General features: G+C 56.6%; 50 protein-coding genes (1 of these 50 running past the window's edge). 22 read left to right on the top strand and 28 right to left on the bottom strand.

Translation table 11 applies throughout. The features are described from left to right. The 4 genes from AB1598_03650 to AB1598_03635 form a co-directional block, all read left to right on the top strand. A protein-coding gene (locus tag AB1598_03650; protein MEW6144096.1) for a glucosidase crosses the window boundary here: on the top strand, positions 1 to 1,959 show its 3' portion. The gene continues 720 nt to the left of window position 1, outside the view; the window shows 1,959 of its 2,679 coding nt (coding positions 721-2,679); its start codon lies off the left edge, out of view; the stop codon is at positions 1,957 to 1,959. 391 nt (positions 1,960 to 2,350) lie between these two features. Next, the gene (locus tag AB1598_03645) at positions 2,351 to 2,611 is read left to right on the top strand and encodes a type II toxin-antitoxin system ParD family antitoxin (protein ID MEW6144095.1); all 261 of its coding nucleotides are present in this window, start codon (positions 2,351 to 2,353) and stop codon (positions 2,609 to 2,611) included. Continuing rightward, positions 2,611 to 2,940, top strand: a complete 330-nt coding sequence (locus tag AB1598_03640) for a type II toxin-antitoxin system RelE/ParE family toxin (GenBank protein ID MEW6144094.1) — start codon at positions 2,611 to 2,613, stop codon at positions 2,938 to 2,940. Before AB1598_03645 ends, AB1598_03640 begins: the two co-directional genes overlap by 1 nt. 6 nt (positions 2,941 to 2,946) lie before the next feature. Next, complete coding sequence (locus AB1598_03635) at positions 2,947 to 3,870, top strand: rhodanese-related sulfurtransferase (GenBank protein ID MEW6144093.1); 924 nt, start codon at positions 2,947 to 2,949, stop codon at positions 3,868 to 3,870. Positions 3,871 to 4,330: 460 nt separating this feature from the next. On the opposite strand, the gene AB1598_03630 is transcribed toward AB1598_03635, so the two are convergent. Further along, the gene (locus AB1598_03630) at positions 4,331 to 8,581 is read right to left on the bottom strand and encodes an isocitrate lyase/phosphoenolpyruvate mutase family protein (protein ID MEW6144092.1); all 4,251 of its coding nucleotides are present in this window, start codon (positions 8,579 to 8,581) and stop codon (positions 4,331 to 4,333) included. A gap of 864 nt (positions 8,582 to 9,445) precedes the next feature. Between AB1598_03630 and AB1598_03625 the strand changes: the two genes are divergently transcribed. From AB1598_03625 to AB1598_03615, 3 genes are read left to right on the top strand one after another with little or no spacing between them, the layout of a single operon-like run. Further along, entirely contained in the window at positions 9,446 to 10,843 is a 1,398-nt protein-coding gene (locus AB1598_03625) for a TolC family protein (protein MEW6144091.1), read from the top strand. A gap of 6 nt (positions 10,844 to 10,849) precedes the next feature. Further along, positions 10,850 to 11,962 (top strand): efflux RND transporter periplasmic adaptor subunit, encoded by a 1,113-nt coding sequence (locus tag AB1598_03620; protein ID MEW6144090.1) that lies wholly within the window; start codon positions 10,850 to 10,852, stop codon positions 11,960 to 11,962. Positions 11,963 to 12,022: 60 nt separating this feature from the next. Further along, on the top strand, positions 12,023 to 15,652 hold the full coding sequence (locus tag AB1598_03615) for an efflux RND transporter permease subunit (GenBank protein MEW6144089.1): 3,630 nt from the start codon (positions 12,023 to 12,025) through the stop codon (positions 15,650 to 15,652). Positions 15,653 to 16,049: 397 nt separating this feature from the next. Here AB1598_03615 and AB1598_03610 read toward each other — a convergent pair whose 3' ends face one another. From AB1598_03610 to AB1598_03595, 4 genes are all read right to left on the bottom strand, one after another. Continuing rightward, complete coding sequence (locus AB1598_03610) at positions 16,050 to 17,441, bottom strand: NAD(P)(+) transhydrogenase (Re/Si-specific) subunit beta (GenBank protein MEW6144088.1); 1,392 nt, start codon at positions 17,439 to 17,441, stop codon at positions 16,050 to 16,052. Then, positions 17,438 to 17,740: an NAD(P) transhydrogenase subunit alpha gene (locus AB1598_03605; GenBank protein ID MEW6144087.1), complete on the bottom strand. Its 303-nt coding sequence runs from the start codon at positions 17,738 to 17,740 to the stop codon at positions 17,438 to 17,440. The genes AB1598_03610 and AB1598_03605 overlap by 4 nt, the downstream gene beginning before the upstream one ends. A gap of 19 nt (positions 17,741 to 17,759) precedes the next feature. Further along, positions 17,760 to 18,893 carry a Re/Si-specific NAD(P)(+) transhydrogenase subunit alpha gene (locus AB1598_03600; protein ID MEW6144086.1) on the bottom strand — a complete coding sequence of 378 codons (1,134 nt, stop codon included), beginning with the start codon at positions 18,891 to 18,893 and terminating at the stop codon, positions 17,760 to 17,762. 451 nt (positions 18,894 to 19,344) lie between these two features. Next, on the bottom strand, positions 19,345 to 19,689 hold the full coding sequence (locus AB1598_03595; GenBank protein MEW6144085.1) for a DUF2007 domain-containing protein: 345 nt from the start codon (positions 19,687 to 19,689) through the stop codon (positions 19,345 to 19,347). A 464-nt stretch (positions 19,690 to 20,153) separates the two neighbouring features. Between AB1598_03595 and AB1598_03590 the strand changes: the two genes are divergently transcribed. Next, positions 20,154 to 20,624 carry a cyclic nucleotide-binding domain-containing protein gene (locus tag AB1598_03590; GenBank protein MEW6144084.1) on the top strand — a complete coding sequence of 157 codons (471 nt, stop codon included), beginning with the start codon at positions 20,154 to 20,156 and terminating at the stop codon, positions 20,622 to 20,624. Positions 20,625 to 20,671: 47 nt separating this feature from the next. Here the strand turns inward: AB1598_03590 and AB1598_03585 are convergent, their stop codons facing one another. The 3 genes from AB1598_03585 to AB1598_03575 all read right to left on the bottom strand — a co-directional run bounded on the left by AB1598_03585 (position 20,672) and on the right by AB1598_03575 (position 22,523). Next, positions 20,672 to 21,091, bottom strand: a complete 420-nt coding sequence (locus AB1598_03585; protein ID MEW6144083.1) for an iron-sulfur cluster assembly scaffold protein — start codon at positions 21,089 to 21,091, stop codon at positions 20,672 to 20,674. Positions 21,092 to 21,149: 58 nt separating this feature from the next. Beyond that, entirely contained in the window at positions 21,150 to 21,575 is a 426-nt protein-coding gene (locus AB1598_03580) for a SufE family protein (protein MEW6144082.1), read from the bottom strand. A gap of 102 nt (positions 21,576 to 21,677) precedes the next feature. Next, positions 21,678 to 22,523, bottom strand: a complete 846-nt coding sequence (locus AB1598_03575; GenBank protein ID MEW6144081.1) for a sulfurtransferase — start codon at positions 22,521 to 22,523, stop codon at positions 21,678 to 21,680. Between the two features lie 583 nt (positions 22,524 to 23,106). On the opposite strand from AB1598_03575, the gene AB1598_03570 reads away from it, so the two are divergent. Together AB1598_03570 and AB1598_03565 are read left to right on the top strand one after the other, a co-directional pair. Beyond that, positions 23,107 to 23,565, top strand: a complete 459-nt coding sequence (locus tag AB1598_03570) for a CBS domain-containing protein (GenBank protein MEW6144080.1) — start codon at positions 23,107 to 23,109, stop codon at positions 23,563 to 23,565. Positions 23,566 to 23,650: 85 nt separating this feature from the next. Further along, positions 23,651 to 23,917 carry a hypothetical protein gene (locus AB1598_03565; GenBank protein MEW6144079.1) on the top strand — a complete coding sequence of 89 codons (267 nt, stop codon included), beginning with the start codon at positions 23,651 to 23,653 and terminating at the stop codon, positions 23,915 to 23,917. Between the two features lie 23 nt (positions 23,918 to 23,940). Here the strand turns inward: AB1598_03565 and AB1598_03560 are convergent, their stop codons facing one another. The 3 genes from AB1598_03560 to AB1598_03550 are packed head-to-tail and all read right to left on the bottom strand — an operon-like array spanning position 23,941 to position 26,622. Further along, positions 23,941 to 24,582: a class I SAM-dependent methyltransferase gene (locus AB1598_03560; GenBank protein MEW6144078.1), complete on the bottom strand. Its 642-nt coding sequence runs from the start codon at positions 24,580 to 24,582 to the stop codon at positions 23,941 to 23,943. 7 nt (positions 24,583 to 24,589) lie between these two features. Continuing rightward, entirely contained in the window at positions 24,590 to 24,751 is a 162-nt protein-coding gene (locus tag AB1598_03555; protein MEW6144077.1) for a hypothetical protein, read from the bottom strand. 44 nt (positions 24,752 to 24,795) lie between these two features. Further along, entirely contained in the window at positions 24,796 to 26,622 is a 1,827-nt protein-coding gene (locus tag AB1598_03550) for a sodium:proton antiporter (GenBank protein ID MEW6144076.1), read from the bottom strand. 215 nt (positions 26,623 to 26,837) lie between these two features. Between AB1598_03550 and AB1598_03545 the strand changes: the two genes are divergently transcribed. Continuing rightward, on the top strand, positions 26,838 to 28,166 hold the full coding sequence (locus AB1598_03545; GenBank protein MEW6144075.1) for an NAD(P)/FAD-dependent oxidoreductase: 1,329 nt from the start codon (positions 26,838 to 26,840) through the stop codon (positions 28,164 to 28,166). Positions 28,167 to 28,186: 20 nt separating this feature from the next. Here the strand turns inward: AB1598_03545 and AB1598_03540 are convergent, their stop codons facing one another. Both AB1598_03540 and AB1598_03535 read right to left on the bottom strand, forming a co-directional pair. Continuing rightward, positions 28,187 to 28,675 (bottom strand): MgtC/SapB family protein, encoded by a 489-nt coding sequence (locus tag AB1598_03540; GenBank protein ID MEW6144074.1) that lies wholly within the window; start codon positions 28,673 to 28,675, stop codon positions 28,187 to 28,189. Positions 28,676 to 28,730: 55 nt separating this feature from the next. Continuing rightward, entirely contained in the window at positions 28,731 to 29,048 is a 318-nt protein-coding gene (locus tag AB1598_03535; protein ID MEW6144073.1) for a hypothetical protein, read from the bottom strand. Positions 29,049 to 29,302: 254 nt separating this feature from the next. On the opposite strand from AB1598_03535, the gene tatA reads away from it, so the two are divergent. Together tatA and AB1598_03525 are read left to right on the top strand one after the other, a co-directional pair. Continuing rightward, positions 29,303 to 29,545: a twin-arginine translocase TatA/TatE family subunit gene (gene tatA, locus AB1598_03530; protein ID MEW6144072.1), complete on the top strand. Its 243-nt coding sequence runs from the start codon at positions 29,303 to 29,305 to the stop codon at positions 29,543 to 29,545. A 188-nt stretch (positions 29,546 to 29,733) separates the two neighbouring features. Beyond that, positions 29,734 to 30,204, top strand: a complete 471-nt coding sequence (locus tag AB1598_03525) for a methyltransferase (protein MEW6144071.1) — start codon at positions 29,734 to 29,736, stop codon at positions 30,202 to 30,204. Between the two features lie 414 nt (positions 30,205 to 30,618). Here the strand turns inward: AB1598_03525 and nuoF are convergent, their stop codons facing one another. The 11 genes from nuoF to AB1598_03470 all read right to left on the bottom strand — a co-directional run bounded on the left by nuoF (position 30,619) and on the right by AB1598_03470 (position 41,983). Next, positions 30,619 to 31,908: an NADH-quinone oxidoreductase subunit NuoF gene (gene nuoF, locus AB1598_03520; GenBank protein MEW6144070.1), complete on the bottom strand. Its 1,290-nt coding sequence runs from the start codon at positions 31,906 to 31,908 to the stop codon at positions 30,619 to 30,621. 98 nt (positions 31,909 to 32,006) lie between these two features. Then, positions 32,007 to 33,212 (bottom strand): L-2-hydroxyglutarate oxidase, encoded by a 1,206-nt coding sequence (gene lhgO, locus AB1598_03515; GenBank protein MEW6144069.1) that lies wholly within the window; start codon positions 33,210 to 33,212, stop codon positions 32,007 to 32,009. Positions 33,213 to 33,659: 447 nt separating this feature from the next. After that, positions 33,660 to 34,571: an alpha/beta fold hydrolase gene (locus AB1598_03510; GenBank protein MEW6144068.1), complete on the bottom strand. Its 912-nt coding sequence runs from the start codon at positions 34,569 to 34,571 to the stop codon at positions 33,660 to 33,662. Between the two features lie 18 nt (positions 34,572 to 34,589). Then, complete coding sequence (locus AB1598_03505) at positions 34,590 to 35,489, bottom strand: alpha/beta hydrolase (protein MEW6144067.1); 900 nt, start codon at positions 35,487 to 35,489, stop codon at positions 34,590 to 34,592. A gap of 304 nt (positions 35,490 to 35,793) precedes the next feature. Further along, positions 35,794 to 36,012: a hypothetical protein gene (locus tag AB1598_03500; protein ID MEW6144066.1), complete on the bottom strand. Its 219-nt coding sequence runs from the start codon at positions 36,010 to 36,012 to the stop codon at positions 35,794 to 35,796. Positions 36,013 to 36,100: 88 nt separating this feature from the next. Then, on the bottom strand, positions 36,101 to 36,826 hold the full coding sequence (locus AB1598_03495) for a hypothetical protein (GenBank protein MEW6144065.1): 726 nt from the start codon (positions 36,824 to 36,826) through the stop codon (positions 36,101 to 36,103). 159 nt (positions 36,827 to 36,985) lie between these two features. Then, positions 36,986 to 37,609, bottom strand: a complete 624-nt coding sequence (locus AB1598_03490; GenBank protein ID MEW6144064.1) for a hypothetical protein — start codon at positions 37,607 to 37,609, stop codon at positions 36,986 to 36,988. Between the two features lie 190 nt (positions 37,610 to 37,799). Next, the gene (locus AB1598_03485) at positions 37,800 to 39,212 is read right to left on the bottom strand and encodes a VWA domain-containing protein (protein ID MEW6144063.1); all 1,413 of its coding nucleotides are present in this window, start codon (positions 39,210 to 39,212) and stop codon (positions 37,800 to 37,802) included. Beyond that, positions 39,209 to 39,874 carry a PspA/IM30 family protein gene (locus tag AB1598_03480; protein ID MEW6144062.1) on the bottom strand — a complete coding sequence of 222 codons (666 nt, stop codon included), beginning with the start codon at positions 39,872 to 39,874 and terminating at the stop codon, positions 39,209 to 39,211. The genes AB1598_03485 and AB1598_03480 overlap by 4 nt, the downstream gene beginning before the upstream one ends. Positions 39,875 to 40,324: 450 nt before the next feature. Beyond that, positions 40,325 to 41,338: a zf-HC2 domain-containing protein gene (locus AB1598_03475; GenBank protein MEW6144061.1), complete on the bottom strand. Its 1,014-nt coding sequence runs from the start codon at positions 41,336 to 41,338 to the stop codon at positions 40,325 to 40,327. Positions 41,339 to 41,347: 9 nt separating this feature from the next. Further along, positions 41,348 to 41,983 carry a sigma-70 family RNA polymerase sigma factor gene (locus AB1598_03470; GenBank protein ID MEW6144060.1) on the bottom strand — a complete coding sequence of 212 codons (636 nt, stop codon included), beginning with the start codon at positions 41,981 to 41,983 and terminating at the stop codon, positions 41,348 to 41,350. Between the two features lie 327 nt (positions 41,984 to 42,310). Between AB1598_03470 and AB1598_03465 the strand changes: the two genes are divergently transcribed. The 4 genes from AB1598_03465 (at position 42,311) to AB1598_03450 (ending at position 47,334) form a co-directional block, all read left to right on the top strand. Next, positions 42,311 to 44,020, top strand: coding sequence for a solute carrier family 23 protein (locus AB1598_03465; GenBank protein MEW6144059.1), 1,710 nt, complete (start codon positions 42,311 to 42,313; stop codon positions 44,018 to 44,020). Between the two features lie 270 nt (positions 44,021 to 44,290). Continuing rightward, positions 44,291 to 45,697, top strand: coding sequence for a class II fumarate hydratase (locus AB1598_03460; protein MEW6144058.1), 1,407 nt, complete (start codon positions 44,291 to 44,293; stop codon positions 45,695 to 45,697). A gap of 178 nt (positions 45,698 to 45,875) precedes the next feature. After that, complete coding sequence (locus AB1598_03455; GenBank protein MEW6144057.1) at positions 45,876 to 46,661, top strand: glucose 1-dehydrogenase; 786 nt, start codon at positions 45,876 to 45,878, stop codon at positions 46,659 to 46,661. Between the two features lie 379 nt (positions 46,662 to 47,040). After that, complete coding sequence (locus AB1598_03450; GenBank protein ID MEW6144056.1) at positions 47,041 to 47,334, top strand: hypothetical protein; 294 nt, start codon at positions 47,041 to 47,043, stop codon at positions 47,332 to 47,334. A 319-nt stretch (positions 47,335 to 47,653) separates the two neighbouring features. On the opposite strand, the gene AB1598_03445 is transcribed toward AB1598_03450, so the two are convergent. Beyond that, positions 47,654 to 48,232, bottom strand: a complete 579-nt coding sequence (locus AB1598_03445) for a CDP-alcohol phosphatidyltransferase family protein (protein ID MEW6144055.1) — start codon at positions 48,230 to 48,232, stop codon at positions 47,654 to 47,656. Between the two features lie 319 nt (positions 48,233 to 48,551). Here AB1598_03445 and AB1598_03440 point away from each other — a divergent pair, with 319 nt between their 5' ends. The 3 genes from AB1598_03440 (at position 48,552) to AB1598_03430 (ending at position 49,974) form a co-directional block, all read left to right on the top strand. Further along, positions 48,552 to 48,989 carry a hypothetical protein gene (locus tag AB1598_03440; protein ID MEW6144054.1) on the top strand — a complete coding sequence of 146 codons (438 nt, stop codon included), beginning with the start codon at positions 48,552 to 48,554 and terminating at the stop codon, positions 48,987 to 48,989. A 224-nt stretch (positions 48,990 to 49,213) separates the two neighbouring features. Next, positions 49,214 to 49,495: a hypothetical protein gene (locus AB1598_03435; protein MEW6144053.1), complete on the top strand. Its 282-nt coding sequence runs from the start codon at positions 49,214 to 49,216 to the stop codon at positions 49,493 to 49,495. A gap of 65 nt (positions 49,496 to 49,560) precedes the next feature. Further along, complete coding sequence (locus AB1598_03430; protein MEW6144052.1) at positions 49,561 to 49,974, top strand: cupredoxin domain-containing protein; 414 nt, start codon at positions 49,561 to 49,563, stop codon at positions 49,972 to 49,974. A gap of 207 nt (positions 49,975 to 50,181) precedes the next feature. Here the strand turns inward: AB1598_03430 and AB1598_03425 are convergent, their stop codons facing one another. Continuing rightward, on the bottom strand, positions 50,182 to 51,693 hold the full coding sequence (locus tag AB1598_03425; GenBank protein MEW6144051.1) for a DUF3943 domain-containing protein: 1,512 nt from the start codon (positions 51,691 to 51,693) through the stop codon (positions 50,182 to 50,184). A 584-nt stretch (positions 51,694 to 52,277) separates the two neighbouring features. Here AB1598_03425 and AB1598_03420 point away from each other — a divergent pair. Then, the gene (locus AB1598_03420; GenBank protein MEW6144050.1) at positions 52,278 to 53,108 is read left to right on the top strand and encodes an IPTL-CTERM sorting domain-containing protein; all 831 of its coding nucleotides are present in this window, start codon (positions 52,278 to 52,280) and stop codon (positions 53,106 to 53,108) included. A gap of 263 nt (positions 53,109 to 53,371) precedes the next feature. On the opposite strand, the gene AB1598_03415 is transcribed toward AB1598_03420, so the two are convergent. Beyond that, on the bottom strand, positions 53,372 to 54,889 hold the full coding sequence (locus AB1598_03415; protein MEW6144049.1) for a DUF3943 domain-containing protein: 1,518 nt from the start codon (positions 54,887 to 54,889) through the stop codon (positions 53,372 to 53,374). Positions 54,890 to 54,978: 89 nt separating this feature from the next. Further along, positions 54,979 to 56,121, bottom strand: coding sequence for a glycosyltransferase family 4 protein (locus tag AB1598_03410; GenBank protein MEW6144048.1), 1,143 nt, complete (start codon positions 56,119 to 56,121; stop codon positions 54,979 to 54,981). Positions 56,122 to 56,332: 211 nt separating this feature from the next. Between AB1598_03410 and hisS the strand changes: the two genes are divergently transcribed. Next, complete coding sequence (gene hisS, locus AB1598_03405) at positions 56,333 to 57,598, top strand: histidine--tRNA ligase (GenBank protein MEW6144047.1); 1,266 nt, start codon at positions 56,333 to 56,335, stop codon at positions 57,596 to 57,598. Positions 57,599 to 57,671: the final 73 nt, after the last annotated feature.

Raw genomic sequence — 57,671 nt, 5'->3', positions numbered from 1 at the left:
CCTACGCTCGGCAACATGTGGCTCTATTGCGATAACCCCGGCGGGCTCCTCTTCACCGATAACGAGACCAATTTCGAGAGGATATACGGGTCGCCGAACGGCACCCCGTACGTCAAGGACGGGATCAACGACTGCATAGTCGGCGGCAGGGAGAGCGCCGTCAACAGCAAGTGCACGGGGACGAAGATGTCCGCCCACTATACGCTCACCATACAGCCGGGCAAATCCCAGACGGTGAGGCTCAGGCTCTCGGATACGATAAACCTGATAGACCCCTTCGGAAAGATATACGACTCGGTCTTTGACAAGCGCAAAAAAGAAGCGGACGAGTTTTACAAGCGGGTGTGCCCGTACACGATTCCCGAAGACCTAGCCGCAATACAGCGCCAGGCCTTCGCAGGGATGCTGTGGACGAAGCAGTTCTATTACTATATCGTCGAGGAATGGCTCGACGGCGACCCGCTCGACCCCCCTCCTCCCGAGTCGAGGAAACAAGGGAGGAACCACACCTGGATACACGTCTACAACGAAGACATACTCTCGGTGCCCGACAAGTGGGAATACCCCTGGTTCGCCGCCTGGGACCTCGCCTTCCACACTGTGAACTTTTCCCTCCTCGACCCCGATTTCGCGAAGCGCCAGCTCATGCTGCTCACGAGGGAATGGTACATGCACCCGAACGGCCAGATACCGGCCTATGAATGGGCATTCAGCGACGTTAACCCCCCCGTACACGCCTGGGCAGCATGGAGGGTCTACAATATCGAGCACAAGATGTACGGCAGGAAGGACATCCATTTCCTGGAAAGGGTCTTCCAGAAGCTGCTGCTCAACTTCACGTGGTGGGTGAACAGGAAGGACGCCGAAGGGAAGAACGTGTTCGAGGGCGGGTTTCTCGGGTTAGACAACATAGGAGTTTTCGACAGGAACGCGAAGCTCCCTTCGGGAGTCATACTTGAGCAGGCGGATGGCACGAGCTGGATGGGCATGTACTGTCTCAACATGCTCGCGATAGCCATAGAGTTAGCTAAGCACAACGCGAGCTACGAGGACATAGCGAGCAAGTTCTTCGAGCACTTCCTCTACATCGCCCGCGCGATAAACCTCCCGGAGCGGGGGCACGACGGGCTCTGGGACGACGAAGACGAGTTCTACTACGACGTGCTCCACCTGCCTAACGGGAACCACCTGCCCATGAAGGTGCGCTCGATGGTGGGGCTCATCCCTCTCTATGCCATTGAGACCATCGAGCCCGAAGTGCTCGTGAAGCTGGAAGGGTTCAGGCAGAGGATGGAATGGTTCATAGAGAACAGACCCGACCTCGGCGAGAACGTGGCTTCGATGGAGGAAAAGGGGGTGGGCGAGAGGAGGCTCCTCTCCATAGTCGACCAGGACAAGCTGAGACAGGTGCTTAAGAAGATGCTCGACGAGAACGAGTTCCTGAGCCCGTACGGTATACGCTCGATCTCGAAATTCCACAGGGACCACCCGTACGAGTTCCACGTGGCCGGGTATGACTATACGGTCGAGTACGAGCCGGCGGAATCGACGAGCGGTCTTTTCGGAGGGAACTCCAACTGGCGGGGCCCCGTCTGGTTCCCCGTGAATTTCCTCTTGATAGAGTCTCTCCAGAAATTCCACTATTATCTCGGGGACAGCTACAGGGTGGAATGCCCTACGGGTTCGGGCCAGTATATGAACCTCTGGGAAGTAGCTAAGGAGTTATCGCACAGGCTCGTCAGGATATTCAAGAAAGACGCGTCGGGCAGGAGACCGGTTTACGGCGGGACCGAGAAATTCCAGACGGACCCCTACTGGAGCTGCTACATCAACTTCTACGAGTACTTCCACGGGGACAACGGAGCCGGCATAGGAGCGAGCCACCAGACGGGCTGGACGGGGCTCGTAGGAAAGCTCATACGACAGTCGGGCGAGTACGGCACGATAGGCGAGATATGACCCCGTCTCGGGCTATGCGTGCGATCGTCTTGCAGCGCCGGTCAGCGCTTATCCGCGGCAATAATCTCCGTTAACAAAGGATAAAATTCGCAGTGAAAATTCCGCTTGACAAATTAAGAGCCATCCTTTATATTAATAATGAAAGTTAAGTAACGCACTTAAATCTATCCTCCATCCTCCTTTAAGAAAAGAGGGCGCATTCCGGTAACGGGTGCTCCCTCTTTTTCTTTTTATGGCAACAACTTCAGCGCTGCGATAGACAATCCCGAGGCTTTATCCGCCGAGCCGCAAAACCCCCTACATCCATGGTCTTATTTGTGAGCATATTTCTCACAAAATTGATGTTTCTCGATACATATTCTATAATATCCTGAGTAAGGGGGCGCAAGCGATGGCTGAAAGCGTAAACGTGAGAATATCGGGAAAGCTGATCAAATTCGTCAGGGAGCGTACGGGGCCCGAAGGCATGTACGAGTCCGTTAGCGAATACATACGGGCCCTCATAAGACAGGATTATGAGCGTCTCGAAGAGCACAGGTGGCAGCGGCTCCGCGGCGAGCTCGAACCCGGCATGAGCGCCGGGGAGAGCGAATTCGTAGAGGTAAGCGCCGATGACGTGATCTCGAGAAACCGCGGTAAACAGAAATCATAATGCGGTATCGTTTTTTCCCCGCCGCGGACAGGAGACAGGACGAGATATGGGATTACACACTTGAGAAGTGGGGAGAGCGGAAGGCTGTAGAATACATGCGCGGAATGCACGACGCGATTTCGAATGCCCAGAAGGATCAGAAGCTCTGGCGAACGCTCGAACGCACGGGGTTTGAAAAGATTTTCTACATACGTTATGAGAGGCACTTCATATTCTTCCGGGTTCTTTCAGGAGGAGTATTGGGTATAATCAGCATACTCCATGAGCGGATGGACATTCCTGCCCGCCTGAAGGAAGACGCAAAGGGAAATATTACATCCGGCAAATGAGACGCAATGAACGACGTACACATAATCCTCTTCTATAAATTCATCGAAATAGCCGACCCCGACGGCTTCGCCGCCCGGCAGAGAGAGTTCTGCTGCAAGGAAGGGCTCCTCGGGAAGCTGCTCGTCGCGCGCGAGGGCATAAACGGCTCATTCGCTGGAACGCGGGAGCAGGTGGAGAGGTACAAAGAATTCCTTACCTCGATCGAAGGGTTCTCGGACGTCAATTTCAAGGAAGAGACCGCGTCCTTCCTCCCGTTCAGGAAGCTCATAGTAAGGGTGAAGATGGAGATTATCCGTCTCGAAAAGGAAGTGGATATGAGCAAGAGAGGGAAGTACATCACCCCCGAAGAGCTCATCGCCCTATACGAGAGCGGCGAGGACTTCATCATGCTCGACACGCGGAACAGCTACGAGTCGGACGTCGGGAGGTTCAGGAACGCCGTGATTCCGAAGATGGATTCGTTCCGCGAGTTCCCGGAAGCCCTCGAAGAGCTCAAGGACAAGAAACATAGCAAGATCGTGACATACTGCACGGGCGGGATAAGGTGCGAGAAGGCGACCGCCTACATGATAAGCAGGGGCTTTACCGACGTCCGCCAGCTAAAGGACGGAATCATCAACTTCTGCCAGAAATATCCGGACACGCTCTGGGAGGGGAAGTGCTTCGTCTTCGACGACAGGCTCGTCTCGGACGTCGAGGCCGAGGGCGTGGTGATATCACGCTGCGTCGTCTGCGGCGAGAGCTCCGACCGCTACCAGAACTGCAGGAACACCGCCTGCGACGACCTCGTGATACTGTGCAAGAGATGCAGCGATGAGAACGAAGGCTGCTGCTCCGTAGAATGCCTCGAGGAACACCACGAGCACAACCGCAGGAAGACCCGCGAGAGGCAGGGATACAAATCGAGGGCGGACAATGTCCGCTCATAAACGGTCCTACCGAAGTTTCTCTGCCCAAACCAACAGCGAAGCAAAACCCGTTCGTGCTGCAATAACTTCCCACCCTTCACTCTTTTCTATTGGAATCGCGGCTGGAAGCCGCTCCTACTGAGAAAGGATTACGTTTATTGTAGGAGCGCCATCTTGGCGCGATATACAAACGTGGTCGCGGCCTGAATTTATTGCAGGCAAGCTCAGGGCGAACGGGTTGGGCTTCAGACGCTGATTTAAGCTGATAAACCGGAAGGAACCGAAAAGCACACTACGTGTGTGTGCCTAGTCCTTTATATTCCTCGCCTTGAGCAAAAGCGCGAGGACGAACCCGAGAAGAAAGATCGCGTACAGGAAAGGCGGAAGCAGCTCGATCATCGTTTAAAACTCCCTCCGTCACGGATTGAAAAACCCGGAGGCCCTTTTTGACCGGGGCCTCCGCAACTCGCTGTCTTAAAGTTTACTGCTTGTCTTTTTTCTTGCCCTTCGGCTTCGATTTCTTCGCTATGAAACTCTTGAGCTCGGTGAGGTCCGGGGCAAGCAGCTCCTTAACTCTCTCCGTATTGACCCTCGCAACTATGATGTGCCCGATCTCGGTGTTGACCTCGTCGTATATACCCATAGCCTTCATACCCTGGGCCTGTTTCTGGTTGTCCTCGGTCGGGCTCACGTAGTGCACGGAGACGGCCTTATACCTGTGTATCAGGAATATGTGTATGAGGGCCATGAGCCTCTTCTTCCGGAACTTGTCTTCGAACGTATTCTGGTCCCTGACGGAAACGAAGTTGTTCCCCCAGCGGTCGTGTATCGTGGCGAATATGACGTCGGCGACTTTGTTACCGCCCTCGTCCTTGACCGTAAGCTCGAGGAGCTCGGAGCCGGCCGTGTGGGGCCTCAGCTTGACGCTCAGGCGGCCCGGTATGCCGTAGTGCTCGGACCAGAGCTCGAGCCAGTCCTCGAGTATCCTCGGCGGGACTTCGGTCTCGACTAGGTGCTGCACCTGTGTCGAGCCCTTGCCCATGGCGACGGTAGTAGCGGTACGTCCCGACGATGCGGCGAGCGCGCCGTCGAGTCTCGGCCCTCCGACGAGCGTCTGCGGAGTCCTGTAGGGCGAATCAAGCAGCCTGAACTTCCTCTGGAGCCTCGCGAGCGCGAGCATCCCGTCCTGCTTGAGAGCCGTCGCGAACTCTTCCGCCGCGAGACCGTCTATCTGGTGCCCGCCGTAGGTGATGAAGTCGAACACGTAGCCGAGCTTCCCGATCTCTTTCGGGAAGTTCCTCATCTCGTCCTCGCTCATCCCGGTCGTGTCCCAGTTGAAGGACGGCGACAGGTTGTACGCGAGCATCTTGTCCGGGAACTCGGCGTGTATAGCCTCGGCGAACTCCTTCGCTTCTTCGTAGTTTGCGGTCTTGGTTTCCATCCATATAAGGTCTGCGTAAGGAGCGACCGCGAGCGATTTCGCTATGGCGTACTCTATTCCGCCCTTGACCTGATAGTATCCCTCGGGAGTCCTCGAGAGCTCCGCGTCCCACGCGGCTTCTATTCCCATCAGCCTGGCCCTGTCCCTCGCGTGCTGGTAGGAAGAGTGATTCGCGAATTCGAACCATTCGTCTATTGTCATCCCGAGGTTCCTGCCCTCTTCTATCGCGAACTCCATCTGCTCGGCCACGGCCTGGGCGTAGGTCATGAGGCCCGACTCCACTTCCCAGGTCTCGACGAACTTGCTGGCCGCGTTCTCGAGCGGCTTCGTTATGCTCCTTTCTTTTCCTTCCTTCAATGCCTGTATGCTCTTGTCTATGATAGGGGTGAGGCCGACCTTGTCGAACCACTCGTATACCTCGTCGTATTCGGCGTCCGATATCTTGTACATCATGAACCCGTTAACGTCGGTGATGCCCTTGTCGAAGAACCTCTTGAGTATAGCGAGGTAGCAGTTCTTGTATCCGGGAACGGTCGTGTTCGTCGCTCCGAGAATGAACGGCTGGTCGCGCTCGTCTCCCCTTCCGTCGAGGAGGTTTGCGGCCTCGGCGTCCGTGCGGGCGACGATGATCCCCGGCACTTTCATTATATCGAGCTGGAACCTTGCGGCATTCAGCCTCTTTATCTGCTCGTCAACCGGAACGAGCACCTTGCCGCCCTGGTGTCCGCATTTCTTCGTGCCCGGCTTCTGGTCTTCGATGTGATAACCGGTAACGCCCGCCTCGACGAATCTCTTGATGAGGTTCCTCACGTGGGCGTCGCCTCCGTGTCCCGTGTCGGCGTCGGCGATAATGAAAGGCCTGTAATCGACCTTCGGCGTCGCCTTCCTCTCCTTCTCCGACATGCGGGACCTCATGAACTTCTGGTTCCTGTCGGCGGTGAGGAGAGCGCGCACTAGCCCGGCAGCCTCATCCGGCACCTGGCTCAGCGGATAGCTCGCGAGGTCCGGGCCCGGGTCTTCAGACAGCGACCCTTTGGCGGACGTCGCCCAGCCGCCGAGATATATTCCTTCTATCCCTATGCGCTTCATCGTGACTATCTGTCCCGGCGAGTAGGGGCCGAAAGTCGTTATCTGCTCACCCTTGGCGAAGAGCTCCCGGAGCCTGTTGTAGAATTCCTCGGAGTATCTCCTCGCGACCGTGTAGTCGTTTTCTATCGTCCCCGCCTGCTGTACCACCTGGCGGGCCGAGTAAAGACGCCTTATGCCCTTGAACCTCGGCTGCGCGAACCACTCCTTCATCTCCCTCACTTCCCTCTCGAACGAATCGAGCTCGTCCTCGAGAGTCGTGTCTATCCTCGTTTCAGGGAGGAAGTCGAGGTTCTCCGTGATACGCGTGCCGTCCTTTTTGAAGGCGTCCATGTACTGCTTTATCCTGATCTTGGCCGTAGAGAGGTCGTGGTTGTTGAGGTTTATGTTGAGGAGGTCGATGTACCAGGGCGTCTTGATGTTGTCGAGCACGTATGTCTCCACTATCTCCCTAGCTATCGGGAGCGTCGTGGGCTTGGAGTCGTCGTGTACGTCCTTGTCCTTCGCCTTGAGCAGCTTGTCGTATTCCTCGGCGAGGAGCCTCTCGAATAAATCCGAGGTGAATATGTCCCCTGCCTTGACCCCGGTCTCCTTGTCGTCCTCGGTGAGGACCGCGCCCTTGTCCACCCATTCCCAGAGTATGCTGAGGCGTATCTCGCCCGTGGCCATGTCTTCCATTAAATAGAGTATGTCGTCGTTGCCGAAGAAGTCGGCGGGCTTGAGCGCCGCCGCCTGGAAGCCCTGTCCGAAGGCGTTGCCGTATTGTAATGCGACGGATATGAGGTTCCTTGCGCCCCTTACGGTCCTCGGCGCCGGCTCGAGTAGAGTGAGACCGTCGGCGTCTTCGTCGGTGTAGGTGAGGGGCGGGAACTTCTTGCCCATCTGGTTCTCTTCCCCGGCTTCTTCCCATACCGGCCTTACTATGTGCACCATCTTCCAGTGAGCGACCCACTTGCCGCTGGCCCCGGCCTGCTGCTCCCTCTTTGCCCCCTCGACCGCCTTCTTCATCCCCTCTTTTACACCCTTGTCGGAGCCTACGGGGATGTTGGGCTCCATTCCGCCCTGCCAGAGGGCGTAGTTATGGTTGACGCCCGGAGTGTTCACGGCCCTGCGCACGCGGTCTTCGTAATTCCTCATGTAGCCGTAAGTCATCGTTATCGATTCTATGTTCGGGTTTATGAAAGACTGGTCCCACGCCATCGCGTCGGACACGCTGTTTATGTAATCCCACCTGCCCGTGTTGAACCCGACGAAATGCCTGCCGAGCGCCGCGCGTATCTCCATCAGCTGGAAGGTGGCCTCCAGCTGCTCGACGAGCACGTATACCTTTATCGCGCCGAGCGGAAGGTTCAGGTGGTCCTCCAGCGCGGACAAGAGCTCGTTCCAGAATGCGGCCTCTTCGGCCGTCTGTATCTTCGGGAGGTATAGAACGAGCGACGAGCCGGATTTATCGAGCTCCTGATAGTTGTTCACAATGTAAAGCACTACATCGACGATCGAGGCCGAAAGCATGAGACCGTTCTCGTCCCTTATGTGCCTGTCGTCGAGGTGCAGCCCCCTCGCGCGGAAGATCTTCGTCGTGAAGTCGAGCTGCTTTCTCCAGTCGAGTATGATCTCGCGGCCGAAGAACCCCTTCGCCCAGTCGTTCATCTCCCTCGAGACCTGCTCGGCGACGTTCATGAAAACCGGGTCTTTCCTTATGGCGAGCTTGAGGTTCCTCTGGTTGTCGAGCGACATCGTGTTTATCTGTCCGAGGGCGTCCTCGCCGTCGAACATCCAGCCGTCAGCGCCCGAAAGGAGAGCGTAAGCTACGTTCCTGATGCTCTTGTCGAGGGAAGTGTTCGGCTTGGCCGCGGGGCCCGTGCCCTGTATCCACTGCCTCTGGAGGTCATGAGGGATCTCGGAGCCCACGAACTTGCCGTCCCGCGCGTCCTGTACCTTTATATTGGTGCGGGGTATGAAATCGTTCGGGTTGAGGAACCTTATCCTCTCCCTGTTGCGGTTCCGCTGCGCGCGCCTCGCGTACCGCTTTTCCATCAGCAGCTTCTGGTCTTTATTGAATACGGAAAGCGCCTTGAGTGCTTCCAGGACCTGAGGAGTATATATGTCGGCATACTCGCTCAGGAGGCTGTTCCTTATCTGGAGGTTCCTCGGCGCCGAGATTACCTTGAACGGCTGTTTTGAAATATCACGAACGGTGCTCATGTCGCTCCTTCTCCTTGGGTTTTTTACTGTGCAAAAGTTTAAAAAAGGGAACCATCATTATAATACACCCGGCCCTCAAATCAAATAAAACTATAATAACCTGCCGTAATTATTAATATATTTACCATTACGGAGTAATATTGCCGTCGGGCCGGAGAAAAAAATCTGCTCTGCAATGCACAACAGGCGATCATAGGTAAAAAATATAGAACCCTGCCCCTTTTTAAACATTCTACCTGTTTTTAAGCCCTTGTGAATTGCCCGGGGAGAAATTGCGGAGAGCCGCTCAGAATTGTAGGAGCACCATTCCCGTATCTAGTACGGGACAGGCCTGGTGCGGCAATCTCGCCCCTTACTTGTCATTTCGAGCAACGGTTCTGAACTAGTGCAAGAACCGGACGCCTATGCTTATGAAACACGATGTTAAGTAATACTGGTAATGTCGCTGTACCAAATTCTAATAGCGAGAAATCTGTTGGTTTGATTTGTTTTAAAGAAGAAATACTAACAATAGATTTCTCCCGCTTTGTTTTCTACTACACGGATGCTGCTTGTGAGAAGCGAACTTACAATCAGCCCGAGGCGTCCTACTTATTTTGTTTTCAGTAACTATTGAAGCAGATGACAACTCACAGCAATCAGCCGGGGTCGACCGGTTTCTCACTCGATCGAAACCGTTGCTCGCTCGAAGCAGCGGTCGAAATGACATTGTAGGTTTAGCAGAGGAGTCACATGAGAACCGTACATCAGCACACATTGTCTGTCCGCCAGTTTTATTTTAGTGATAAAATTATCTAAAATAATTTGAACCTGAGATTCAGAATTCCTTACGCTTTACCGGCCGTACATTAAAGGAGGATGTCGATGGGTCCATCTGTGCACTTACGAGCGGGCGCCGGGCTCCCGGGACGCGTTTATCGCGTTCTGATATGCGCCTTCCTGGCTCTGACCGTCTATTTCCCCTCCCCCCCGGCCTCGGGGGGAGAAGAAAGCGGCCACATCGAGACGCTCACGCTCGAAGAGGCGCTCTCGATCGCGCTCGAGGACAACCTCTCCATAGATAACGCCATATTACAGGTGGAGAAGGCGGGTGACGCCGTCAGGGCGGCCAAGACGAAGCTCTTCCCGGAATTCAACGTGAGCGCGTACGAGTCCTATCACCTGTCTAACGAAGCCTTCACGTTCAGGAAGGGGGCGTTCGGCAACTTCCCCGGAATAGGCCCTATACCTGCCGAGACCACCAAGATATCGACCGCGCCCGATTTCACGACGTTCATTAACGCGTCAGTCGCCCAGCCCATAACGCAGCTCTACGAGATATACCTCTACGTGAAGCAGCGGAAGGTGGAGAAGTCCCTCTTCGGCGAGGAGCTCCGCGCGAGACAGCAGCAGGTGGCCGAGGAAGTGAAGAAGGAGTACTACAACATACTGAAATCGGAGAGCGAGCTCCAGGCGGAGAGGGAAAAGATAGTATTCCTCCGGGAGCTCTACGAGCTCGTCAACAGGTACGTCGCCGTGGGCAGGGCTCTCGAGAGCGAGAGCCTCGAGGTGAAGGCCAGGCTCGGCAAGGCAGAGTACGACGAATTCAAGACGAAAAACGAAATGGCTACGCAGAAGGAGAAATTGAACAAGCTCCTCGGGCGGGACGTGGAGACGGAGTTCACGGTCACCCCCGTGGGAAGCGCGGAGTCGATTACCGTTAATCCGAAAGAGGCGGAGGAGATAGCGCTCGCGGAGCGCCCGGAGGTGAACGCCGCCAGGCTCAATATCGAATTCGCGGAGAACGAGGTGGATATCAAGAAGTCGAAGTACATACCCGAAGTAGGGGTACAGCTCCAGTACACCGCCAACCTCGACATAGAGCTCCTGCCCGAGAACACCTCGACCGTGGCGCTATTCGCCAAGTGGGAATTCTTCGACTGGGGGCGGAGGCAGGCGGAGATAGCGGAGAAGAAGAAGGCGGTGATCCAGGCGAAGAACCTGCTCGACGAATCGGAATCCGACGTCATCATCGACGTCAATACAAAGATACGCAAGCTTGAAGAAGCCGCGGCCCTGATAGACGTTACGGAGATGGAGCAGGCAGCCGCGAGAGAAAGGCTCCGCGTTACGATGAACAAGTACAGGCAGGAATCCGCCATCCTAGAGCAAGTGCTCGAAGCGGAATCGTCCCTCGAGGAAAAGAACAAGGACTATCAGGAAGCCGTGCTCGGATACTGGACCGCGCGCGCGGAGCTCGAGAAAGCGATGGGGGAGGAATAGACGCGCATGAGACGCATCTCCGCACACATAGCCTTTGCCCTGGCCGCCGCGCTGTGCGCGTGCGGGAGCGGATACGAAAAGACCGTCACGCCGGTGAGGGTGAAGGCCGCCACTCCGGGCGAGGTCACGGGCCCTCTCAGGTTCACGGCGACCGTAAACCCTTATACGCAGGTGAGCCTCGACTTCAAGGTCGACGGATACGTCAGGGAGATCATGCAGGTCATGGGCTCGGACGGGCGCATGAGGGATGTGCAGGAAGGCGATGATGTAACGAAGGGAGCCGCGCTGGCGGCGATAGACGATACGGAATATCTCTCCAAGGTGATAGAGGCCAAGTCGGAGCTCGCGGAGGCGCAGGCGTCATACGTAAAAGGGAAGGCCGATTACGACAGGACTACTATCTTGTATTCGACCAAGAGCATCACGATTAACGACTACGAGCACGCGACCAAGGAGTATGAGACCGCGAAGGCGCAGGTTGAGGGCGGGAAGGCCAAGGTAGTGGGCGCGCAGCAGAACCTCGACTACTGCACCATGCGCGCGCCCATGAACGGCGTACTCCTCGAGCGCGACATAGAGGTCGGGAGCTACGTGAGGCCGGGCACCCGGGGATTCGTGCTGGCCGACGTTACGTCGGTGAAAGTGCTCTTCGCCGTGCCCGACGTAGTGCTAGGGGACGTGAAGCTCGGGGACGGGATGTCGGTCACTACAGAATCCATACCGGACACGTTCTTTAAGGGGAGGATTACGGAGATAGCGCCCGAAGCGGGCTCGCGGTCGCGTGTGTTTAACGTCGAGATAACGATACCGAACCCCGATAACGTCCTTAAGCCCGGCATGATCGCCTCTCTCGCGCTCGATACAAAAGGGAAAGACGTGCCCGTAGTGCTGCTCCCTCTCGGCTCCGTGGTGCGCTCCTCGACGGACGGCCGGGAATTCGCCGTGTTCGTCGTAGACGAGCGGGAAGGGAAAACATTCGCGCGGAAAAAGGACGTGCTCCTGGGGAGCGTATACGGGAACAGCGTGGCCGTGATGGAAGGGCTCGCCCCCGGAGAGAAGGTCGTAATCATGGGCTCCCAGATCATCCGCGAAGGAGAAGAGGTAAGAATAATCCCGTGATCGTGGAGCGAAGGGAGCAAGTGAAGCAATCTTAAACCGTCCGGTAACCGACCGAGACCCATGCCGCACAGAGACGACAACGACATAATCGCCAGCACGCACAACACGGCGCGCTTCTTTACCGAGAAGAGGCAGATCTCATGGGTGCTGCTGATCGCGGTCTTAGCATGGGGCGTATACGGCTGGCTCAACATGCCCAAGCGGAAGGACCCGGACATACCCGTCCTCATCGCGGTCGCGACGTGCCCCTGGCCGGGAGCGGACGCGGCAAAGGTCGAGCAGCTCGTAACGAAGCCCATGGAGGAGACGATAGCCCAGAACTCATACCTCCACGAGCCCGACCCCGGAAACGAGTTCGCGATAAAGTCCACGTCGCTTCCGGGAATGGCCATTGTCCAGGTGCAGTTATCCGAAGACCTGAAGGACACGACCCCGCAGTTCAACGACATAAACCTCCGCCTCGATTACCTGAACAACAACCTCCCGAATGGCGCGGGGCCTATAAAGTTCAACAGCGGTTTCGGGAACACCGCGGCGATGATGCTCACCGTCGCGTCCCCCAAGGAAAGCGGAGTCGAGATAGCAGTCCGCGCCCGGAACATAAATAAAGCGATAGAGTCCATGCGCTCGCAGTTCCCCCCGGAGGAAGCGGGCAAGCGCATGACTTTCGTCGTCGCGCTGCCGGGCTCGATCGACGCCGCGAGCCTCGGCACGGTCTTCGAAATGCTCTCCATATCACTTACAGAGGGAGGCATGGCGAAAGACCCGCGCGTCGTGAGCGCGCCCGGGTTCATTGCATTAGACGCGGAAGTAACGGCGAGCCCCGGAGATTTCCTCGCGTTCACGAAAAGGTTCTCCGCCGAAAAGCTCGGTCTCTCGGGCTTCCACGTGGACGCCTGGGAGCCCGTGCTCATAGGAAACGCCGCTGAGACGGAAAAGAAGCTCGGAGCGGTCGCGGGAGACAAGTACAGCTACAGCGACCTCGAGAACGTGACCGAGCTCATAACGGAGGTGCTCCAGTCGGTCGAGGAGGTTTCCATAATAGAGCGCTCGGGCGTCCTCCCCCAGCGCGTCTATCTCGACTACTCCCAGGAGGAGCTCGCCTCGTACGGAATCCTGCCCGCCGATATAAAGCAGAAGGTGAACGCCCGCAACACAGACCTGCCCGGAGGGGAGTTCGACGTCGGAGGCAGCGAAGTCCTGGTCTACCCGTCGGGACAGTTCACGGACCCGGGCGAGATAGGGGGCGTCGTCATATCGAAGACCCCCGAGGGTGTGCCCGTTTACCTGAGAGACCTGTTCGAGATAACGAGGGGCTACCAGGACCCTCCGACCTTTCTCAATTTCTATTCGTGGCGCGATAAGGACGGCAAATGGCGGAGGTCCCGGGCCATCACTCTCGCGGTACAGATGAGAAAAGACGACCAGATAGAAAAGTTCGGAGAAGCGCTAGATCAGGCCAAGGCGGAGCTACAGCACATCATCCCCAGAGACCTCATCATAGCCAAGACCTCCGACCAGCCCGAGCAGGTGCAGGACAACATGGACCTCTTCATGGAGGCGCTCGTCGAGGCGATCATACTCGTCGTCCTGGTCGCGTGGTTCGGCTTCCGCGAATGGCGCTCGGCGCTGCTCATGGCGCTCTCGATCCCGATAACGCTCTCTATGACGTTCGGGCTCATGTATCTCCTCGGAATCGATTTACAACAGGTCTCGATCGCGACGCTCATCATAGCGCTGGGGCTCCTCGTCGACGACCCCGTCGTCGCGAACGACGCGATAAAGAGCAACCTCGCGCTAGGCCACCCGCCCGAGGTCGCCTCGTGGCTGGGCCCGACGAAGCTCGCCCGCGCGATAATGTTCGCGACAGTGACGAACATAGTCGCGTACCTCCCCTACCTCATGCTCACGGGCACGACAGGGGAGTTCCTCTACAGCCTCCCCGTCGTGATGGCGTGCGCGCTCGTCTCCTCGAGGCTCGTCTCGATGACGTTCATTCCGTTCCTGGGGTTCTACCTGCTGAGAGCGGGGAAAAAGCCCGAAGAGACCATAGAGGAAAAGAGAACGACCGGCTTCTACGGCTTCTATCACCGGGTCGGGAAGTACGCGATCGAGCACAGGAAGAAGGTGCTCGCGTTCTCGCTCGCCTTCTTCGTCCTGGGCGGCCTCGTGGCCTCACGCCTTGCGTCCTCTTTCTTTCCCGAGGACGTCGAGTACCTCTCATACGTAGACGTCTGGCTCCCGAACGGAGTCGCGCTCTCTCAGACGAATGCGGTTGCGGCGAAGGCGGAGGAAGTGATCGAAGAGGTCACACGCGAATACGGCGTGAAGGAAAAGAGGAAAGAGAGCGTCCTCGATTCCGTGACCGCATTCGTCGGCGGAGGCGGCCCGCGCTTCTGGTATACGCTCTCCCCGGAGCAGCAGCAGACGAACTACGCGCAGATAATATTGAAGGTGAGCGACAAGGACGACACGCCCGCGCTCGCGCCCGTGATACAGAAGGCGCTCTCGGGGAGGATACCGGGAGCGTACTTCGAGGTGAGACAGCTCCAGCTGAACCCGGTCGACTACCCGATACAGATACACATATCAGGCAGATCGGACATCAGCTCAGAGTACGTGAGCGAGGCCGAGGACATCGGCACTCTGAGGAGGCTTTCGGAGGAGCTCAAGGGCATACTCAGGAAAGTGCCCGAGACCATGAGCGTGAGGGACGACTGGTTCGAGGACAGCTTCAGGGTGAGGCTCGACGTAGACCCCGACCGGGCGAACCTTTCCGGAATAACGAACGAAGACGTGGCCGTATCCTCGGCTGCGGGTTTGAGCGGGGCCGAGGTCACGGTATATCAGGAGGGGGACAAGCAGATTCCGGTGCTCGCAAGGCTCCGGGTGGACGAGAGGGCCGAGCTCTCGGACCTACAGAGCCTCTACGTCTACGCCTCCGACAACGAGCAGAAGATTCCGCTCCTCGAAGTATCGTCCGTCAATTACGGGATGGAGGTCTCGCGCATTATGCGCCGCGAGCATTTCAGGACCATCAGCGTGATAGGCTTCCCCGAGCCGGGAGCGTACCCCTCGACGATACTCGGCAAGGCCGGGAAAGAGATAGACGCGTTCGAAGACAGCCTCCCGCCCGGGTATCAGATGGTGTACGGAGGGGAGAAGGCGAAGCAGATACAGGGTTTCAGGAACCTCACGACCGTCCTCATCATATCCGTACTGGCGATATTCGTCGCGCTCGTGCTCCAGTTCAATAACGCGGTAAAGCCTTTCCTCGTATTCGCGGCCGTCCCGTACGGCGTAGTCGGCTCGCTCGCGGCGCTGCTCATAATGAGGGAGGCATTCGGGTTTATGGCGTTCCTCGGCATCGCGAGCCTCGTAGGGGTTATCGTGAGCCACGTGATAGTGCTCTTCGACTTCATAGAGGTGAAGCACGAGGAAGGGGAGCCGTTCGAGGACTCCTTGCTCGATGCCGGGATCGCGCGTCTGAGACCCGTGCTTATAACCGTAGGCGCGACGATACTCGCCCTCTTCCCCCTCGCCATACACGGTGGCCCGCTCTGGCAGCCCCTCTGCTACGCGCAGATAGGCGGCCTCGCGCTTGCGACGGTCATAGAGCTCGTGCTCGTCCCTGTCTTCTACGCCGTGTTCGTGCTGGATTTGAAGATTATAAAGTGGGGGAAGGTATAAGTTTGTTATTGCGAGGGAACGCTTTATCACGGCGTCTCGTCCGGCGTAGCGTTAGCCAAGCCGGAAGCCTTCGATCGAAGCCGGGAGTGACCGCGGCAATCTCACTCCCTCCACCTGTCATTGCGAGGAACGGTTCTGAGCAAGCGTAAGAACCGGTCGCTGTCGGATGCTTGCAAATATGCTCATTCATTTATGCAAAAGAGTTACACAAGCCAAATTACGTAGTATGCGACCGCGGCAATCTCAAGAATAAAGCGAGATCGCCACGGCTCCTTCGCACAATGCTTCGGAGCCTCGCGAAGACAGATTATTAATGGCGAACGGGTTGGGCTTCGGTCGCTGGTTTTAGCGGATAAGTTGGAAGGAACCGTATATCAGCGGAAATTGTCCGCCCCCGCTATTTAAGGTCGTTTAGCTCTTTCGTGATATTCCCCACGACCGTCTTGGCGTCGCCGAACACCATCATGGTCTTCTCGTCGAAGTAGAGCTCGTTCTCGATGCCCGCGAACCCCGGGTTCATGCTCCGCTTGATTACCATTATGTGCTTCGCCTTGTCGACGTCGAGAATAGGCATCCCGTAGATCGGGCTCGACTTGTCGTGGCGCGCTGCGGGGTTGGTTACGTCGTTGGCACCTATGACTAACGCGACGTCGGCGTCGGGGAACTCGGGGTTGATGTCGTCCATGTCTATGAGCACGTCGTAGGGCACGTTCGCCTCGGCGAGCAGCACGTTCATGTGTCCGGGCATCCTTCCCGCGACCGGGTGTATGGCGTATTTCACCTCCGTCCCCTGCGCCTGGAGAATGTCGGCAAGCTCCCTTACGCTGTGCTGCGCCTGGGCGGCCGCCATGCCGTACCCGGGTACGACGATGACCGACTTCGCGGTCTTGAATATCTCGGCCGCCTCCTTGGGAGTGCCGGAGCGGGCCTGTTTGGGGCTAACGTCCTCGTCGACGGCGGCCCCCTCTTCCCCCTCCTCTATCTTTCCGAAAGCGCCGAAGAGCACGTTCGTAAAGGAGCGGTTCATCGCCCTGCACATGATGATCGAGAGTATGAAGCCCGAAGCCCCGTCGAGAGCGCCAGCGATGATGAGTATCTTGTTGTTGAGCGCGAACCCGAGGAGCGCCGCGGAAATACCGGCATAGGAGTTCAATATTGAAATAACCGTCGGCATGTCGGCCGCGCCTATCGGAAGAATCAGCATTACGCCGAACGTGAGGGCGAGCGCGAGCCCGAGATAGAACAGGAAGCTCGCCGAGGGTACGAACACGAGTATTATGACGAAAAGTACGATCACTCCGAGGAGGGATATGTTGAATACGTTCTGCCCCTTGTAGGTCCACGGCGCTCCGGGGAGAATGCCCTGGAGCTTGCCGAAGGCCATCATGCTGCCGGTGAAGGTGAGACTCCCGAGCATGACTTCGGACCCTATCGCAGTCATCCTAACGCTGTTGAGATCCTGGCCGTGATAGTACTCCGCTACACCGACGAGCGCCGCGGCCAGCGCGCCGAATGCGTGCGAGAGCGCGGTTCGCTCGGGCATCTTCGTCATCGGCGTCCACGCGGCGATTGCTATGCCCGCCAAGGACCCGATTATCATGCCGACGATTATCCACTCGTAGGTGATGACCTCGTGCTGAAAGAGGGTGCCGATGATCGCCATCGCCATGCCGATCGCCGCCATCTTCTGTCCGCGGCGCGCGGTCTCGGGCGAGTTCAGGCCCTTGAGCCCCAGGATGAAAAGGAGGGCCGAAATCAGATATACGATGTTCGTGATAACGTGGCTCATTTTTCGCTCTTACCGTCCCCTTTCTTGAACATTTTCAGCATGCGCTCCGTGATAAGGAAACCGCCCACGACGTTACACATCGCGCAGGCGACGGCTATCGTGCCGAGCACAGTCACGAGGCCCCCGTGACCTCCGCCCGCGACGAGGATCGCCGCGACCACGATTATCGCCGATATCGCGTTCGTTGCGGACATTAGCGGCGTATGAAGGAGCGGAGGCACGCGCGATATAACGAGGAACCCGAGGAATGCTGCAAGCATGAATATATACAATCCGGCGACTAATAACGCTCCGTCCATGAGACGACGCCTCCTTTCTTTATTTCACGGCCTCTTTTATGGCCGGGTGGACTATCTCTCCACCGTGTGTGATGAGAGAGCCCTTTATTATATCGTCCCCGAGGTCGAGGACGGCTGATTTCCCGTCGGGAGATATCAGGTTCAGGAACGCGAGAATGTTCCTCGCGTAGAGGAGGCTCGCGTGAACCGGCATCATCGCCGGTATGTTAGGGAACCCGATTATCGTAACCCCGTGCTTAACGACTTCCTTCCCCGCCTCCGATAGCGTGCAGTTCCCGCCGTGCTCTACGGCCATGTCCACGATGACCGAGCCGGGCTTCATCTCGCTCACCATCTCCTCGGTGATGAGTATCGGGGCGCGCTTACCGGGGATGAGCGCCGTGCTTATGATGACGTCGGAGTCTTTCGAGTATTTGCGTATCAGCTCCTGCTCGCTTTTGTAGAATTCAGGGGAGAGCTCCTTCGCGTAGCCGCCTACGTCCTCCGCCTGCTCGTGCGGAACGTCGAGCGACACGAACTCGGCCCCCAGGCTCTTTACCTGCTCGCCCGCGGCCGGCCTCACGTCGAACGCCGTCACCACGGCCCCGAGACGCTTGGCCGTGGCAATAGCCTGGAGCCCCGCCACGCCCGCGCCTATGATCATCACCTTGCCGGGATGGATCGTCCCCGCGGCGGTGGAAAGCATCGGGAAGAACCTCCCGCACGCGTTTGCCGCCAGCAGCACTACCTTGTAGCCGGCTACGGTGCTCATCGTGGAGAGCGCGTCCATGCGCTGCGCCCGCGTGATCCTCGGCACCATCTCCATCGAGAGCGCGGAGACCTTGCGCCCGGCGAGCTTCTTTATCTCTTCAGGGCTGGAGAAGGGCTGGAGGAAAGACACGACTATCGCCCCCTCCTTCATCTTCTCTATTTCCGCCAGGGTGGGTTTGTTTACCTTTAATATTACGTCTGAGCTCGAGAGTATCTCGTCCTTAGACTGCGAGACCGCAGCGCCCGCCTGCTCGAACTCTGCGTCGCTTATGAATGACGCCGCGCCCGCTCCGGATTCGACCACGACCTCCGTCCCGGCCTTCGTCATCTTGCTCACTGTTTCAGGGACGGCCGCGATGCGCCTCTCGCCGTCGAGTGACTCTTTGATTATCCCTACGCGCATAAATTATCTCCGCCCTCCGACAAACCGGGGGGACTAGAAATTACCCAAACTCCAGTCCTCAGTCAATATCGAATTTACCATAAAACAGGCGTGCAATGCCAACCTGATCTTCATTTTCACGAAATCAAGCGCTTTATGATTCTATAAATATTTTCAGATCAGTCAAGTTTAGGAGACCTAAATATTGAAAAACCAGCGGACCGTTTAAGTGTCATTGCGAGGAACGGTTCTGAGCAAGCGTAAGAACCGGTCGCTGTCGGATGCTTGCAAATATGCTCATTCATTTATGCAAAAGAGTTTCACAAGCCAAATTACGTCGTGTGCGACCGTGGCAATCTCTTGAAAAAGATGAGATCCTGAATAGATCCTGAAACTAGTTCAGGACATGGTTCAGGATGACAAAAAAAGAGATCGCCATGGCTACTCTCGCAGCACGCGCGGGGGCGAGCCGTCAGTCGTCCTTCCTTCCGGTCTTCTTTCCCGGGCCGCGGAACAGCAGGCCGAAGGAGAGGAGATTCAGCACGGCATCGAGCACATTCACGCCGCCCTCTTCCCGTCCGGGGCGCTCGTCCTCGAACACCGCGTTCTCGTTAACGCTCCTGATCAGGTCCTTCGCGTCGTCGAATATGTCCTCGGGCACCATTATCGTCTTCGCGTTGAGCGGGCTCATATAGGATCCCGTATAGAGAGAGCCGAAGTTCTCGTTCTGGACGTAATAGGGCATCCCCGAAGCCTCGAACATGCTCTTGAGGAATACCAGCTCCGATTCGTCCCCGGGCGTATACAGTCTTTTCATAGGCGGCAATCAATAATGTACCAGAATTATTGCATGCTATAATAAATCGGCCCTTATGAGGAGGAGGGTTCGGGTGGGGCTGTATCTAAGACCAATCCATCAACCCCCAACCCGTTCGTACTGAGTTTATCGAAGTATGAATGGGTTGTGCTTCCGATCACACGTCCGTTCAACCCTTCGATCCTTCGTCCTTCGACAAGCTCAGGATGAACGGATCTCAGGACAGGCGCGCAGTTCAGGATTGGCTCCATTATTTGACTAAAGCTGGGGAGCGACAGAGGGATCATATACGTGCGCAGGTTCTGCGCCTCAGGGCGAACGGGTTAGAGTTACATTTACAAGACGAAGCAGAGGAGGTTCACTAGAATCGTATATGAGCACACATTGTGTGCCGCGGGTCCTGCGTCCCCGCCCGTAAAAATGATATAATACAGGTATACATATATCTCCGGGAGAATGCCGCCATGCAGACACTCGAATCCATACTAAGCGGGCACTACTGCTTCAAGGGGCTCGATAAAAAGTATCTGGACATGATAGCGAAAAAGGCGACCCATGCGAGTTTCAAGGAAGGGGATTACATATTCCACGAGGGCGACAAGGGCAACAAGCTCTATATCATCCAGGAGGGGATAGTGGCGCTCGAGACGAGGCTCGCCCCGGACAGGGACCCGATAACCATACAGATGATAGGAGAGGGTGATGTGTTGGGATGGGCATGGCTTTTCCCGCCGCATCTCTGCCATTTCGACGCGAAAGTCGTCGCGCCCACTAAGACCGTCGTGCTCGACGGCACGTTCATTCGGACTAAATGCGAAGAGGACCATGACCTGGGCTACGAGCTCATGAAGAGGTTCGCTTCCCTCATACAGCAGAGGCTCCAGGCCGTGAGGCTCCAGAACCCCAATATGTACGTCGTCAAGCCGAAGTCGTAAAGAAGCAATCAGAGAGAGTGAAGACGGGCGGAGGTGCGGAAAGGGCTTTATTCCGGGTTTGCCTCACTGTGCTTGAGGCCGTTCACATCCTCGGCGATCAGCTTCCTGACCGCGAGCTTGAGCGTATTGAACCCGAGGTGCGCGCAGTTGGGCCTAGTCATGACAAGCCTCTTGCCGAGCATCCCGGACACGGTCTCGGGCGGCATTTCCTCTATCTCGGATAGCGTCAAGCCCTCGGCCTTCTCGAGTATGAGCGACGTCCCCGCCTGGCTCACCATGCACCCCTCCCCTTCGAAGCTGAGGCGTCTCACGACGCCCTCCTCGTCCGCGTCGACATATACGGTTACGATGTCCCCGCACCCCGGGTTCCCTCCCTTCTGCACGGCGCTCGCGTTTTCGATCACGCCCCTGTTGGACGGGTTTTTATAGTGATCGACGATAAGCTCCATCAATTCGTCGTGTTTCATCGTGTTTTCTCTATCGGGGTTCGGGCTCCGGCCGACAGGCTGCTCTCAGGCATGAGCCTCAGAGCGCGCCGTCCGCGTTCCTGACCTCGCTCCTGATGCGGTTATACACCGCGGAGAGTCCGAACATCCGCCTCGTTCCGAGCTTCCGGTCGAGGCTCAGGCTGTGTATGAGGTTCTCGGGGGCCGTTTCGATCTCGCCGGGAGTCGCCCCGTTGAACGCGTCGACGAGGAGCGAGACGAAACCCCTCACGGTCGGGGATTCCTCGGGCACGTCGGCGTGGATATGCACCTTCCCGTCCTTCATATCGACGAAAATGTACACCGGCGTTTCGCATTCGGGCACGCGGTTATACCCCGCGTCCCTCGCGTCCCTGTACTCCTCCGGTAGCGGAGGCAGCGCCTCGGAGTAATCGAGGAGCATGGAGAGCGTCTCCTGATAGTCGGCGTCCTGAAACTGCCCTATGATCTCATCTATCCTGGTCATGGCCTTTCTCTGATAATTACCGCACCGGCAATAAAAAAGGGTGCGACGGCTGTTCCCGGCACACCCCGGTCTGTTTCCATATATATAATAATACCCCGAAGCTCAGGGTTTCTCTATCGGGGCCTTGACCAGGTTCCCCCACTCGGTCCACGAGCCGTCGTAGTTCCTCACCCTGTCGAAGCCGAGCAGGTACGTGAGGACGAACCACGTGTGGGACGACCTCTCTCCTATCCTGCAGTATGCGATCACGTCGTCGTTCTTCTTGAGCCCCTTGCCCTCCTCGTATATCGCCTTAAGCTCGTCCGCCGACTTGAACGTGCCGTCTTCCTTCACCGCAGTAGCCCAGGGCACGTTCTTCGCGCCGGGTATGTGCCCGCCCCTGAGCGCCCCTTCCTGCGGGTACGCTTCCATGTGGAGCAGCTCCCCCGTGAACTCCTTGGGCGAGCGCACGTCTATGAGGGGCTTCTTCGTTCCGATGTGCTTCGTGACGTCGTCCCTGAACGCCCTGATGGACTCGTTTATGCCCGATACCTTGTAATTCGTCTTCGGATAATCCGGGACTTCCTTCGTAAGAGGCCTCCCCTCCTCGATCCATTTCTGCCTGCCGCCGTTCATGACGAGCGCCTTATCGTGGCCGAAGAGCTTGAACACCCAGTAGGCGTAGCATGCCCACCAGTTGTTCTTGTCGCCGTAGAACACGACCGTGGTGTCGTTCGAGATGCCTTTTTCCGACAGCAGCTTCTCGAATTTCGCCTTGTCTATGTAATCCCTTATGAGCTGGTCCTGGAGGTCCGTCTGCCAGTCTATCTTCACGGCCCCTTCGATGTGTCCGACCTCGTATAAAAGCACGTCCTCGTCGGACTCGACTATCTTTATGTCAGGGTCTTTCGAATGCTGGGAGACCCATTCGGTGCTTACCACAACTTCCGGATGCGCGTACTCTGCCATCTCTATTCTCCTTATAATTTTTATTTATTATTAATTCCTACAGGATGAATATAGATTCATTCACCCCCGCCCTTTCTTTATTTTATTGGTTCACCGGTATTATTTCAAGTCGATCGCCGGTTTTTAACATGCCGGATTTATTAGATTTATGCTTTGGGTAAATCCGCACCGGCTTATACACGGCATTGTTATGGCAAACGCCATGCCATTAGCAACTTTATCCAATGACCATAGGATGTTACGTTTTCGGACAATCGGTGAAATGGCTGATAACCGTGTTATTTTTGTATCACCTGAACAGTATTTATACACGATATACGCAGGCGCGGGAAAGGCGCGGCGAGGGAACGCTTCAGGCAAAGACGTTCATATTTCGATGCCGCGGGCCCGATTTTTATTCGCATGCCGGTAACGGGAACGAGAACCTGCCCGGGCTTTACAGGGGGGGTGACCGGGCATACCACCTGGGAGCGTGCGGAGTCGATAACAAAAGGGGGTTCTTTACACTCGTAAATTATGCTATTATCTAAATAGGGGGGGTATTATTAATTAGCCCTTAAAATTCAACAGGAGGTGAGCATCCATGCTGGAAGAAATGAAAGTCCGCGATCTTATCGGCGCGAGAGACAGGGTGTATTTTGTGGATGCTGAAGACACGGCCGACGTCGCCGCTCTGAAACTCCGGAATTTCAAGGTAAGGACCACAGGCGTTATGCAGGGCGGGCATATAGTCGGAGTCGTGGGTCATTCGGATTTCGCAACCAAGCTTGTGGCCCTCGGCAAGAAGCCGTCAGAGGTGAAGATAGCGGAGATCATGAGCGAGGTCCTTCACACGGTCACCCTCGAATCCACTTTCTATGAATGCCTCGACCTCATGAACGAGCACGGCATATCGCACCTCTTCATACTCGACGAGGACGGCCAGTATTACGGCATGCTCGCGTGGAGCGACCTGCAGCGGATACTCGTGAAGGAGCTCAAGTACCAGCTCAAGGTAGCGCAGGAATACGCGTTCGGCCCGTACTTGGAAGTCTCCAGATAACCCGATATAATTTCACGCGCCGGCCGGGCCGACAGACATTATGCAGGTCGGGGCGGGCGAGTATCATACGTAAGAGAAAAACGAGATGTCCGAAGAAGAGCGCATTGAAGAAATAAGAGAGGCGGCCGAGGCCGTCGAGGAAAGGGTTCAGGCCAAAGAGGCCGAGCAAGCGGCCAAGCCGAAATCGCATTCCCGCGCCGGAAAGGGCCTCATGCAAAGAAGGGAGAGCTTCGCACAGTCGAGCGTCCCCAACGCCCACAGGGGCTACAGCGGAAAGCCTCCCCGCGTCATGATGGGGATAATAGCGTGCCTCTTCGTTCTGAGCTTCATACTCGCGGCCATCACCGGGTGAATAACTTCCCATCCCGATAAATTTCAGTCCTTAGACTGTTTCCTCCGGAATAAAGTGTAAATGTAGGGTCTTTCCTGACCCGAAGGTGTGTAATACAGGTAGTCGAAGTATTCGATCAGGCAGTAATCCTTCCCAAGAAAATCCGACAATATTCTTTGATCGTAATTCATGACGTCGAGACCGCTGCACTTCCTGGCCCCCGTCAGCGAAAAGGCCGCGATGATTACATATCCCCCGATCCTTACCGACCTGTTAAGGACGGTCAAATACATCTCCCGTTCTTTTTCCCCGAGCAGGAAATGCAGAAGCGCCCTGTCGTGCCAGAGAGCCACGTCCCGTAACTCCGCCATTTGAGCGGGCTCCGTAATATCGTCCACTATCCATCTTACCCGGCGGCTTTTCTCCTCCCCCAGCCGTTCCTTGAGCTTTTCCAGCGCCGTTTCGCTTATATCTAAAACGGTAATGTTACTGTATCCCTGATCGAGGAGATAATCGATCAAAGTAGATGCTCCCGCACCGACGTCCAGAATGGGATCGTCTTTTCCGATCCGGCATTTCGATATCAAACTTATTGAGGGTTCAGGAGCCGCTTCATACCAGCCGAGCCTGTTTATCTCATTCGCGGCGTAAACCCGGTCCCAATGATCTTTCGTTCCGGCATTCATTCCTTGCTCACCTTTTTCGATTCCTTTTCCCAACGACAGCGTACGTGGCCGCAAAATTCTTATCGCGGGTTTCAAAGACCTCTTTACCCGTAATCCCGAGGAAATATCCTTCTATTATTATATTGTAGAATTCCGAGATGCAGTCCCTGACCTCATCGACTTCACTCATATGCTGACCCGTTCTGACACCTTATCCGCGCCCGGAATGCCGCCTTACCCCTGCGCGCCGCCGCTCGTTCCGTCCGCAACCTCGGCGACGAGCGCCACGACGTGGTGGCCCGGCTGGGGTACGGGCGGGTTGTCGTTAGCAAAAGCCAGCAGGTCCCCGTTCTCCTTGATGAGGAAGAGAGGCACCGCTTTACCCCCGTGTTGGCTCATGAACGCCTCGTAGTCGAATTCGGCGGTCATCTGTGTCTTCCTTATGACCGCCCCTGTCCCGAACTGAAAAGTAATGTACTCGTATGTGGCCTCGGGCGAGAATAAAAACCTTCCGGTCAGCTCCGACACGGATTTCTCCTCGTGCGCGCTGTGCCTGCCCGACTGCCTCGGGAGCTGGTACACCTGGGACCGCCCGAACGACTCGACGAAGCTTAACGCCGCGAGCGAGTTCACCTCGTCGTTCGACGTGATAGCGAGGAGCTTCCCTATCCCGCCGCAGTCTACCTGCCCGGCCACGTCGTCGAGGATGATGTTTTTATAATGCGCCTCGAGCCCGTCCTTGCGCGCGGCCGACACGTTCTCCCAGCTCGAGTCGACGAGCGACACCATGAAGCCGTCGTCATGGAGGAACTTCGCTATCGCCCTCGCCCAGTCGTGCGCTCCTACGAAGAGCACTCCCTGCGGGTCGGGCTTCGCTATGCCGAGCTTCCTCGCGAGAGACGGCGCGGTGAGCCCGTAGACGAGCACGGTCGCAGTGATAACGAGGAACGTTATGCTCACGAGGTGCTCGGCCTCCGTGAAACCGTCCTGCACGAGCTTAAGTCCGAAGACCGAGGCTACCGAGGCGGCGACTATGCCGCGCGGGGCCATCCAGGAAAGGAATATCTTCTCCTTTAACTGCAGACCGCTGCCCCGCGTCGAGAGGAAAACGCTGAGCGGCCTCGCTGCGACGAACAGCACGAGGAGGAAGAGAGCGCTCTTGTAGCTCATCAGGAAATCGAGGTCGCTGAAAGTGAGCCTCGACGACAGAATGATGAACAGGCTCGATATGAAGAGCACGCGGAGCGTCTCCTTGAATTCCATTATGTGCTTTACGCTCACCTCCCTCTGGTTGGCGAGCACGATGCCCATTATCGTCACCGTAACGAACCCCGATTCCTTCTGTATGTAGTCGGAAAACGTGAAAGCGGCGATGAGGATCATGAGCGTGACCGAGTTCTGGAGGTAATCGGGGACCCAGTATTTCTTAAGTATGATTATCAACGCCCGCGCCCCGGCGACGCCCACCGCGCCGCCGACGATCACGGTCTTGAGCACGCTCAACCCCACTTTCTCGGTCGCCTCGATCACCCCGCCCGCGACGACCGACTGGAAGACGAGCACGGCGAGCATCGCCCCTATAGGGTCGATCACTATACCTTCCCATTTCATGATCGAGCCCATCTTGCCCGTTGCTCTTAAATTACGGAGAAGCGGCATGATGACGGTCGGGCCCGTTACGACTAGGATCGCGCCCAGGAGCGACGCTATCTGGTGGCTGAAGCCGAATAGGAAATATGCGGCTACTGCGGTAACGGCCCACGTGACCAATACGCCCACGGTCACGAGGCTCACGACCACCCTCCTTATCTCCCTCAGCTCCGAGAACTTGAGGTTCATCCCGCCCTCGAAAAGTATCACGGCAACACAGACCGAAACCACGGGCAGCAGGATGTCCCCGAATATCTCGTCCGGGTTTATGAGCCCCGTTACAGGGCCCGCCACGAAACCGGAGGCCAGGAGCAGAAGTATGGCAGGTATCCTCAGCCGCCATGAGACCCAGTAAGCGCCGATGCCGAGCACGATTATCGCCGCGAATCCGATGAGAAAGTGTTCGCCCATAGAAGAATATCCCCCGGGATTGTCCCGTATATCCGGCCCGCCTTACAGGCGTGTGCGCATAACTCCGGATCATGCCGTAATTATATCGGCAGGTCCGCCAAGACTATAGTATGTAATTTTAATTATTTATTTGTACGCATTCCCGGCCGGGAGGCGCCGGGACAGGCGGCAAATGGATTTCAGAATTCACCTCCCGTCAGGGATACTAAACGGATATGACTACAGCTGCCGATGACTCGCAGAAGCACCACGTCGTCATACTCGGAGGAGGGTTCGGGGGGCTTTACGCTGCGAAGGCGCTCTCCCGCTCCGGAATACGCGTTACGCTCATAGACAGGAGGAACTTCCATCTCTTCCAGCCGCTCCTCTACCAGGTCGCGGCGGGCTGGCTCTCTCCCGGCGAGATAGCCTCCCCTCTGCGGATGGTGCTGAGCAGGTACAGGAATACGCACGTCTATCAGGCCGAGGTGACGGACATTGTGCCCGGCGAGAAAGCCGTAGTGCTGAAAGACGGCATAGTCACCTACGACACACTCGTAGTCGCGACCGGGTCGAGCCACCACTACTTCGGGCACGAGGAGTGGGCGAAGACGGCTCCCGGGCTCAAGACCGTCGAGGACGCGCTCGAGATGAGACGAAAGATACTGCTGTCTTTCGAGGCGGCGGAGCGCGAGCCCGACCCGGAGATACAGAAAGCGTGGATGACTTTTCTCATAGTCGGGGCGGGCCCGACCGGGGTCGAGCTCGCGGGCACCATAGGCGAGCTCGCGCGCACCACGCTGAGGCACGATTTCAGGAACATCGACACGGCGAAGGCCGAGATTATACTCGTCGAAGGCAGGGACCATGTGCTCCCCTCCTATCCGCCCGAGCTTTCGGAGAAGGCCGCCGAATCTCTCAGGAGGCTCGGCGTCACGGTGAGGCTCGATACGCTCGTTACGGGCATAGAGGGGAACAAGGCCGCCCTCAGCTGCAAGGGCGTCTGCGATGAGATAGAATCGAGGACGATACTCTGGACCGCAGGCGTGAAGGCGTCGCCCCTCGGCAGGGTGCTCGAAAAAAGAGCGGGAGCCGCGCTGGACGGCACCGGCAGGGTCATAGTAGGGCCCGACCTCACGATACCGGGACATCCCGACATATTCGTCATCGGCGACCTCGCGAACTTCTCGCACCAGGGCGGAACGCCTCTTCCGGGAGTAGCGCCCGTCGCCATGCAGGAGGGGAGGTACGTCGCGGGGATCATAAAAAACAGGCTCGCGGGAAAGGAAACGAAACCGTTTAAATACGAGAACAAGGGAATCCTGGCCGTTATTGGACGGAACGCCGCGGTGGCCGACCTCCCGTGGATGAGGCTCTCGGGATTCCCCGCATGGCTCATATGGGCGTTAGTCCATTTAAGTTATCTCATCGAATTCGACAACAAGGTGCTCGTGCTATTCCAGTGGGCGTGGAACTACTTCACGAGGAAAAGGGGAGTGAGGCTGATTACGGGAGAGTACCCTTCGTCCCTCGTCAACAGCAAGAACGGGAAACCGGGCGAATGAAGTGCTTCACGGGGCAGGAACTATAACTCCCTCTTGCCGAATCCGAACTTCCTCTCGAGGTACACGACGCCCCTCAGTGTCGCAAGGGTGATGACTGTCACCCCTATCGCGAGAAGCGGCTTAGATAAAGCGACGCATATGCCGACTGATGAGACGAACAGAAGCGCGGCCGCGGTCGTAAGTCCCTTCACCCTCTCCTCTCCCCCGCTCCTTATGATCGTGCCCGCGCCGAGGAAGCTCACCCCGGTGATTATCGCGCCTATAATCCTTAATGGATCCGAGCCGAGGGCTACGTCCGAAAGTCCGAAGTCGGGGACTATCAGCTTGCCGAGCGATACCAGGAGCGCGGACGAGCCCGCGACCAGCATGTGGGTCCTTAGCCCCGCGGGCTTGTCGGCGAGCTCCCTGTCGAGGCCGACCGCCGCGCCAAGGAGCATAGATATTACGACGTAGGATAGAATCTTAAGCTCTAGCGGGAGGGAATTGACCATCTGCACTATATAATCCATTCTGCGCGCCCTCCGTGCTTAAGCGGTTTACAGGAATCCCTGGTCTTATTCGGTCTTATTCGCGGTCCATGAGCTTGCCCGCGAGCACGCCCGCCAGGAAAGCGATCAGAATGCTGAGAAAGGGCTTCCGCACGATCCTGCCCTCAAGCGCCTCCACGCCGCTCCGGCCCGTCCTGCGCGCCTTCTCGACCCCGGCGCCCAGCTCCTCGTGGAGCCTTGCGGCCTCCCTGCCGAGCCTCCTGTTTCCCGACTTGTAGGCCTTGCGGCTGAAATCGAGTATGTTGTCCGAAATATTTGAGAATTCGTGTCTCAGCCTTTCCACCTCGTCCTTCAAGGTATCTATTCCTTCCTTGACCCGTCCGTTATCTTTCATGGCTTTCTCCTTCCTGTTTTTAAAGTATGGAACTTACAGAAATGAGAGTCAAGGAAAATTAACGACACACGCTTGGTGTGACTTACGAATCCGTCCGCCCTCGCGCCCGCTCGTCCTGCCTCCCCGGCGAAGCTTAAACGTAGAGGGGAGCTTGTCGAAGGACGAACGGGCAGGATTGAACAAAAGAGCGCCGGAGCGCCCCCAATTGACATTACCCCTGAATATCTGTACCTTATCTACTGAGAGGTAACGGCATGTTTGGACATTTCGGGCTACCCGAACTTTTAATAATCCTTGTGATTCTGCTATTAATCTTCGGTCCCAGCAGGTTAGGCGACCTGGGGGCTTCCCTCGGGAAGGGGATCAAGGGTTTCAGGAAATCGATGAAGGATGACGAGATAGACGTCACCCCTTCCAAGGATGAAACGAAGCAGATAAACGACCCCAAGCTGGAAACAACCGGCGCGGCTTCCGAGAGCAAAAAGAACGCTCAGTAACCCCCTCTGCATCCGAATAAAGAAGCAAATTCCCCTGATGACTCCGGGTACGGAATAGTTGTATAATTACCCTGCCGGTGTTTCATTCCGGTGGGGGGAAATATGGTCTTGTCCGGACATACCCGGAAAACGGGAAGGGATAACTGCATACGCGATCAGCGAACAATCCGTGAGGCTCTGCGTGAGATATGAACACGGAATACACGGATGAGAAAGCGAGGCCCGGCAAGCGGGACCTCCTCATATACTATGCCCTCGAGCTCATCGTCGCGGCTCTGATCCTCGTTACCGGGCCCGCCGTCGCGAAGCACCCGCTCCTGATATTCGTCCAGATCGCGGGGATATGGATAGTCCTCTGGGTAGTCTGGACCAACAGGGTAAGAAAATTCCGCATTTCCCTCGACCTCCATCCGCGGACGAGGTTCGTGGCCAAAGGGCCTTACAATTTCGTGAGATACCCGGTGTACACGGCCATACTCATCATAACGCTCGCCCTCGCTGTCGACAGGCTCGAGATCGAGGGGTTCGTCCTCTGGCTCATTCTCCTGGCCGTCTTTATCATGGACATAAGGTTCGAGGACAGGCTCTACTCGTCCTACTTCAGCGACTATTCGCTCTACAAGGGAAAGACCTCCCGCCTGGTGCCGTACGTGTATTGAGCGGCGGATGAGCACCCCCCAGAGAGAATTTAAGGCATTTTCCCCCTTAGAAAAAGAGCCTGTCCTGAGCTTGTCGAAGGAGGGATTCAGGGGGATTTAAAATAAGAAAAGGCAAATCCTCCCTATCCCTCCTTTTCCAAAGGAGGGGATTAAAAAAAGAGAGTCCGCCGCCACCGCCAACCCTATATACCCCCCTTTGGCGGCGGGGTGGGAAACTTTTGCCATGAGTCCTTTTGTCCTTCGACAAGCTCAGGACGAACGGGTTATTTGAGATGCTGTATTAAGAAAAGAAGCCAGATGAAACCGTATACGAGCGCAGCTACTGCGCAGGTTAGTCGCCGCGGATAAAAACATGCCTCAGATGCTGAATCAGGCAGAGGCGATGTGGAAGAATAATAGAACACACTATGTGTGCTACACCCACTCCCCGAGAGTCTTCCTCTCGAAAGGGCACCTGCCCAGGCGCACGTGGTCTTCGAACTCGTGGCGGAATTTCCTGACTATCGAATCTATGGGCATCGCGCACCCGTCGGCGAGCGCGCAGATGGTCGTCCCCCTCATCTGGAAACACGCGTCGAGGAGTGTGTCTATGTGCTCCATCCTCCCCCTCCCCTCTTCTATCGTCGTGAGCATCTTCTCGAGCCACCACGTCCCTTCCCTGCACTGGACGCACTGCCCGCAGGACTCGTCCCTGTAGAAGTGGGCGAGGTTCTGTGCGACCCTGACCATGCAGGTCGAATCGTCCATGACCGTCACGCCCGCGGTGCCGAGCATGGAGCCCGCGGCGGCGAGGGAATCGAAGTCCATCGTTATGTCGAGCTCGTCCGCGGAGAGGACGCCGGCAGAAGAGCCGCCGGGAGAGACCGCCTTGACGCTCCTCCCGCCCGGCACGCCTTCCCCGTACTCGTTTATGAGGTCCCGGAGCGTAATGCCGAGGGGCAGCTCGTAGAGGCCGGGCTTGTTTACGTTCCCGCAGAGGCCGTAGATCTTTGTGCCCGTGTTCTTGGGTATGCCTATGCCGGCGAACCAGTCGGCGCCTTTATTAATTATATGCGGCACGCACGCGAGCGTCTCCACGTTGTTTATGATCGTCGGACATCCGAACAGCCCTACCTGCGCCGGGAAAGGCGGCTTCGGCCTGGGCTCGCCGTTCTTCCCCTCTATCGATTCGAGGAGGCCCGTCTCCTCGCCGCAAATATACGCGCCTGCGCCCCTGAAGAGCACGACGTCGAGGTCGAAGCCCGAGTTGAGTATGTTCCTGCCGAGATAGCCTCTCTCGTAAGCTTCCCTGATCGCACCCTCGATTATCTTCGCGCCGTAGGGCATCTCGCCCCTTATGTATATGTACGACTTGTGCGAATTGATCGCGTAGCATGCGATGATTATGCCTTCGAGCATCTGGTGAGGGTCCTGCTCCAGTATCTCCCTGTCCTTGAAGCTCCCGGGCTCGCTCTCGTCGGCGTTGCAGCAGAGGTATATGGGCTTCTTAGAGTCCCTCTGTATGAAGCTCCACTTCACCCCGGTCGGGAAACCCGCGCCTCCCCTACCCCTGAGCCCTGCCTTCTTTACCTCCTCTATTATTTCATCGGGCTTCATCCCTAATGCCTTGGGGAGAGCGGTATAGCCGCCTCGGGATATGTATGAATCGATCGTGTGCGAATCGGGCACGCCTGCGTACGTGCGAATAATTCTCAGTTCGGGCATGGCTTCACCTGTTGAATTCTGATGCGGAGTAATTTACATGGGAATTTTTGACCTTGCCAAATTTGACCGGACGCCGCCGAAGATAATCCGATAACCATTCATCCGAGCAGCATATCGACCGTATGCCTCGCAAAAGCCAGCGAGCAGGTGAATGCGGGGGATATGGCGTTGAGTATGTGGAGCGAGTCCCCTTCCCTGACCACGACGAAGTCGGTCACGAGCTCCTTCGTCCGCCAGTCTACGAGCTGGGGGCGTATGCCGCGCTTGGGCGTGTCCTCTACGTCGCCGATACCGACGGAGGGAAGGAGCCCCCTCGCTTCTTCGATCAGGTTACGGGCCGAGTATTTCCTTATCTCCGTCAGGGCCGCGTATCTGAACGCGTCGTTCGCGAAGAAGAGCACGCCGTCCCGGAAGAGTATGGAGAGCGATTCGAGGGAGAGGTCGTCGAGAAACCCGTATTCCTCTCTGCCAAATACGGGGATGGCGGTCGGGCCGATGTAGACCTCGTCCCTGACGCTCCTCGTGAAGTGCACGCCGAGGAAAGGGTTCCTCAAGTCGGGGACGGGATATATGTTCCCCTTCACGAGATACGCCTTCTCCTTTTTCAGCTTCTTGTACGTGCCCTTGAACGGGAGCACCTTGTAATCCCCGCCGACGCCGAATGCCGCCGCAACTTTATCCGCGAAAGTGCCCGCGGCGTTGACGAGCTTTCCGAACCTTATATCCCCCGCGCTCGTGACGGCGGTGTGCGTTTCCTTTAGTCCGAGGAACGAAGCGCGTAAGAGGAACCGCACCTTTCCTCCCGCTTCGAGCTCCCTTCTCATTTCGTTCAGTATCTCCGCGGGGTCGACCACGGCCGTGTCGGGGGAATAGATGGCCCTTCTTCCGGGCGCGGCGTAAGGCTCGATCTCGAGGAGCTCTTTCGGGTCGATAACGGAACACCTCGCCCCGGAGGAATCCGCCCTTCTCTTTAGCTCCGCAAGCATCTCTTCTTTTTCGTCGCTGTCGGGGACTATCACCTTGCCGGTTTCCTTGAGCGTGAGGCCCCTCTCCCGGCAGTACTCCTTCATGAGCCGGTTCCCCTCGACGCAGAACCTCGCTTTGTTAGTCCCGGGTGAATAGTAGATGCCCGCGTGGAGCACGCCGCTGTTCCTTCCGCTCGCGTGAGCGCCGAGCCTCTCCTCCTTTTCCAGGATGAGGACGTCGCCGACACCTCGTTTGGCGAGCTCCCGCGCGGTCGCGAGCCCCGTAATCCCCGCGCCCACGATGAGTATGTTGCAGCTCTGCGCAGAATGTGTACTCATATGCGATCCTCATGTATCTTCACTGCTTAAACCGGCAATGAAGCCAAACCCGTTCGTCCTGAGCTTGTCGAAGGGTTGAACGGGTATCACTCCCGAAGGATTGCAGGAGGAATCTATCGATTTTAGCCGTAATAAGATATTTTAGCCGAGATTCTGCCTTAACCTCCGCTACCGCTCAATTCCTACGATTGTCGGATATGCACCTGTAGCTACGTAACGACCGTAAGACACACTACGTGTGTGATTTTTGCTTCTTTGTATCAAGACAAAGAAGAAAAAGATAATTTTAATTTTGTTTAAAATCCACCCTGGCCCTCCTTTAGTAAAGGAGGGAAATACAAGATAAACAATAGATTTCTCGCATGCGTTCGAAATGACAAGATAAGGGAACGAGATCGCCACGGTCGCTACGCTCCCTCGCGAAGACAGAAAAAAACACGGCCCCTCTCATCCCTTCTTCCTCCCTCCCGCCGACTTGTTAATCCACTCGACTACAGTATTTACAGTGAACGCGGGGTTTTCCATGCAGTCGTGCTTGGCGCCCGGAATAAAGGTCAATTCGGCTTTTTTATTCCCCGACTTCCTGAGAGTCCCCAGGAGCTCGTTGACCTCGTCCGCCCCGACTACGTCGTCCTGCTCGCCGTGTATGAAGAGCACAGGCACCCTCACGCCCGAGATTATCTCGTTCGTCTTCGCGTTCTGCGCCTCGGGGCTCCTCATGTACCACCACGTCCTGTACGTGAACATCTCGCAGTCAGCGGGGTCGAACGAAGGGCCCCACGCCCTGTAGACGACGAATATCCTGTCGTTCTTCGTCTCTGACGGGTCGGGCTTGAGCACCTTTTTCGCGAGCTCGTATATGTGCTCGTAGGACGGTATGCTCTGCCACTTGTCGAGCCTCCGCTTGTGCGAGAGGGGGAGCGACGACGAGCATCCTTCGAGTATGACTCCCTTCACGTTCCTGTGTGCGCCGCGCACGGCATAATAGACGGTGATGTTCGCCCCGAGGCTCCATCCGAGGACGTATATCTTTTTGAACCCTTCGGCAACGAGGGCGCCGACCGCGGCGTCTATGTCGAGCACCGAGTCGTCGAATATCCCCCCGCCGAATATCTGGCCCGTGAACGCGAGCCTCGTGTTTATGGAGAGAGAGCTGATGCCCCTTTCGACGAGCGCGTTTGGAAGGAGCCTCGGCGTCCCCCTCGCGAGGAAATGCCCGAGCACGCCGTGGACGAGGAGGACTATGGGCGTGTTATACAGGTCCTTTTCTTTCTCGAATTCGCCCGACACGAGGACGGCGTTTATAAGAAAACCGTCCGGGGCGCTGAATGAGAGGAGCTTTCTCTGTCTCGGAACCATTTCTGACCGTCCGTTCCCTTATCTGAACCTCTTGTCGAGCCACCTGACGATGATCTCCCCCAGCTCTTCCTCTTTCCCCTCGAACGTGTGTCCCGCGTTCACGTAAAAGGCGGAGACGTCCTGGTTGCCCGACTGTATCGCAATGTCCGCGAGGCTGTGAGTCTCTTCGGGCTTCACGATGTCGTCGTACCATCCCTGGATCAACAGCAGCGGGAGCTTTATCCTCTCCATCTTGAGGTACGCCTTCGCCATATAAGCCTCAGGCCCCGCGAGGAACCACCAGGTCTTGTACGTGTAGATCTCCGTGTGCCAGGGGAGGTACGTATTCCCGCGGCCTTTATATATGAGTATCGTCCTGTCGTGCTGCGTGTTGTACGGGTCGGGCTTCAGTATCTCTTTCGCCTCTTCGTAAACCTCGTCGTACGAGGGCTCGCTCCCCCACCTGTTCCACCGCTTCCTTATAGATTCGGGCATAGAATAGGGAGTCGCGAGCGACATGACGCCTTTGAGATGAGGGTAGCGCTCGGGGTCGCTCCTGAGCGACGCGTACCTGAGCACAATGCACGTGCCGAGGCTGTACCCGGAGATGATGACCTTCTTGTACCCGAGCCTGACGAGGTAATCGACAGCGGCGTCTATCTGGGGCATGACGTCGTCTATTATCCCGTAGCCGAAGAAGAGGCCGAAGTTCGCCATGCGCGTGTTTATGGCGAGCGAGGAGTACCCGGCCTCGGCGAGTATCGGCGGGAGGAAGCGCTGGCTCCCGTCCAAGAAATTGCCGAGGAACCCGTGGACATGCACGATGCCTACGTCCCTCTCCGGTATACGGTCGTCCTTCACAGTGCTGTGGTAGTAAAGCGCGTCTACCTTGCCCTCGCCCGAGGGTATGGAAACCAGCTCCTGCTCCATGTATTTCATATCAGCATCCGCATGCAATGTTTGCTCATGATTGATTTCTGCGAAGCGCTACTGCAGCTCCTTCATTGTCATTGCGAGGGAGCGCACTTTGCGACCGCGGCAATCTCAAGAAAAAGACGAGATCCTGAATAGATCCTGAAACGAGTTCAGGACATGGTTCAGGATGACAAAAAAAGAGATCGCCACGGCCACTAACGTGGCCTCGCGAAGACAGATACATAAAACTGGTCAGGCTCTATTTTAGCAGAGATTGGGTTGAGAGAATAGCCGATGAACGTAAAGGGAAAGAATACCGGGAGGCAGATCACACTCGACCGGGGAAATAATCCCCGGGATCATTAATCACCCTGTCGGCGAAGCGCTTGGCCTCTTCCCACGTGGATGACTCCCCGAGCTTGAGCACCTTCCTGGACAAGGCCCCCTCGGCGAAAACGGTCTTCGTCTTCGGGTCCCATATAATCTGCCAGTTGTCGCTGCCCTCGCCCCTCACCCAGCCGAAGGGGAACGTCCCGACGTCGCCCACGGTCGATGCTCCTTGCTCAAGAGTCCGAGGACTTTGTCCCCGGCCGCAGGATTAAGCTATTCTCAATCACGGGATTGTCAAGCGCAGGTCAGCGCACTTTCCTCACGACTTCCCTCGTGCCCATCGGGTTCGTGAACACGACCTCGGTGAAGCCGCACTCCTTCATCCGCTCCATGGCGGTCTTGCCGTCGGAAACCGTGAGGAGGAAAGGCGCGATGAACGACTTCTGGAAGGGGCAGTTGAGGCAGGAGAAAACGATCGCCTCGTTGAGGTCGCCCCTCGATGAAATATGTATGGTGGGATAATCCTTCTGATACTGCTCGCTCCAGTCGTTCACGCAGAGGAGCCGGTTCGGGTCGGGAAATACGCGCGGCACGTCGACGACTATCGCCTCGGTCCCCCTGAACCCCTTGAACACGGCCTGAGTGAAGCCGCATTCGTGGAGCCTCATGAGGCCCGTCTTTCCCCTGTACTCGGACTCGAGGAACGGTTTCACGTAGTGCTCGTCGAGGCTGCAGTCGGGGCAGCTGAACACCGCGATCTCGTTATACTGCCCGCGGGTCGTGACCTTGATGTCCGCCTTCTGCCCCTTGTAGAGCATCGTCCACTGCTCGGCGCAGTAGAGGCGCTGGGGCTCGGGCTCTATTTCCTCTATCTCAACGTCAAGAGCCTCATCCGCGGTCTCGACCTGGTTCGGATTGACTGCGTCCGGCTGCGGGCCGGTGTCGGCCGCGTGAGAATAATGCGATTCTAAAACTCCGTAGGCGACAGCTATCGCCAGGATCAGAAACGCCGTAAGTGTGAAGTGCCTCATTCCAGTCATCCTCCGTTTCACTTATTTTACAGCAAATCGAGGATTTATGGAATACCTTGAGTAACACATTAATTTCGCCTTAAAACCGACGGGGGACATTGAGTAGTTGCCAGGATTAAAAGTGAGCCTAGTAGGGTAATCATAAGTCCGGTAAGGCGCTCAACCGATCCCCTCGTTAAACTCCCTCAAATCCCTCTCGATTTCCCTGGATTCCTCCCTGAACTCTTCGAGCCCGGGGATCATTCGAAGCTCATCCCGTTTGCCCCCCTTCCCGAAAACAGGGAAGCGGATGAGGCAGACGCCGAGACCCAGCCACGCCCCCCAGATGAAGCAGCAGAGGAGAACCGAATTCGTGTAGATAAGTGCGAGCACGCTCAGGAACTCGCCCGAGACTATGACGAGCGGGAGAATAATCATACCTTTAAGCGTAGAGATAACTCCATCGAGGAACCCTCCGAACCTGCGACTTCCCGCAGATAGTCCCCCGCCCAGGCACGCCCCCGCGAGTATGGATGCCAGGAGAGGAAATAACGGCGATACGAGGAGGTATATGAACCCCGACGCGAAACCCGTGACCGCGGCCCTCGATCCCGACACCACGCTCCCGTTCTCGAATTTCGAGAAGGTCGAAGCGAATACGACCCCCGCAAGCAGTATCGGGTAGAAGAACGCGCGCCCCGGTGAAAACATATTGAAGACCGCATACCCGCCGAGGAACGCTATTACGCCCCACACGCCCGAGAGGAGCACCGGAACTATGAATGATTTTATCTCGGCTTTCATTTGAGTCTCCTTGTTCGTCTCTTGACCAATCACAAAAAAAACTGTCATTGCGAGGAAGCGAACGAAAGTGAGTGAAGCGCGGTAATCTCACTTTTTTGTCATGCTGAACTTGTTTCAGCATCTCGCTTTATTCATGAGATTGCCGCGGTCGCAAAATACGCTCCCTCGCAATGACAATGTGGGGACAATTTTACTTCTGAGCCTCTCTCGCGTTAGCCTTCTGCTGCTTGATGATTTTCTTTCCCTCGTCCGACATCGGCGCGGGCGCGGCAGGGCCGGAGATGCTATCGATCGCGTCCCTCAGCTCAGCCTCCTGCTCCACCGTCCTCGCGCTCTTGTAGGGGCTCATGTTGAGATTAGCGATGCTGTCATACGCACTCTTCAATTTAGACAGCGCGCCCTGCCTGTCTCCGCTTTCGTACGCCGTCGTCGCCTGATAATAGACGCCCGAGGCGTCGACGGATATCCACCTCGCCGATACGTCCTTGTTCTCGTTCCGGGCGACCTTGTCAGCGTCATCCGTCACTTCGTAGGAAAGCGGCGTCACGAGACCCGATGGACTCTCGTTATTAAGCAGGTCCTTGAATTCGAGCGCGGCCTTCCCGAGGTCGTTCTGTCCTTCTTTCCCCGCCGGCACTTTCAGTTTCACGAGTATGTCCCTCTCCTGACCCCCGAAAAAATCGCCGAGCTTTATCTCGGCAACTCCGTCCGGGGTTCTGGTCCACATGTATCCGTAGACCTCTTCGAGCGTTACGCCCGGCGCGAACCCGATCCTTATCACGGGGTCCTTTGCGACAGTGGCGGCGATCTGCCCGAACTCCTTCCGGAAAATTCCGCTAAGCTGCGTCGGGGACTCTATGAAGTAGTAATTGCCCGCACCGTGCTCGGCGATGCTCATCATGAGGTTCTCGTCGTAATCTACGCCCAGCCCCATAGTCGTTACGTGTATGCCCTTCTCCGAAGCGCGGCTCGCGATCCTGCCGAGCTCGCCGACGTCGGTAACACCCTCGTTAGCCAGGCCGTCCGAAAGCAGTATGACGCGGTTCACGTACCCGTCCCTCTTGACCGAATCGAGCTGCTCTATCCCCTTTACGAGTCCGCCCGAGAGGTTGGTCGAGTCCGTCGGGTAGAGGGCGCTCACGACGGACGCCGCCCTGTCCTTGTCCGTGAGGGGCTGAATCGGGAATAAAAGCTCGACGTCCGTCGAATACGCGACCACGGCGAGCCTGTCTTCCTTATTAAGCCCGGCGATTATCTGCTTCGCCGCCTCTCTCGCGTACTCTATCTTCCCCCTGTCGCCCATAGAGCCGCTCCTGTCTATCACTAGGACGAGGTTTACCGGAGTCCTCTCCTTCAATTCAGCCTCCTTTCCCTTTATCCTCAGATTGAGGAACATATCCCTGAGCGACCCCTTCTCGACGTAAGGGTGACTCAGCTTTATGTCCCAGGTCACCGTGTCCGTGACCGGATCCGTATCGATGTTCACATCTCTCTCCTTCGGCTTTGGTATTGTCGGGAAGGCGGATATATATTTCCCTCCCGCGAGCGCCGAGAATATAAGCAGAAAAATTCCGATGATTGCCATGCTGCTCAAGTTCTTCATTTCCTACCGCCTCCCTTGTTTAAATTCCTTCTCAGGTTTTCGACTTCTTCATGTATGAGCCGGGTTTCGTGCTCGCGCTCCTCCCTCTCTTTCTCGCGGTCAGCGGCAAAGAGCCCGGCCTCTTCCGTGACCCTCTCCTCGACCTTCCTGAAGACATCGAACGGCTCTTCCGCGTAAGCACCGGCGCATCCCGTTATGTCCTCTTTCGACGCGGGCGAACCTTTCATGACGCCGATCTCTTTAAGGAGTAGCGTCCTCTTCGTCTTGGCAACCTGGACTCTCTGATCGAGCTCGGCGTAACGGCTTTCATAGTCTTTCAGCTTCCCCCTGTCCCCGGCCTGAGCAACGGCGAGCCTCCTCGCCTTCTCCTCGAGCGTCCTCTTCTTCCTCACGGCCTCGACGGCGTTCTCCTCCATGTCCCGCCTCACGTAGTCCTCGGCCCTCTCCTGCCAGTACTTCACCTGCTCCCCGATCCTTTTCGAGAGCTTCTCCTGCTCGTCTATCCTGAACCTGAGCGCTCCTATCTTCACCCTCGCCTTCTCGAGCCCATCCTCCATCTCCTCTACGGCCTGGTTAAGCATTTTCTCCGGGTCCTCCGCCCTCGACACCCAGTCGCTAAGCTGCGACTTCACGATATGCCCCACTCGCTTCTTAAGTCCCATGATCGATCTCCTTACTGCGGATTTAGGGATTATTACGAACGGCGTGGGGGAAAGTTTCACACACACAATGTGTGTTTTATGATTCCATCCAATACTTCTGCTTCCGCCAGCATCCAATACGTCCGCAGCGACTCCCCGCCCGTTCGTCCTGCATGTCCGGCGTAGTTTTAACGAAGCCGGAAGCCTGTCGAAGCACGTATTTTTATTCTTCCGACATTACAGAATTTGCGTTAAGAAAATAGAGTATTAAGGCGCCTAAAAATGTTTTAGGGATGGGGCGGAATTAAAACATTTTCGCCTTAATATGATATTTTTAGCAAATTATGTACAGTCGGATGATTTTTGCTTCTTTTCATCAAGGAAAAGAAGAAAATAGATTGTTCCTTTCTTTTACCTTGGTAGGTAAATAGAGACATCGCAAAGAGCCACAATCTCAGGAATGAGTGAGAACTAATTCACAGGCGAGGGGGCGGGGCTCGTGCTGCCGATCTTCTGCATCGACCTGTCCCTGATCCTCATGATCCTGCTGTTGGCGAAGCCGCTCTCCCCGGGCGAGACGCGGCCGAGCTGGGTGTAGTTCATCACGGCGAGGTCGAGCTTCCCCTGCATCTCGTAGCACTCGGCGAGCGAGCGGTAGGACTGCGCCTGCACGTTTGCGGGCGGCTCCGGATAGGATTGGAGCAATATCTCGTTCGTCTTTATCGAAGCATCGCAGTCCCCCTCCGTCTGCTGCCTTTGCGCGAGCCGGAGGAGTTCGCTGTAATCGACTTTCGCAGCGTCGGCTGTCAGTGATTCCGCTTCCGCGGCCGGACGCGCGGGTTCCGATTTTTTGGACGCTTCGTCCAAAAGTGCGCTCTCCTTATTTCGTGAAACCTCTTCGGCGCCGTCACCCGCGTCCGGCAGATCGTCCGAAAGGGCGCGCGTTTCCTCCTGCGGAAGCGGCGCCGGAGCCGCAGGCATACCTTCGCCTGACTCCCCGATATCTCCGAGCGCGGGCGAAGATTCGGCCTCGGCCGGATATTCTCTCCTCGAATCAGGGGCCGCCTGCCCGACTGTTTCCATGCGGCTCCCGGGCTCCTTCATCTTCCTCGCCATCACGTCGTAGGAAGCGGTGTCCATGACGTCCCTGCCCAAGTTGCCGTAGTAGAACCAGACCATGAGCGCGATAGCGGTGGAGAGCGCTGGTATGAGGAAAGGAGAGTACGGCAACCTCTTATAGAAAGGGCGCTTTTCGCGGGAGACTCGATCCCTCGCGGCTTTGGAGAGCCTCGCCATGACCTCCCGCGAGGGTTCGGGCAGCGGGGATTCTTCCGTCACCACCCTCCTTATCTCCACATACTCCTCGAGCTCGCGCGCGCACTCCTTACATTCGCTCAGGTGCTCCGCGACCATTGCCCTCTCCTCGGGGCTGAGCCCGCCGTGTATGTACTCGACCAATATCTCGCTGCATCTCTCGCAATTCATCTTTTCCGGTCACACCCCTTTCGCTTTCTGTTTTTCCTCGAAATACCCCGACTCCGTGAATATCTGGCGGAGTCCCTTGTACGCGTAGCGGAGGCGGCTCTTTACCGTTCCGAGCGGTGATTCCGTAACCACGGCTATCTCCTCGAACGAAAGCCCCTCCACCTCTCTAAGCAAGAATACTTCCCTGAACTCCTCTTTCAAACCCCTGACGCCTATGTCTATAAGCTCCTTCACCTCGAGGTCGAACGCCCTCTCCTCCTGGTCCCTGTCGCCGCTCCTTACGAGGTCGATGACGACGGCGCCCCCCTCTTCCTCCATGGACAGCGGGGCGTCGAGCGAACTGTGCCTCCTGTAGCTCTCGGTCCTGAGAAAATCTATGCAGTGGTTCCGCGCTATGCTGTATAGCCACGTCGAGAACTTCTGGCCGGGGTCGTAATTCTTCCTCCGCTCTATCACCTTCATGAAGATTTCCTGGAGCAGGTCCTCGGCCTGGGGCTTCTCCGCGCCCGTCATCCTGACAATGAACCTGAGCACACCGGCCCCGTGCCGGCCGAGGAGGAGGTCGAAGCTCCCGTCGTCGCCCTTCTGAAATTTCCGCATAGCCTCTTCGTCCGATATGCCGCTTTTCGAGTTTATTCCGAACACAGGCTGCCCGTCTCAGCTCACATGCAAGATACGGATATTATACGATGGAAAAGGGGGAAAGTTTTAAGGGCTAAGCATTACCGGATTACGCGTACCGCTTATACCGCCCTCTACCTATAACTGTAGGAGCGGCTTCCAGCCGCGATTCCCAACTATGATCGCGCCAAGATGGCGCTCCTACGAGTCAGAAGGAGTAGAGCATGGGGAGTCGTTAAAATTTATTTAAGGACAGTGAAAAGATCCAATTGAAGTAATGCCCGCCTGTTGAATTACCCCTCTCCATAAAGTAGATTCGTTTATCCCGGCTTTCACAGAGAGGAACCGCCCGTGGCCACGAAACCGAGCGACCTGATATACGGCGTAACCGACATGCCCCCCATCCGCAGGCTTATCCCCCTCGGCTTCCAGTTCACGGTCTACATCGCAGTCACGCTCGTCTATATAGTGCTCATAGCGAGCTACGGCGACGTGCCGGAGAAAGTGACGGCAAGCGCCATTAGCATGGGGATGATAGCAATCGGCATTGCGACCATTCTCCAGTCCCTCTGGAAGGGTCCTATAGGGTCGGGTTATTTCGCGTCCCCGGTCTATTCGGCCGTATACCTCGCCCCCTCCGTGCTCGCCGTCAAGGCGGGCGGGCTCCCGGCCGTATTCGCCATGACTATATTCGCGGGGGCTGTAGAGGTGCTGATGGCGCTATTCCTCCGACGACTGAAACCGATATTCCCGCCCGCCGTGTCGGGGTTCATAGTCCTCGTCATCGGCATCGAGCTCGGCCTCGTGGCTCTCGGCAACCTGCTCGACGTGAAAGGGTTCGGAAAGCCTCAATACTCGGAGAACCTGCTTGTGGGCGTCATAGCGATCGCGATAATCATGGGGTTCAGCGTCTGGTTCAAGGGGATTCTCAGGCTCCTGTGCTCGCTCTTCGGGATAGCTATCGGGTTCGTCGCCGCCCTTTTCCTGGGCATCGTGCCCGCAAGCTCGATCGAGCTTTTCAGGAACGCAGCGGTATTCGACCTTCCCGACCCAAGCTACATATCCTACAGCTTCGACGCGTCTCTCATCCCCGCGTTCCTCACGGCCGGTATAGCCGCGTCGCTTAGGACGATAGGCGTCGTCACGACGGCTGAGAAGATAAACGACTCCGGCTGGAGGCGTCCCGACTTCGGCCCGATAAAAAAGGGCATGCTGGCCGACGGCATCGGGTGCATGCTGGGCGGCTTCATGGGCGCGCCCGGCATGAACGCGACGCCGGGCATAGTAGGCCTCTCGCAGGCTGCGGGCTCGACGAGCCGATACATGGCCTTCCCCGCCGGCATATTCCTCATAGTGCTCGCGTTCTTGCCCAAGATATCCGCGCTCTTCCTCATGCTCCCGCTCTCCGTGGTCGGGGCGTCGCTCGTCGTAAGCGGGGCGTTCATGATCTCGGGAGGGATCGAGATAATGACGACGAGGAACCTCGACTCGAGGATGACGTACGTCGTAGGCGTGTCGCTCCTGCTGGGAATAGGGAGGAAGGTCTTCGAGGACTATTTCGACAGCTTTCCCGAATGGCTCAGGCTCATGACGGATACGACACTCTCTCTCGCGCTCATCTCGTCAGTCGTGCTCGTCCTCATATTCCGTCTCGGCATAAAGAAGAAGGACGTATTCCTCTATGACAAGGCGCTCCCGTCCTGCGAGCACCTCCGCGAGCACCTGAAATCGCACGAGAAGGAATGGAGGCTGGACGACGAGATAATAGACCACGCGGTCTCGTCTACCGAGCAGATAATCCACCATCTGACGGAGGCGAAGCTTACGCAGGGGCCAATAAAACTTGAGGCGGGATATGACGAGGTGAACCTGGAGGTAATAATCGAATACAAGGGTACGCTCATATCCCTCCCCGCAGTAGGAGCGAAGCACAGGCATTACGTCGAGGAAGAGGCGTTCGTGCACGGGATAAAGGACTTCCTCACGGGCGTCTATCCCGACAGGATAGAGACTTCGGCTAAGCACGACGACGTGAAGATAAGGCTGTTCTTTAATGTGTGAGGCGCAGAACCTGCGCTCGTATGCAAATTCCCTTTGCCTTCCTTAAGCTGTCTTTGCGAGGGAGCGAAGTGTGCGACCGCGGCAATCTCGTTGTTTTTTATTCCTGTCATTCCCGAATGCTTTTATCGGGAATCTAGTCTTTCTATCCAAATCAATCGCGGCAAGATGCCGCTCCTACAAAGATTTATCGACACCCCCTCCCAAATTAGAAAAATATCCCTGTTATGGCATAATTAATCTCCCTGAACAAAGAACCCAAGGAGGAGTTTTATGGCCAGTAAATCTACGAGAATAGAATACGATTCGATGGGGGAGATGGAAGTCCCGTCGAACGCATATTACGGCGCCCAGACCGCGAGGGCGATAGAGAATTTCCCGATAAGCGGAATACGCAAGCACAGTCTTCTCGTAAAGGCGATGGGGATAATTAAGCTCGCGGCGGCCGAGTCCAACATGCAGCTCGGGCTCCTCAGCAAGAAGACCGGGACCGCTATAGTAAGGGCGGCGAAGGAGGTCATCGACGGTAAGCTCGACGACCATTTCGTACTCGACGTCTTCCAGACGGGCTCGGGCACGTCGACCAACATGAACACGAACGAGGTCATAGCCAACCGCGCTAACGAAATAATAGGCGTAAAGAAAGGGGACAAGTCCGGCATACACCCGAACGACCACGTGAACATGGGGCAGTCGAGCAACGACGTCTACCCGACCGCGATCCACGTCTCAGCGATACTCGCGATAAACGACGTGCTGTTGCCGGCCCTGAAGAACCTTGAGAAGGCGCTCTCCGCGAAGGCGCGCGAGTTCGACAAGATAGTAAAGATCGGGCGCACGCACCTCCAGGACGCGACGCCTATCAGGCTGGGCCAGGAATTCAGCGGATACGCGAGCATGATAAAGCACGGGATAAGGAGAGTGGAGCACGCGAGGGAGGAGCTCTCGGAGCTCGCCATAGGCGGCACGGCCGTGGGCACGGGCATAAACACGCACCCGAAGTTCGCGGGGCTAGTCGCCAGGAGGCTCAGCAAGATGACGGGCACCAGGCTCGTCGAGGCGGAGAACCATTTCGAGGCGCAGGGCTCGAAGGACGCCGTAGTCGAGGCGAGCGGGTCTCTCAAGACCCTCGCCGTGAGCCTGATGAAGATAGCGAACGACATAAGGTGGCTCGGGAGCGGCCCACGCTGCGGCATAGGCGAGATAATGATACCGCCCGTACAGCCGGGCTCGTCGATCATGCCGGGGAAAGTGAACCCCGTCATCCCCGAAGCCGTGTGCCAGGTAGCGGCGCAGGTCATCGGGAACGACCTCACTATAACGATAGGAGGGACGTTCGGGAACTTCGAGCTTAACGTCATGATGCCTGTGAAGGGTCATAACCTGCTCCAGTCGATAGAGCTCCTCGGCAAGGTGTCGCAGGTGTTCACGGACAAGTGCGTGAAGGGCATTAAAGCCGATAAGAAGCGCTGCGAGGAGATGATAGAGAAGAGCCTCGCCATGTGCACGAGCCTCGCCCCCGTGATCGGATACGACAGCGCGGCCAAGATAGCGAAGGAGGCCTACGAGACGGGAAAAACGGTGAGGCAGGTCGCGCTCGAGAAGAAGGTGCTTCCGGCGGAGAAGCTGAAGCAGCTCCTCGACCCGTGGTCCATGACCGAGCCCGGGACGAAGAAGTAGATTTAGGCTTTATGAGAAGCATATGGAAAATCCCCCTTACTCCCCCTTTTCCAAAGGGGGAAAATCCTTTTAATTCCCTCCTTAGAAAAAGGAGGGTTAGGGAGGATTTGAATTCTAAACCCGTTCGTCCTGAGCTTGTCGAAGGACATTGCATGAGGGGAACCACAGGAGGCAAATCATGAACGTAAAAGAGCTATTCGATCTCACAGGCAGGACTGCGGTGGTCACGGGAGGGTACACGGGGATAGGGAAGCAGATGGTGCTCGCGCTCGCCGAAGCGGGGGCCGACGTCGTCGTGTGCGCGAGGAACCTCGAGGGGTGCGAGAACACTGCGCGCGAGATTGCAGGGATCGCCGGGGTGAAAACGCTCCCGCTCAAGTGCGACGTCTCCTCCGAGGCTGACGTAATAAAGATGGTCTCAGATACCGTCGCTGAATTCGAGAAGCTCGACATACTCGTCAATAACGCCGGGATAGCCATGGGCGGCCTCCCCGAAGATACGAAACTCGAGGACTGGGAGAAGATCATCGGCATAAACCTCACGGGCACGTTCCTCTGCTCGAGGGAGGCGGCTAAGGTGATGATAAAGTCGGGCGGCGGCAAGATAATAAACATCTCCTCAGTCATGGGCTACCAGACGACGAGCCTCGTGAGCGCCCCTGCATACGTCGCGTCGAAGGGCGCGGTGGTGACGCTGACGAAGGACCTCGCGGTGAGGTGGATAAAGCACAATATCTGCGTGAACGCGATCGCTCCCGGATGGTTCCCGACTAACATGACGGAGCCAGTGCTGAGCCCCGAATTCATGAATAAGGGGGACGAGCTCCTCGCGTCCATACCCGCGGGCAGGTTCGGCGGGGAGGACGACTTGAAAGGCGTGACGGTGCTCCTCGCTTCACGCGCGTCAGACTACATCACGGGCGAAGTGATAGTCGTCGACGGCGGCACTCTGTCCAGGTATTAACGCACGTAGTATTTATTTACGATTCCATCCAACCACTCTGCTCTAGCCGTCAACGTTCCCCAACCCGTTCGTCCTGAGGCGCAGAATCTGCGCTCATATATGATTATTCTGTTACTCCTCAGCTTTCGCCAAACAATGGAGCCCTAATAATACTAATCTGCGAGCCTGTCCTGAGCGAAGTCGAAGGGTCGAAGGATCGAACGGGTTGCATATTCGCTGATGCACGGGTGACCGCCTTCAAGTCCTAATTGCCGCCCAATCAACAAAATATTCCCGCATGAGGATGCATGTCCCCAATTTTTCCTCCATCCTGTCCAATTTTTCTGCATCCAATCGTCTAGTTAATGTGTCTAACGAAATAGAAGTAAGGAGATGAAGATTGAGAACGTTAATTGCTACAATAATGATAATGCTCGCGGCGGCGTCCTTCTCCGCCGCTCAAGACGACACTGGAAAGAGTGAAGTGCTCCTGGCCAGGGCCGAGACCCGCACCTTGCCTGCCGAGACCGCTTTGTCGCTCGAACGCGGGCTCAGGCTCGAAAAGAATCCCGGCCTCTCTTACGATTCCCCCTCGCTCAGGGCAGAAGACCTCCCGCTCGTCATTTCGAGCGCTGACAGGAAAACCATAAGCGTCGTGCTTCCGCCGTTCCTATATTTCAAGACGCAGTTCTAGCACACAACGTGCGGCGCATATCCGATTCTCATGTACCTCTTCAGCTCAACCGGTAACGCAGCCCGACTCGTGCATGCTGAGGCACAGAATCTGCGCTCATATATGATTCGTTGGAATCTCCTATGCTTAACCTACAATGTCATATCGACCAACGGGAGAAATCTGTTGTTTTCATTTACTTTACAAAATAGATTTCTCACATACGTTCGAAATGACAAAGAGAGGTGAGCATTCGGAATAAGGTTTCCGCCACTCCGCCACCTTCGCGGGGGTATAGGGCTGCGGAACATGGCGTAGTGGCGGAAGAAGTCGGAATGCGTCAAAAGAGCCTCCCCGCGCGGTATGCGTGGTATATCGACCTCATGTGCTCGTCCACGCTCCGGGCGAAGAGCTGGAGCAGCAGGCATTCGAGCGACGCCAGGATGAGGGTCGGGACAGCAGCGTAAAAAAACGCCTCGTTGTAAGCAATGACGAGAGTGTATATGACGAACCCGTATGCAACTATGCCTGCCGCCTTCGACAGGTAGAGGTGGAGGTCCCCTATCCTCCTGAACTTTATCCAGCCCAGGAGGATTGAAGACGCCTCCACCGCGACCCACACTGAGAGTATGAGCCAGTGCGACGCGACAATGTCGGGCCTCAGCAGAATGACCGCCCCGGCGGCCGATATCTCCATGAGCGTGTCGGCGATCGAGTCGAGCCTGCTCCCGTATGCCGTAACGACGCCCCACCTCCGCGCGATTATCCCGTCGAGCACGTCGGTGAGACCGGCAGCCAGGAGTACGACGCCAGTCCAGACCGGCAGGCCTAGCGCGGCGAGCGCCCAGATGACGGGCACGAGGAGGAGCCTCGCGAATGAGAGGAGATCGGGAACCGATTTAAACGATGCGTATTTCATCCTTTACTATCCAGACGCGGACAGAATAATAACCGCCGAGAACATTCTAACCTTAAAATTATCTCCGCGTCCGGCGGATTCACCCTCAAGTTCGTGAACCCCGTCACGAATAGCTGACTTAACCCGCTGTAATAATTCAATCATAGCTATATAAGGGGCCTATTTTCTATTAGCACATGCGACTGTTAATATTTTATTAACACATATAACCGCCTGTCCTACAACAAATATTATTTTGTGCATTTGCGAATAAATGCCCTTGACACATCCCCGATCCAGTTTATATTGTTCTTTAGAAAAAATATCAGGAGGTTTCGCCATGTCCGAAACTACAAAGAAAGCAGCATCGAAGGTTAAGGAGTTAACGGAGCCCGTTAAGGAGTTTTCAGGTCTCGTAAAAGAGAACTATCTTAACGGCCTCGATTTCACGTTCTCGCTCGTAGAGCAGAACATTAAGGCGTTAGGCGCCCAGGCCGACCATATTTTCGGCCTCGAAAAGGAGTTCGTGACGAACCTGAGCGGGTTCTACAAGGATTTCCCGAAGGACCTGCCGTTCGTTAAGGACCTCCCCTACGACGGGAGCGCTAAGAAGGTATCCGAACAGCTCGACCGCTATCTTACATACCGTAAGGAGCAGATACAGACGGCGAAGAGCATGACCGAGAAGTTCACGAAGGACGCCCGCGCGATGGCTCAGGAAAACATCGAAAGGGCTTTTTCGCTTTTCGGCGAATATTTCAACCTCTTCAACGCCTGATACGCTCCCTATTCAACCGACATCCGAACTCCTAACAGGGCGATGATGGGATTCCGGGACGGTGAAAGCTTCACCGTTCCGGAATATTTAATATCCGTGCGCCCCTGGGCGTCAGCCGGGGATTTATTACTCTCCCAAGCCGATTTTCCGTATTCTCAAATATCGATTATAATGATGCGGTCGGCCGGCATTGCGGCCGGACAAATATCTCCGGGGGTAATAAAGTGATCCGCCGCCTTCTTCTGATAACGCTGACCTTTATGATGATCCTCCCAGCCGTCTGCTGCAGCACGCTCAAGCAGGGGAAGGACATCGCTATCGACAACCCTATGAACGAATCGAAGAAGAAGCAGTCGCTGAATGACGCAAGGCAGGCGGTCGAGAGATCGAGGAGCGCCCTCGACAAGTGCCTGGAGTCGAGCTCGGGCGACCAGACCAGGTGCCAGAGCGAAAAAGCCGCCTACGACGAGAGCGTGAATAATTACGTCTCTCTCCAGTCGGAGTGAGCACGACCTCGTCAGGGCAGCGTGCGGGGTATACTTAAACTATCGCGCACATAAGGAGGCCCTCGATGAAGTTCATAACCTCATACCTTCCCGCATTATTGATCCTCTTTTCCGCTTATGCCGCATTATGCCTTAACCCCGCGAATGCTGAGGAAGGCGCGCCAGCGCCTCCTGCCGACGTCCAGAAGGTCGAGATAGTCGTGGACAGCTATTCTTTCACGCCCGATCATATAACGGTGAAGGCGGGTAAGCCCGTCGAATTGATGTTGAGGAGCGTCACTTCGATCGTCCCGCATAACTTCACCATAGACGACCCCGCGTCAGGGCTCGACGTGGACGTCGACGTCCCTTCGGGCGAGGACGTAACGGTGACGTTCACGCCGGAGAAGACCGGAAAGTTCGAGTTCTACTGCGGCAAGAAAGGCATGTTCGGCTCGCACAGGAAAAAAGGGATGGTGGGGACGATTGAGGTGATGTGAGCGTACCGATGTCCGGAACAGGGGTTCGATGAGACGACCGGATAACGCGTTTTTTTAGACGGGACCTACTCATATTGTCATTTCGAACGAATGTGAGAAATCTATTAGTTGAATTTATTTTAAAGAATAGAAGACTAACAATAGATTTCTCCCGTTGGTCGAAATGACAATGCGGGTTAGATCGCAGGTAAAAGCAAAACACCCCCCTCAGAACCGGAGCTGGAAGTCGAAGACGTAGTCGGCGTTGGCTATGTCGTCCGTAGGCCCGTATACGGGTATCTGCACGGTGAAGCCGGGGCTTATCTTGCGCCCGAACCTTATGCCGGGGGAGATGAAGAGGTCGGTGCCGCCGCCCGCGCCGTCGTACGTAGTGATCGAGTACCCGTCGAACTCGCAGTACAGGATCGGCGACCCCGTCATGGGGACGTTCAGGCCCGCGGCCGCGTGGTAGTTGACCCTGAACTCGAAGTCCTGCCCCGCGAATTCCTCGGCGTTGAAAATGAAGTCCGAGCCGAGCGCGCCTTGCACGCTGAACACCCCTTTCCATGTCCCCGCCGTGACGTACGGCGAAACGGTCGTCGCCTTGTAGAGGTACATCTGGAAGTCCCTTCTATATTTTATAATCTGCGCGAGCCTGTCCTGGTCGTCTGTGAACGAGGTCGGGAAATACACTTCGAGCCCCGCGCCCAGGGCGAAGTCCTTCGATTTCGCCAGGAGCGATTTCACCCCGACCATGAGGTTCCCGAATTCGTACCCGTCCCTTATATCCGTATCCCCGTCGGTCACGTTGTTCGTACCGCCGTACGGTATGTCCATGTAGACGCCCCAGTAATTGCTCTCGGAGGGGAACTCGAACCTCATCGGATATAGAATGAACTCCCCGCCGAGCGCCTTCTCGAGCGTGATAAGCTCGATGTCCAGCCCCACCCTGCCGAGAGGGAGCGGGGGCTCGAAGAATTTCGGGTATCCGAGCTCTAGCGCCTTGCCCTTGGTCGTCGATATCGTGAACTGTCCCCTGTACTGGAACGCGCCCGTTACGGGGTTGATGAGGCCGAACTGCGTGTCCTTGACGAAGACCCTCGTCGGGTTGGCGAAGTAGGCGGCGACATGGGCCGCCTTCGAGTCCTGCTGTATCAGCCATTCGGAAAGCTGCTCCATCGTCCATCCGAGCGGGACGCCGAGCGCCGGGGTGACGATGAGATCGAGACCCGAGGGCCTGACGGCCCACCCCTCGATCGCGTATTCGAATAGCGTGCTCTGTATGACGGAGCCTAAAGCGGACGCCCACACGCTGTGCCCCCTCGCCCTGTAGAACTGGTATGACAACATGCCGAAGAACGGGTGCAGCACCCAGTTGACGACAAAATCGTCCTCGTCGTCCCAGATCGGATCGCTCGTCAGGTTGCTCCAGAACGTGTGGAACCCCCCGTCGAATATCTTTACGTTCTTGTCTCTCACCCACCAGAGCCTCGCGGCCCACTGCGCTCCGTACCATATCGCGGTGTCTTCCATGTAGGTCTTGAAGCCCGGAGGCCTGAGGTCGGGGGCAGGAGCGGGCTCGTTCGTATCGTTGATTTTAAGAGCGGGAGCGTCGGCATGAGTCCCCTCCGCGGGGAGAACAGCGTCGTCAGGCTCGTGCGGCGTGACGGGCTCTTCGGCCCGGGCCGGCGCGAGCTGGAAGAGCAAGAGTATTACGGCACAGACGATTTTCGCCTTCAACCTCATCCTCCATTAAGATGCGGAATCAGGACCGGCTTGGCCCGCGCGGCATACGGACCGGAAAGCCCCCGACACCAAGCACATTTTAACAATTATTGACGCAAAATCAAAGTTGTATTTGCGGCAGGGATGGTTATGGGGGTTGCGGAGGTATAGAGATATCGCATCTGCCGCATTATTCGGAAGCGGTCAGGTTGGATTGCTATTCTTTTCCCGTCATCCCGAGACCGCCTGTCCTTAATACTGAATCAAGTCCAGGGCATGCAGGACGAAGGGATCGAATGACCTCTCTCGTTATTCTCGCCCCCGAACCTCCCCTTGTTGTCATTTCGAACGAATGTGAGAAATCTATTATTTGAAACAAATGAAAACAACAGATTTCTCCCGTTGTCGAAATGACAAGAAGGGTTGAGACCTTCCCGTAATTGGACTCTCCGCCACTCCGCCGCTTCCGCGGGGGTATATAGATGGCGGAGTTGGCGGAGTGGCGGAAACGGCTTCAGCGGTTTTTTTCGACCTTAATTGACTAATTTACCGGAATTATAGTATTATTGTTGCAATTAAACGAGGAAGGAGATTAACATATGTCAAAATCTATAATAAATATTCTACTGTTTGTTGCTATAATCGGCATATCCGGCTCTTCTTACGCGCTCGATTTCGTTAAATTCGGTACCAGCCATGACTTTAATTTCTGGGGCGCGCCGAATTATGAATTCAATCCGTTTCCGAGCACGGTCCAGTATCTGGCGGCCAGAGGAAAAAATCAATTAACCTCGGTCGAGCTTACGGATGAAAACGTGCAGGCCGCGTTCAGGGGCAAGTTCGGCGTATTCGAGGCGGTCGTTATATCGGAGTCTATCAATGCACTCTCCCCCACTTCATACAGCTTGTTTAATCAATTCGTAAGCGCCGGCGGATGCCTGATATTGACAGGCAGCCATGCAGGCGGAGAGGGTGAATTTCTCAATAACACGTTCGGATACGGCGTAGGCGTAATAACCGTACAGGATGTAGTAGACACATTTGCGATTCAACCCGGAGCATCGGGCACAGTGTTCGCCGGAGGTCCTGCTACACTGGTTGCCGCCGACCTGACGTCTGCATTCAGCAACACGCCGGGCACGGTGATATACAGCGGAACCAAAGGCGTGGGAGTGTTCACGTCCCCGTTCGGCACGGGTACGGTAACCGCAATAGGCTGGGATTACTGCTGCACGCCCCCGAACGACCCCAATGAAATATTAAACTGGTACGAAGTCGTAAACAGAGCGCTCGACGCCGAATGCGCGCCTCTCGTGGTGCAGTTCGATGCGATTCCTACCCTGTCCGAATGGGGGATGATCGCCATGGCGGGGGTATTAGGGATTGCCGGGTTATTGATCGCTATACGAAAGAGGAAAGCGGCAGCGTAAGGTTTAGCGGCATTAAAAACTAAATACCAAAAGGGAGCTTCGGCTCCCTTTTTTGTTCCGGTTCGCGCCAGGCCTGTCCCGTACTTGATACGGGAATGGCGCTCCTACAGAACTGAAGACCATATTTCGTAGGAGCGGCTTCCAGCCGCGATTCCTTTAGCATGTCATCGCGAGACCACGAAGTGGTCGTGGGGCGATCTTGCTTTATTCACGAGATTGCCGCGTCGCTTCGCTCCTCGCAATGACAGTTTAAGAAAAGAAGGCTAGAACCGTACCTGGAAGTCGAACATGTAGCTGTACCTGTCTATGTCCTTGTCCGCTCCGTAAACGGGGAACTGCATGGCGAAGCCGGGGCTGAACTTGCGCCCGAACCTCACGCCGCCCGTCATGAACATGTCGTTCTTCGCAAACGTGTCCGCGGTCAGGCAAGTGTACGCTCCGAACTCAGCATATAGCACCGGGGACGCGATCACGGGGAAGTTAGCCCCCGCGGAGGCCCCGTAATTGAGCCTCCACTCGGCCGAGTTCCCTTCGAGCTCGCCGGCGTTGACGACGACGTCCGTCGATGCAGTCGCCTGCACGTTGAATATCCCACTCCACGCGGCGGCCGTCACGTATGGGGTCATTGTCCACGCCTTCTGCAAGTTTATGGGGAAATTCCGCCTGAAGAGCGTCACGGTCGAGAGCCTGTCTATGTTGTCCTTGTAGGATGTCGGCAGCACGAGCTCGAACCCGCCCGACACGGCCGAGTTATGCGACTTCCAGAGGAGGAACTTCCCGCCCGCCATCACGTTCGCGAACTCGAACCCGTCCCTCACGTTCTCGCCGTTTATCACCACCTCGTTCACGCCCGACTGCGCTACCCTCACGTACACGCCCCAGAGCCCGTTCTTCGAAGGCACGTCCGCCCGTATCGAATAGAATATGAACTGCCCGCCCTCGTCATTTTTCAGGTTCACTATCTCGAGGTCGGCCCTGAACCTCCCGAGCGGGAGAGGCTCCTCCAGGAAGTAGGGGTACGCGAGGTCTATGGCGATGTCTTTATTGGGCGTGAACACTATGGGCCCGGTCACCGACATGAAGGTCTCGGAGAACGGGTTGTATATCCCGATCTTCCTGTCCGCGATGAAGTTCTTCCAGGGGTTAAGTATGTGGCCGAGTATCTTCGCCGGCACGAAGTCCGTGGATACGAGCCAGTCGGAGGACTTCTCGAGCGCGAACCCCATCGGGACGCCGACGAGCGGCGTCGATACCAGGTCCTGGAGGGAAGGAGTCTCGACAGTGCCCTCGATAGTGTATTCGAAGAGCGTGCTCTGGAGCACCACGCCCAGGGCCGAAACGAGGTAGCCGTGCCCCATCTGCCTGTAGAAGAGGTACTCCGCCGCGCCTATGAGGGGGTGCGTCACCCAGTTCGTGAAGAACGAGTCGCCGTCGTCCCATTCCGGCCACTGCGTTATGTTGTGCCACCATTTGGAAAAGGAAGTATCGAATATCCTGCTGTTCTTGTTCCTTACGTAGAAGAACCTCGACGCCCAGAGGCCCGTGTACATGATCGCGGAATCGCGCATGAAGGCCTTTACGCCCAGGCGCTCCTCGCCCTCCTGGCCCGACACGAATTCTTCCTCCTTCGCGGGCTCTTCCTTCCCGCCCGTGGCGGCGTTCTCCGTGAAGGCGTAATCGAAAAGCTCTTTTACCTCCACCGTCTCCTGAGCGGACGCCTGAGCTGCGAAGAGCGCGGCAAAAAATATAAAGAAATACCTGTATGTCACCCTCACCTTCACTCCCTTCTACTGCGGCTCAAATCAATTCTGACGAGAATAGATTAAAATCGAAGTGATAAGATACCCTGAAAATTATATAACCTGAATAGTTATTCGAGGCCAAGCAATTTTTTAGCCCTCTCTTCCCAAGTGTATCCCCTGACGTCGTATGAGGCCCTTTCCGCTAGCCGCGCCGAGAGCGGAGGGTCCGCAAGCGCCCTTTTTATGCCCGCTTCGAGCGCTTCCGCGCTGTCGGGCGGGACGAGCACCGCGTTCACACCGTCTTCCAGAACCTCGGAGACGGAAGGGATCGACGTAGCTACAATCGGCCTCCCCGAAGCCATGTACTCGAAGAGCTTTATGGGGGAGGTGAAGTCCTGCGCGTACGTTCCTCCCCTTATCGTCATGTGCGACGTATAGGGCATGACGAGGAGGTCGGAGGCCGCGAGATAAAGCGGGACCATGTCGTGGGACACGTAGCTCGTGAATTTGATGTTCGCGGCGTTCTTCTCGCGGGCGAGAGTCCGGCACCGCACGACGTCTTTCTCGAGCCCGCCGACAATGAGAAAAAGCGCGTCGCTCATGCCGGGGGCTATATCTATCAGATACTCTATCCCCCTGCCCTCGTATATGTTGCCCGAATAGCAGACGATCTTCCGGCCCTCCGGCAGACCGAGGTCTGCCCGCGCCCGGGACTTTTCGGGGAGCGACCTGTATCCCTCGAGGTCGACGCCGTTGTGGGCGACGACGAGCTTTTCGGGAGGGAGGCCCTCCCTGAGATATATCTCCCCAAGCCCGCGCGAGTTCGTCGTGAACCGGACGAGATGATTTGAGCGCTTGAACGAGTTGAAGAGGACGCGCGCTCCCGTGACGAGCGGGTGGTGGGCGTCATAGACGAAAGGCGCGCGTATTACGTTCGCCGCGAGGGAGGCGAAGACTATGTTCCTCGTCACCGCGAGGTCGAACTCCTTCCTCTTCCTCCCGGCGTATACGGACGCGAGCACCCCGTGCGTTATGTTCCTCGCGGACGAGTTGCCGAAGTACGGGAACGGGACTATCCTGAATTTCGATTCCACGCCGTAGTACTGGAACATCTCCCCGTGCGTGCGGTCGGTCGGTATTAGGAGAGTGGTTTTCACGCCGAGCCTCGCCATCGCCTGGCACATCTTCATGATGTGTATGGCGCTCGCGCCCCTCGAGAACAGCTCGGGGCTTCCTACGTAGAATACTCTCTCGGGGGCAGCGTTCGGCATGATCGACCCTGAATGAACCGGGAATACGGCAATTAGTATATGGCCATATTCGCAGGTTGACTAATCCGCGCGCTTACTCCCCCTCGCGGCGCGGCCGATTAGAAATACCGGCGGGCGTTGGATATAATAAACCGGCGGCCGGCCGGGGCCTCGAATTTCCCTATGCCGTAGAGGGCGCGGGAAACGCATAATCAACCCCAGTAGGAGCATAATGGAAACGAGATCGATAAGAGGGTTCCACGACGTCCTGCCCGAGGACGTGAAGAGGTGGCATCACATAGAGGAGAGGGCGAAGTCCGTCTTCGAGCTCTACGGGTTCTCGGAGATAAGGGTGCCGGTCCTGGAATTCACCGAGATATTCGCAAGGAGCATAGGCGCCGCGACCGACATAGTCGAGAAGGAGATGTACACCTTTAAGGACAGGGACGGCTCCTCGCTCACGCTCCGCCCGGAAGGCACGGCGGGGGTCGTGAGGGCGTACATAGAGAACTCGATGTGGGCGAAGTCGCCCGTAACGAAGCTCTACTACTCGGGCATGATGTTCAGGCACGAAAGGCCCCAGAAGGGACGCTACAGGGGCTTCTACCAGATAGGGGCCGAGCTCCTGGGACCGGAGGAGGCGGCGTCCGACGCCGAGCTGATAGCTATGGTGTGGAGGCTCCTCGACGAGACAGGCGTAACGAAATACCTGAAGCTCGAGATATCATCCCTCGGGGACCATAACTGCAGGCCGCAGTACAAGCTGAAGCTCGTCGCCTATTTCACCCCGCAAAAAGACCGCCTCTGCGAGGATTGCCAAAGAAGGTTAGAGACGAACCCGCTCCGCATACTCGACTGCAAGGTCAAGGGGTGCAGGGAGATAGCCTCGGGAGCCCCCAAGATGCTCGACAACCTCTGCGAGGACTGCCTCAGGCATTTTACGGAAGTAAGGGAAAGCCTCGATGCCGTGGGAGTCCCTTACGTGATAAATCCGAATATCGTACGCGGGCTCGACTACTACACGAGGACCGTGTTCGAGATAACGACCGAGGAGCTGGGCTCCCAGAACGCTGTCGCTGCGGGGGGCCGCTACGACGGGCTCGTCGAGGAGCTGGGCGGGCCGCATACGCCCGCAATCGGATTCGCCATTGGGATGGAGAGACTGATACTCCTCCACAAGACGGCACACCCCGAAGGGTTCGGGAAGGAAGTGAGTGTCTTCATCGCGCACATGGGGGAGGACGCGAGGAAGAAGGCGTTCTCGCTTGCGTCCGAGCTGAGGGCGAGAGGGGTCGCGACCGAGACAGATTACGGCGGCAAGAGCCTTAAGAGCCAGTTAAAGCGCGCGGACAAGTCAGGGGCGAGGTTCACGTTCATCATAGGCGGTGACGAACTGAGCAGGGGCACCGTGAAGGTGAGGGACATGGCCGCGAGCACCGAGAAGGAAATGGACGCGGGAAGCGCGCTCGAGCTCATATCCTCAACCCACTCGCCCTGAGCCTAATATTTATTTTCCCCATTAGAAAAAGGGGGATTTAGGGGGACTTAGGGGGATTTAGGGGGATTTAGGG

Source organism: Thermodesulfobacteriota bacterium, from assembly GCA_040754335.1.
Lineage (GTDB): Bacteria > Desulfobacterota_D > UBA1144 > Nemesobacterales > UBA2774 > 2-12-FULL-53-21.
The sequence above is the reverse complement of the archived record's forward strand: the minus strand, read 5'-3'. Positions and strand labels throughout refer to the sequence as shown.

What these genes read in the sequence shown, in the direction of transcription:
- AB1598_03420 (MEW6144050.1), top strand. Translation starts at nt 52,278, where the DNA reads ATGTCAAAATCTATAATAAATATTCTACTGTTTGTTGCTATAATCGGC.
- AB1598_03600 (MEW6144086.1), bottom strand. Translation starts at nt 18,893, where the DNA reads ATGCGCGTAGGGATAATCAAAGAGTCACTCGACGGCGAGAGGCGCATC.
- AB1598_03615 (MEW6144089.1), top strand. Translation starts at nt 12,023, where the DNA reads ATGCCGCACAGAGACGACAACGACATAATCGCCAGCACGCACAACACG.
- AB1598_03485 (MEW6144063.1), bottom strand. Translation starts at nt 39,212, where the DNA reads ATGAAGAACTTGAGCAGCATGGCAATCATCGGAATTTTTCTGCTTATA.
- AB1598_03565 (MEW6144079.1), top strand. Translation starts at nt 23,651, where the DNA reads ATGTCCGAAGAAGAGCGCATTGAAGAAATAAGAGAGGCGGCCGAGGCC.
- AB1598_03510 (MEW6144068.1), bottom strand. Translation starts at nt 34,571, where the DNA reads ATGGTTCCGAGACAGAGAAAGCTCCTCTCATTCAGCGCCCCGGACGGT.
- AB1598_03475 (MEW6144061.1), bottom strand. Translation starts at nt 41,338, where the DNA reads ATGAATTGCGAGAGATGCAGCGAGATATTGGTCGAGTACATACACGGC.
- AB1598_03535 (MEW6144073.1), bottom strand. Translation starts at nt 29,048, where the DNA reads ATGAAAGATAACGGACGGGTCAAGGAAGGAATAGATACCTTGAAGGAC.
- AB1598_03595 (MEW6144085.1), bottom strand. Translation starts at nt 19,689, where the DNA reads ATGAAAAGACTGTATACGCCCGGGGACGAATCGGAGCTGGTATTCCTC.
- AB1598_03570 (MEW6144080.1), top strand. Translation starts at nt 23,107, where the DNA reads ATGCTGGAAGAAATGAAAGTCCGCGATCTTATCGGCGCGAGAGACAGG.
- lhgO (MEW6144069.1), bottom strand. Translation starts at nt 33,212, where the DNA reads ATGAGTACACATTCTGCGCAGAGCTGCAACATACTCATCGTGGGCGCG.
- AB1598_03575 (MEW6144081.1), bottom strand. Translation starts at nt 22,523, where the DNA reads ATGGCAGAGTACGCGCATCCGGAAGTTGTGGTAAGCACCGAATGGGTC.
- AB1598_03625 (MEW6144091.1), top strand. Translation starts at nt 9,446, where the DNA reads ATGGGTCCATCTGTGCACTTACGAGCGGGCGCCGGGCTCCCGGGACGC.
- AB1598_03630 (MEW6144092.1), bottom strand. Translation starts at nt 8,581, where the DNA reads ATGAGCACCGTTCGTGATATTTCAAAACAGCCGTTCAAGGTAATCTCG.
- AB1598_03605 (MEW6144087.1), bottom strand. Translation starts at nt 17,740, where the DNA reads ATGGACGGAGCGTTATTAGTCGCCGGATTGTATATATTCATGCTTGCA.
- AB1598_03560 (MEW6144078.1), bottom strand. Translation starts at nt 24,582, where the DNA reads ATGAATGCCGGAACGAAAGATCATTGGGACCGGGTTTACGCCGCGAAT.
- AB1598_03540 (MEW6144074.1), bottom strand. Translation starts at nt 28,675, where the DNA reads ATGGATTATATAGTGCAGATGGTCAATTCCCTCCCGCTAGAGCTTAAG.
- AB1598_03620 (MEW6144090.1), top strand. Translation starts at nt 10,850, where the DNA reads ATGAGACGCATCTCCGCACACATAGCCTTTGCCCTGGCCGCCGCGCTG.
- AB1598_03430 (MEW6144052.1), top strand. Translation starts at nt 49,561, where the DNA reads ATGAAGTTCATAACCTCATACCTTCCCGCATTATTGATCCTCTTTTCC.
- hisS (MEW6144047.1), top strand. Translation starts at nt 56,333, where the DNA reads ATGGAAACGAGATCGATAAGAGGGTTCCACGACGTCCTGCCCGAGGAC.
- AB1598_03410 (MEW6144048.1), bottom strand. Translation starts at nt 56,121, where the DNA reads ATGCCGAACGCTGCCCCCGAGAGAGTATTCTACGTAGGAAGCCCCGAG.
- AB1598_03610 (MEW6144088.1), bottom strand. Translation starts at nt 17,441, where the DNA reads ATGAGCCACGTTATCACGAACATCGTATATCTGATTTCGGCCCTCCTT.
- AB1598_03460 (MEW6144058.1), top strand. Translation starts at nt 44,291, where the DNA reads ATGGCCAGTAAATCTACGAGAATAGAATACGATTCGATGGGGGAGATG.
- AB1598_03440 (MEW6144054.1), top strand. Translation starts at nt 48,552, where the DNA reads ATGTCCGAAACTACAAAGAAAGCAGCATCGAAGGTTAAGGAGTTAACG.
- AB1598_03580 (MEW6144082.1), bottom strand. Translation starts at nt 21,575, where the DNA reads ATGACCAGGATAGATGAGATCATAGGGCAGTTTCAGGACGCCGACTAT.
- AB1598_03555 (MEW6144077.1), bottom strand. Translation starts at nt 24,751, where the DNA reads ATGAGTGAAGTCGATGAGGTCAGGGACTGCATCTCGGAATTCTACAAT.
- tatA (MEW6144072.1), top strand. Translation starts at nt 29,303, where the DNA reads ATGTTTGGACATTTCGGGCTACCCGAACTTTTAATAATCCTTGTGATT.
- AB1598_03640 (MEW6144094.1), top strand. Translation starts at nt 2,611, where the DNA reads ATGCGGTATCGTTTTTTCCCCGCCGCGGACAGGAGACAGGACGAGATA.
- AB1598_03490 (MEW6144064.1), bottom strand. Translation starts at nt 37,609, where the DNA reads ATGAAAGCCGAGATAAAATCATTCATAGTTCCGGTGCTCCTCTCGGGC.
- AB1598_03525 (MEW6144071.1), top strand. Translation starts at nt 29,734, where the DNA reads ATGAACACGGAATACACGGATGAGAAAGCGAGGCCCGGCAAGCGGGAC.
- AB1598_03590 (MEW6144084.1), top strand. Translation starts at nt 20,154, where the DNA reads ATGCAGACACTCGAATCCATACTAAGCGGGCACTACTGCTTCAAGGGG.
- AB1598_03545 (MEW6144075.1), top strand. Translation starts at nt 26,838, where the DNA reads ATGACTACAGCTGCCGATGACTCGCAGAAGCACCACGTCGTCATACTC.
- nuoF (MEW6144070.1), bottom strand. Translation starts at nt 31,908, where the DNA reads ATGCCCGAACTGAGAATTATTCGCACGTACGCAGGCGTGCCCGATTCG.
- AB1598_03635 (MEW6144093.1), top strand. Translation starts at nt 2,947, where the DNA reads ATGAACGACGTACACATAATCCTCTTCTATAAATTCATCGAAATAGCC.
- AB1598_03445 (MEW6144055.1), bottom strand. Translation starts at nt 48,232, where the DNA reads ATGAAATACGCATCGTTTAAATCGGTTCCCGATCTCCTCTCATTCGCG.
- AB1598_03585 (MEW6144083.1), bottom strand. Translation starts at nt 21,091, where the DNA reads ATGAAACACGACGAATTGATGGAGCTTATCGTCGATCACTATAAAAAC.
- AB1598_03495 (MEW6144065.1), bottom strand. Translation starts at nt 36,826, where the DNA reads ATGAGGCACTTCACACTTACGGCGTTTCTGATCCTGGCGATAGCTGTC.
- AB1598_03645 (MEW6144095.1), top strand. Translation starts at nt 2,351, where the DNA reads ATGGCTGAAAGCGTAAACGTGAGAATATCGGGAAAGCTGATCAAATTC.
- AB1598_03505 (MEW6144067.1), bottom strand. Translation starts at nt 35,489, where the DNA reads ATGAAATACATGGAGCAGGAGCTGGTTTCCATACCCTCGGGCGAGGGC.
- AB1598_03480 (MEW6144062.1), bottom strand. Translation starts at nt 39,874, where the DNA reads ATGGGACTTAAGAAGCGAGTGGGGCATATCGTGAAGTCGCAGCTTAGC.
- AB1598_03455 (MEW6144057.1), top strand. Translation starts at nt 45,876, where the DNA reads ATGAACGTAAAAGAGCTATTCGATCTCACAGGCAGGACTGCGGTGGTC.
- AB1598_03550 (MEW6144076.1), bottom strand. Translation starts at nt 26,622, where the DNA reads ATGGGCGAACACTTTCTCATCGGATTCGCGGCGATAATCGTGCTCGGC.